At 64.3% G+C, this 57,671-nt stretch carries 50 protein-coding genes (1 of these 50 running past the window's edge); 34 read left to right on the forward strand and 16 right to left on the reverse strand.

What is annotated here, in order from left to right:
- Positions 1-148: 148 nt before the first annotated feature.
- Positions 149-2,122, reverse strand: a complete 1,974-nt coding sequence (locus CU669_RS06680) for a PAS domain S-box protein (RefSeq protein WP_161539598.1) — start codon at positions 2,120-2,122, stop codon at positions 149-151.
- 79 nt (positions 2,123-2,201) lie between these two features.
- Here CU669_RS06680 and CU669_RS06685 point away from each other — a divergent pair, with 79 nt between their 5' ends.
- Entirely contained in the window at positions 2,202-3,050 is an 849-nt protein-coding gene (locus CU669_RS06685) for a division plane positioning ATPase MipZ (protein WP_112143063.1), read from the forward strand.
- A 79-nt stretch (positions 3,051-3,129) separates the two neighbouring features.
- Here CU669_RS06685 and radC read toward each other — a convergent pair whose 3' ends face one another.
- A complete protein-coding gene (radC, locus tag CU669_RS06690; RefSeq protein ID WP_112143064.1) occupies positions 3,130-3,849 on the reverse strand; it encodes a RadC family protein in 720 nt (239 codons plus the stop codon).
- Positions 3,846-4,391, reverse strand: coding sequence for a hypothetical protein (locus CU669_RS06695; RefSeq protein WP_112143602.1), 546 nt, complete (start codon positions 4,389-4,391; stop codon positions 3,846-3,848). Before CU669_RS06695 ends, radC begins: the two co-directional genes overlap by 4 nt.
- Positions 4,392-4,493: 102 nt before the next feature.
- On the opposite strand from CU669_RS06695, the gene CU669_RS06700 reads away from it, so the two are divergent.
- Positions 4,494-5,465 (forward strand): mitochondrial fission ELM1 family protein, encoded by a 972-nt coding sequence (locus CU669_RS06700; protein ID WP_112143065.1) that lies wholly within the window; start codon positions 4,494-4,496, stop codon positions 5,463-5,465.
- Positions 5,462-6,280: a trypsin-like serine peptidase gene (locus CU669_RS06705; RefSeq protein WP_112143066.1), complete on the forward strand. Its 819-nt coding sequence runs from the start codon at positions 5,462-5,464 to the stop codon at positions 6,278-6,280. Before CU669_RS06700 ends, CU669_RS06705 begins: the two co-directional genes overlap by 4 nt.
- On the opposite strand, the gene CU669_RS06710 is transcribed toward CU669_RS06705, so the two are convergent.
- From CU669_RS06710 to CU669_RS06725, 4 genes are all read right to left on the reverse strand, one after another.
- On the reverse strand, positions 6,269-7,252 hold the full coding sequence (locus CU669_RS06710) for a diguanylate cyclase domain-containing protein (RefSeq protein WP_112143067.1): 984 nt from the start codon (positions 7,250-7,252) through the stop codon (positions 6,269-6,271). The genes CU669_RS06705 and CU669_RS06710 overlap by 12 nt on opposite strands.
- Positions 7,245-11,000: a response regulator gene (locus CU669_RS06715; protein WP_161539599.1), complete on the reverse strand. Its 3,756-nt coding sequence runs from the start codon at positions 10,998-11,000 to the stop codon at positions 7,245-7,247. The genes CU669_RS06710 and CU669_RS06715 overlap by 8 nt, the downstream gene beginning before the upstream one ends.
- Before the next feature lie 199 nt (positions 11,001-11,199).
- Positions 11,200-11,667, reverse strand: a complete 468-nt coding sequence (locus CU669_RS06720; RefSeq protein ID WP_112143069.1) for a thioredoxin domain-containing protein — start codon at positions 11,665-11,667, stop codon at positions 11,200-11,202.
- A complete protein-coding gene (locus CU669_RS06725) occupies positions 11,664-12,866 on the reverse strand; it encodes a sialidase family protein (RefSeq protein WP_112143070.1) in 1,203 nt (400 codons plus the stop codon). The genes CU669_RS06720 and CU669_RS06725 overlap by 4 nt, the downstream gene beginning before the upstream one ends.
- A 199-nt stretch (positions 12,867-13,065) precedes the next feature.
- On the opposite strand from CU669_RS06725, the gene CU669_RS06730 reads away from it, so the two are divergent.
- The 8 genes from CU669_RS06730 (at position 13,066) to CU669_RS06765 (ending at position 19,559) form a co-directional block, all read left to right on the forward strand.
- Positions 13,066-13,476, forward strand: a complete 411-nt coding sequence (locus tag CU669_RS06730; protein ID WP_161539600.1) for a hypothetical protein — start codon at positions 13,066-13,068, stop codon at positions 13,474-13,476.
- A 69-nt stretch (positions 13,477-13,545) separates the two neighbouring features.
- Complete coding sequence (locus CU669_RS06735; RefSeq protein WP_112143072.1) at positions 13,546-15,822, forward strand: TonB-dependent receptor; 2,277 nt, start codon at positions 13,546-13,548, stop codon at positions 15,820-15,822.
- 2 nt (positions 15,823-15,824) lie between these two features.
- Positions 15,825-16,469, forward strand: a complete 645-nt coding sequence (locus CU669_RS06740) for an energy transducer TonB (protein ID WP_112143073.1) — start codon at positions 15,825-15,827, stop codon at positions 16,467-16,469.
- A gap of 23 nt (positions 16,470-16,492) precedes the next feature.
- On the forward strand, positions 16,493-17,257 hold the full coding sequence (locus CU669_RS21990; protein ID WP_112143604.1) for a MotA/TolQ/ExbB proton channel family protein: 765 nt from the start codon (positions 16,493-16,495) through the stop codon (positions 17,255-17,257).
- A 3-nt stretch (positions 17,258-17,260) separates the two neighbouring features.
- Positions 17,261-17,683 carry an ExbD/TolR family protein gene (locus tag CU669_RS06750; RefSeq protein WP_112143074.1) on the forward strand — a complete coding sequence of 141 codons (423 nt, stop codon included), beginning with the start codon at positions 17,261-17,263 and terminating at the stop codon, positions 17,681-17,683.
- 3 nt (positions 17,684-17,686) lie between these two features.
- On the forward strand, positions 17,687-18,112 hold the full coding sequence (locus CU669_RS06755; protein ID WP_112143075.1) for an ExbD/TolR family protein: 426 nt from the start codon (positions 17,687-17,689) through the stop codon (positions 18,110-18,112).
- 91 nt (positions 18,113-18,203) lie between these two features.
- Positions 18,204-19,298, forward strand: a complete 1,095-nt coding sequence (locus CU669_RS06760) for a divergent polysaccharide deacetylase family protein (protein WP_112143076.1) — start codon at positions 18,204-18,206, stop codon at positions 19,296-19,298.
- A gap of 60 nt (positions 19,299-19,358) precedes the next feature.
- On the forward strand, positions 19,359-19,559 hold the full coding sequence (locus CU669_RS06765; protein ID WP_112143077.1) for a heavy-metal-associated domain-containing protein: 201 nt from the start codon (positions 19,359-19,361) through the stop codon (positions 19,557-19,559).
- Here CU669_RS06765 and CU669_RS06770 read toward each other — a convergent pair.
- The 3 genes from CU669_RS06770 to CU669_RS06780 all read right to left on the reverse strand — a co-directional run bounded on the left by CU669_RS06770 (position 19,556) and on the right by CU669_RS06780 (position 23,722).
- Positions 19,556-20,104, reverse strand: a complete 549-nt coding sequence (locus CU669_RS06770; protein ID WP_112143606.1) for a hypothetical protein — start codon at positions 20,102-20,104, stop codon at positions 19,556-19,558. The two genes, CU669_RS06765 and CU669_RS06770, sit on opposite strands and share 4 nt — an antisense overlap.
- Positions 20,105-20,327: 223 nt before the next feature.
- On the reverse strand, positions 20,328-21,848 hold the full coding sequence (trpE, locus tag CU669_RS06775; RefSeq protein WP_112143078.1) for an anthranilate synthase component I: 1,521 nt from the start codon (positions 21,846-21,848) through the stop codon (positions 20,328-20,330).
- 2 nt (positions 21,849-21,850) lie between these two features.
- Complete coding sequence (locus tag CU669_RS06780; protein ID WP_112143079.1) at positions 21,851-23,722, reverse strand: SurA N-terminal domain-containing protein; 1,872 nt, start codon at positions 23,720-23,722, stop codon at positions 21,851-21,853.
- Between the two features lie 247 nt (positions 23,723-23,969).
- On the opposite strand from CU669_RS06780, the gene CU669_RS06785 reads away from it, so the two are divergent.
- The 4 genes from CU669_RS06785 to CU669_RS06800 all read left to right on the forward strand — a co-directional run bounded on the left by CU669_RS06785 (position 23,970) and on the right by CU669_RS06800 (position 26,433).
- Positions 23,970-24,371: a hypothetical protein gene (locus CU669_RS06785; protein ID WP_112143080.1), complete on the forward strand. Its 402-nt coding sequence runs from the start codon at positions 23,970-23,972 to the stop codon at positions 24,369-24,371.
- A gap of 29 nt (positions 24,372-24,400) precedes the next feature.
- Positions 24,401-24,631 (forward strand): sulfurtransferase TusA family protein, encoded by a 231-nt coding sequence (locus CU669_RS06790; RefSeq protein ID WP_112143081.1) that lies wholly within the window; start codon positions 24,401-24,403, stop codon positions 24,629-24,631.
- 109 nt (positions 24,632-24,740) lie between these two features.
- The gene (locus CU669_RS06795) at positions 24,741-25,880 is read left to right on the forward strand and encodes an NAD(P)/FAD-dependent oxidoreductase (protein WP_112143082.1); all 1,140 of its coding nucleotides are present in this window, start codon (positions 24,741-24,743) and stop codon (positions 25,878-25,880) included.
- A 10-nt stretch (positions 25,881-25,890) separates the two neighbouring features.
- On the forward strand, positions 25,891-26,433 hold the full coding sequence (locus CU669_RS06800; RefSeq protein WP_112143083.1) for a hypothetical protein: 543 nt from the start codon (positions 25,891-25,893) through the stop codon (positions 26,431-26,433).
- 60 nt (positions 26,434-26,493) lie between these two features.
- Here CU669_RS06800 and CU669_RS06805 read toward each other — a convergent pair whose 3' ends face one another.
- The gene (locus tag CU669_RS06805) at positions 26,494-27,345 is read right to left on the reverse strand and encodes a LysR substrate-binding domain-containing protein (protein ID WP_112143084.1); all 852 of its coding nucleotides are present in this window, start codon (positions 27,343-27,345) and stop codon (positions 26,494-26,496) included.
- A 98-nt stretch (positions 27,346-27,443) separates the two neighbouring features.
- On the opposite strand from CU669_RS06805, the gene CU669_RS06810 reads away from it, so the two are divergent.
- The 16 genes from CU669_RS06810 to CU669_RS06885 all read left to right on the forward strand — a co-directional run bounded on the left by CU669_RS06810 (position 27,444) and on the right by CU669_RS06885 (position 43,386).
- Entirely contained in the window at positions 27,444-28,313 is an 870-nt protein-coding gene (locus tag CU669_RS06810) for an alpha/beta fold hydrolase (RefSeq protein WP_161539601.1), read from the forward strand.
- A gap of 81 nt (positions 28,314-28,394) precedes the next feature.
- The gene (tpiA, locus tag CU669_RS06815; protein WP_112143086.1) at positions 28,395-29,153 is read left to right on the forward strand and encodes a triose-phosphate isomerase; all 759 of its coding nucleotides are present in this window, start codon (positions 28,395-28,397) and stop codon (positions 29,151-29,153) included.
- A gap of 316 nt (positions 29,154-29,469) precedes the next feature.
- The gene (secG, locus tag CU669_RS06820) at positions 29,470-29,805 is read left to right on the forward strand and encodes a preprotein translocase subunit SecG (protein ID WP_112143087.1); all 336 of its coding nucleotides are present in this window, start codon (positions 29,470-29,472) and stop codon (positions 29,803-29,805) included.
- A gap of 79 nt (positions 29,806-29,884) precedes the next feature.
- Positions 29,885-31,510 carry a CTP synthase gene (locus CU669_RS06825; RefSeq protein ID WP_112143088.1) on the forward strand — a complete coding sequence of 542 codons (1,626 nt, stop codon included), beginning with the start codon at positions 29,885-29,887 and terminating at the stop codon, positions 31,508-31,510.
- 8 nt (positions 31,511-31,518) lie between these two features.
- Entirely contained in the window at positions 31,519-32,370 is an 852-nt protein-coding gene (gene kdsA / locus CU669_RS06830) for a 3-deoxy-8-phosphooctulonate synthase (RefSeq protein ID WP_112143089.1), read from the forward strand.
- A gap of 33 nt (positions 32,371-32,403) precedes the next feature.
- On the forward strand, positions 32,404-33,681 hold the full coding sequence (eno, locus tag CU669_RS06835; RefSeq protein WP_112143090.1) for a phosphopyruvate hydratase: 1,278 nt from the start codon (positions 32,404-32,406) through the stop codon (positions 33,679-33,681).
- 151 nt (positions 33,682-33,832) lie between these two features.
- A complete protein-coding gene (locus tag CU669_RS06840) occupies positions 33,833-34,339 on the forward strand; it encodes a TIGR00645 family protein (protein WP_112143091.1) in 507 nt (168 codons plus the stop codon).
- A 280-nt stretch (positions 34,340-34,619) separates the two neighbouring features.
- A complete protein-coding gene (locus CU669_RS06845; protein WP_239988582.1) occupies positions 34,620-34,874 on the forward strand; it encodes an FtsB family cell division protein in 255 nt (84 codons plus the stop codon).
- Between the two features lie 564 nt (positions 34,875-35,438).
- A complete protein-coding gene (gene pdhA / locus CU669_RS06850) occupies positions 35,439-36,437 on the forward strand; it encodes a pyruvate dehydrogenase (acetyl-transferring) E1 component subunit alpha (RefSeq protein ID WP_112143093.1) in 999 nt (332 codons plus the stop codon).
- A gap of 19 nt (positions 36,438-36,456) precedes the next feature.
- Positions 36,457-37,815 carry a pyruvate dehydrogenase complex E1 component subunit beta gene (locus CU669_RS06855; RefSeq protein ID WP_112143094.1) on the forward strand — a complete coding sequence of 453 codons (1,359 nt, stop codon included), beginning with the start codon at positions 36,457-36,459 and terminating at the stop codon, positions 37,813-37,815.
- Positions 37,816-37,830: 15 nt separating this feature from the next.
- Positions 37,831-39,105 carry a pyruvate dehydrogenase complex dihydrolipoamide acetyltransferase gene (locus CU669_RS06860; protein ID WP_112143095.1) on the forward strand — a complete coding sequence of 425 codons (1,275 nt, stop codon included), beginning with the start codon at positions 37,831-37,833 and terminating at the stop codon, positions 39,103-39,105.
- Positions 39,106-39,222: 117 nt separating this feature from the next.
- Positions 39,223-39,798, forward strand: a complete 576-nt coding sequence (locus CU669_RS06865) for a hypothetical protein (protein ID WP_112143096.1) — start codon at positions 39,223-39,225, stop codon at positions 39,796-39,798.
- 26 nt (positions 39,799-39,824) lie between these two features.
- Positions 39,825-40,292, forward strand: a complete 468-nt coding sequence (locus tag CU669_RS06870) for a hypothetical protein (protein ID WP_112143097.1) — start codon at positions 39,825-39,827, stop codon at positions 40,290-40,292.
- A 21-nt stretch (positions 40,293-40,313) separates the two neighbouring features.
- Complete coding sequence (gene lpdA, locus CU669_RS06875; protein ID WP_112143098.1) at positions 40,314-41,702, forward strand: dihydrolipoyl dehydrogenase; 1,389 nt, start codon at positions 40,314-40,316, stop codon at positions 41,700-41,702.
- A gap of 75 nt (positions 41,703-41,777) precedes the next feature.
- Positions 41,778-42,794 carry a lipoyl synthase gene (gene lipA, locus CU669_RS06880; RefSeq protein ID WP_456095305.1) on the forward strand — a complete coding sequence of 339 codons (1,017 nt, stop codon included), beginning with the start codon at positions 41,778-41,780 and terminating at the stop codon, positions 42,792-42,794.
- 142 nt (positions 42,795-42,936) lie between these two features.
- Positions 42,937-43,386 carry a type II toxin-antitoxin system RatA family toxin gene (locus tag CU669_RS06885; protein ID WP_112143099.1) on the forward strand — a complete coding sequence of 150 codons (450 nt, stop codon included), beginning with the start codon at positions 42,937-42,939 and terminating at the stop codon, positions 43,384-43,386.
- Positions 43,387-43,646: 260 nt separating this feature from the next.
- Here CU669_RS06885 and CU669_RS06890 read toward each other — a convergent pair whose 3' ends face one another.
- Positions 43,647-44,348: a Crp/Fnr family transcriptional regulator gene (locus CU669_RS06890; protein WP_239988583.1), complete on the reverse strand. Its 702-nt coding sequence runs from the start codon at positions 44,346-44,348 to the stop codon at positions 43,647-43,649.
- 27 nt (positions 44,349-44,375) lie between these two features.
- Complete coding sequence (locus CU669_RS06895; RefSeq protein ID WP_161539602.1) at positions 44,376-45,827, reverse strand: methyl-accepting chemotaxis protein; 1,452 nt, start codon at positions 45,825-45,827, stop codon at positions 44,376-44,378.
- 358 nt (positions 45,828-46,185) lie between these two features.
- On the opposite strand from CU669_RS06895, the gene gltB reads away from it, so the two are divergent.
- From gltB to CU669_RS06910, 3 genes are all read left to right on the forward strand, one after another.
- The gene (gene gltB, locus CU669_RS06900) at positions 46,186-50,859 is read left to right on the forward strand and encodes a glutamate synthase large subunit (RefSeq protein ID WP_205119387.1); all 4,674 of its coding nucleotides are present in this window, start codon (positions 46,186-46,188) and stop codon (positions 50,857-50,859) included.
- Between the two features lies 1 nt (position 50,860).
- Positions 50,861-52,279 (forward strand): glutamate synthase subunit beta, encoded by a 1,419-nt coding sequence (locus CU669_RS06905; RefSeq protein WP_112143103.1) that lies wholly within the window; start codon positions 50,861-50,863, stop codon positions 52,277-52,279.
- Positions 52,280-52,637: 358 nt separating this feature from the next.
- On the forward strand, positions 52,638-54,269 hold the full coding sequence (locus CU669_RS06910) for a methyl-accepting chemotaxis protein (protein ID WP_239988584.1): 1,632 nt from the start codon (positions 52,638-52,640) through the stop codon (positions 54,267-54,269).
- Between the two features lie 80 nt (positions 54,270-54,349).
- Here CU669_RS06910 and CU669_RS06915 read toward each other — a convergent pair whose 3' ends face one another.
- From CU669_RS06915 to CU669_RS06925, 3 genes are all read right to left on the reverse strand, one after another.
- Positions 54,350-54,661, reverse strand: a complete 312-nt coding sequence (locus CU669_RS06915) for an HU family DNA-binding protein (protein ID WP_456095306.1) — start codon at positions 54,659-54,661, stop codon at positions 54,350-54,352.
- A 184-nt stretch (positions 54,662-54,845) separates the two neighbouring features.
- Positions 54,846-56,513, reverse strand: coding sequence for an acyl-CoA dehydrogenase family protein (locus CU669_RS06920; protein ID WP_112143105.1), 1,668 nt, complete (start codon positions 56,511-56,513; stop codon positions 54,846-54,848).
- 210 nt (positions 56,514-56,723) lie between these two features.
- A protein-coding gene (locus tag CU669_RS06925) for a thiolase family protein (RefSeq protein ID WP_112143612.1) crosses the window boundary here: on the reverse strand, positions 56,724-57,671 show its 3' portion. Its footprint extends 276 nt past the window's final position; the window shows 948 of its 1,224 coding nt (coding positions 277-1,224); its start codon lies beyond the right edge, outside the window — the gene reads right to left on this strand; the stop codon is at positions 56,724-56,726.

The following is a 57,671-nucleotide window of genomic DNA, read 5'->3' on the forward strand; positions in this document are numbered from 1 at the left end:
CCTCTTTATGGTCTGTTTCCAACGACCACTTTGGCGCATTGCGACGCCGGTGAGCAGGGGCCGTCCACCCCATCATCTGTGGCCGAAATACCTACCGGACAGACGTTCCTGCCCGATATCAGCCGGATTCCCTGAATGTCGATGCAGCCTAAGCCTTATCCGGCCCGACCTGCGGCAGGATGACGTGGAAGGTGGTGCCTTTCCCCACCTCGCTGTCGACCACGATGGCGCCGCCCATGGCCTTGACGATGCCTTGAACCATGGACAGGCCCAGCCCGGTGCCCTGGCCGACGGGCTTGGTGGTGAAGAAGGGATCGAAGATCTTGGCCGCCACCGCGGGGGTCATGCCGGTGCCGGTGTCGCCGACCCCCAACGCCACATGATCGGTGCCGAAATCCAGGCTTGCCAAGGGATTGGCGTTTGGCGCCGGGCCGCTGCTCATGCGTTGAATGGACTGGAACCGGGCAAGCAACTCCTCGGGATGCATCAGACGGAGCGACAGGCTCAGCGTGCCGCTGCCAAACATGGCGTCGCGGGCGTTGATGGCGAGATTGAGCAGCACCTGTTGCATTTGCCCGGCATCGGCCATGACCGTGGCGCTTTCGATCTCGCGGTGCAGTTCCACCAGGATGCTGGGCGGCAATATGGTCGAGGTGAGCGAGGCGAAGCCCTCGAACAGGGCGGCCAAGTCGATGATTCCGAGCGCCTTGGTCTCCTTGCGGCAATAGGCCAGCACATTGCGGACGATATCGCGGCTGTGCTTGGACGCCTCGATGATGCGCTGGACGCGATCGGCGTTCTTGGGATCCAGTTGGGTGGTGCGGGCCACCATTTCGGCGCCCATCAGGATCGGCCCGAGCATGTTGTTGAGCTCGTGGGCGATGCCACCCGCCAAACGTCCCAATGCCTCCAGCTTATGGCCTTCCTGGAGCAGCAATTCCAACTGGCGCCGTTCCTGGTTCATGCGGGTGGTTTCGGTGACATCCTCGATGAAGTACAGCAGGGATTGTTCCTGGCTGTCGGGGGCGGCGAGGAACTGGGTTCCGGTCAGGCGCCAGTGATGCTCCTTGCCATCGACGAGCAAGGGCTGGCAGACGAGGCAAAATGACATGCCGGGGGGCGGCAGCCGCGAGGGTACCGGCATGGATTCGGCCGGGACAAAGGCATGGATGTTCACGCCCAGCAGATCGTCGTAGCCATCGCCCGCCATGCTTTCGAAGGCGGGATTGTAGAACTGGATGACGCCGTCCTTATCCAGCACGACGATGCCCAGCGAGGCGGCGGCGAAGGTCACCCGCAGCCGCTGCTCGCTTTCCGCCAGCAGGCGCTCGGCCTCGCGCCGACGGCTGATGTCGCGTCCGATGACGACCAGGGACAAACGGCCATCGCGGCGGACTTCGCTGACGGTCATTTCGAAGGGAAAGGTCGAACCGTCGCTGCGGCGGCCGATGACTTCCTGGCGGCTGCCCGAGTTGTCTTTCCCCTGGGATTCCAAAAGGTCCATGGGCTCGCAGGAACAGGGAGGGCGGTTCTCTCCTAATATTAGATCGTGAAAACAGCGCCCGGCCAATTCGTCGTTCAGATAGCCGAAATTGCGCTCGGCCGCCGCGTTCGACCATGTAATTCCCTCATCGCCGGTCAGGACGAAGATGCAGTCCTCGGCATTGTCCATCAGCATCTGCTGCCGATCCTCGGTTCGCATGCGTTGGGTGGCGTCCATCCACACGCCGTCCCAGATGATGCGGCCGTCGGCGGCGCGCCGGGGATGGGCGGTGCCGTCCAGCCATCGGGTCTCGCCCGAGGCGGTGATGGCCCGGAACGCCTCGCGATAGGGCAGCAGGGTGACGGCCGACGCCTTGATGGCCTCCACATGAAGATCGCGGTCGGCCCAATGGATGACCGTCAATGCCCCCTTGTCGTTCGCGCGCAACTGGTCGGGACGAAACCCGAGAATTCCAAGGGCGGCGTCGGACAGCCAGGAATAGGAGATGGTGCCATCAGCCGCCATGGTTCGGCGCCAGCAGATGCAGTTCATGTCGCTTAGGAGGTGAAGGCCCGACGGCGAAAAGGGTAAGGCCGCGCTGTCGTCGATGCCATCGACGAGAAGGCCGGTGCTGGTCATCGTCTGTTCCCGATCCTTTGGGTTTACGCGGCGGCGATAGTGTAGCATAGGGATGTGATCGTTAGGAAAGGGGGCTTCGGTGGCGGGACGCGCCCATGTGGTGGTGATCGGCAACGAGAAGGGGGGCTCTGGCAAGACCACGGTGGCCATGCATTTGGCGGTGGGACTGCTGCGGCTTGGATTTCGCGTCGGGTGCGTCGACCTTGACCACCGCCAGCAATCGCTGGGCCGCTATGTCGCCAATCGGCTGGATTGGATCGAGCGCAGCGGCGTTGACTTGCCCATGCCGCAGATGGCCATGATCCGTCCGTCCGAGAGCAATCTGAAGACCGAATCCGTCGCCGAGGAAGAGGGCGCGCTGGACGCGGCCTTGGCCGAATTGGCCCAGGGCGGCGCCGACTTCATCATCATCGACTGCCCCGGCGCCGACGCGCCGCTGGCACGTCACGCCCATACCCATGCCGATACCTTGATCACTCCCATCAACGACAGTCTGCTGGATTTGGATCTGCTGGGCCAATTGGATCCGGTGACCCGTCAATTGAAGCGGGCGGGGGTCTATTCCAATCTGGTCTGGGAGCTGCGGCAGGAACGTCGCAAGCTGCACAAGTCCGGCATCGACTGGGTGGTGACCCGCTCGCGGCTTTCGGCCCTGGCGGATCGCAACAAGCAGATGATGGCCGACGTGCTGCCCCAGATGCAGCGCGTCCTGGGCTTTCGGCTGGCGGAGGGATTCGGCGAGCGGGTGATCTACCGCTACATGTTCCTGTGGGGGCTGACGGTGCTGGATGTGGCACAGGCGGGCATCGGCATGGAAGTGACCAAGTCCCACCACTCGGCCCGCGAGGAAGTCTGCTCCCTGCTGGCCAATCTGTGGCTGCCCAGGGTCAGCGAACGGCTGGATAGGCTTGGCCCGACGGGAGCATGACATCCGTCATGATCCCGGAGTTGGCGCGTTGAGCGCGCGCGCCACGTGGCGCGAACGCCCCGGCGACTGAGGCCATTATTTAAAGTATTCCCATGGCCTTGAAGCTGACATGGCCCTTGCGCCCCACGATCACATGATCGTGGACGGAGACGCCCACCGCCGCCAGGGCGGTCTTCACCGCCTTGGTCACGTCGATATCGGCGCGGGACGGCTGCGGGTCGCCGGAAGGATGGTTGTGCACCATGATCACCGCCGAGGCATGCAGGGCCAGGGCGCGCTTGACCACCTCGCGCGGGTAGAGCGGCGTATGGTCGATGGTGCCGGTCTGCTGGAGCTCGTCGGCGATCAGCACGTTCTTGCGGTCGAGGAACAGCAGGCGGAACTGTTCGGACGGCAGGGTGGTCATGGCGGTGCGGCAATAATCCAGCAGGGCGTCCCAGCTGGAGATGACCGACGAGTTGAGCACCGGGGCGCGGGCGAGGCGAATGGCGGCCTCACGGACCACCTTCAGGCCGGCGGCGGCCACCTCGCCGATGCCGTCCACCCCGCGCAGGTCGTCGAGATCGGCGGTGATGACGTCGGCGAAGCTGCCGAAGCGGGCGATCAGCGCCTTGGACAGCGGCTTGACGTCCTTTTGCGGAATGGCCAAGCCCAGCAGCAGTTCCAGCAATTCATAATCGGGCAGGGCGGCGGGCGCTTCCATGAAGCGGGTGCGCAGCCTTTCGCGATGCCCTTTGTGATTGGCCTTAACGACGGGCGCGGCCTCGGCGAGTCCCGGAAGGGCGGGATCCTCGCTCACAGCTTTGCGCAGAAGGCTTCCAGCCAGTCCAGCCGGCTTTGCAACAACGAGATGTCGTGGTCCAGCCAGGAGGCCAGGGCGCCGTTTTGGCCGTCTTCCTGGGCATTGGCGTCGCGCAGGTCCATCAGCCGGGCCAGCTCGCTCTCGACCCCACTCATCAGCAGGTCGATCTGTTCGCGCCGCTCGGCAGGCTCCAGCAGGTCGAGAAAGCGGATCTTCAGCGCCATGACCAGCTTGGACAGGTCGCTGGCGGGACGCAGCCGCGCCGTCAGCAGGCTGTGCAGCTCGCGGCGTCCGGCGGCGGAAATGGTCAGCTGGGCATCGTCTTCCATGCCCTTGCCCGCGATGGCCTCCACCAGGCCTTCGTAGCGCAGCAATTCGATGGAGGTTCCCATCAGATCGAGCGATGGGCCCATGATGCGGCTGGTGAAGTGGCGCACCGATCCGGCCAGCTCGCTGTAGCGCATGGGCCGCGACGCGATGGTGCCCAGCGCGCACAGGCGCACGGCTTCCTTCGGGGTCAATGTGTGGTCGGCGAACATGCGGGCGCTTTCGATTCGGTTCACCGCCAAATATAGGGGGTTATGGCCGCCGCGTCCACAAATACGGTTGCAAAGCCGGTCCGGTTGTCGGAGCCTACCGGCATGACCGCCGATAGCCCCCGCGCCGAAATATGGGTTCTCGCCGACGACCGCGTCGGCAATGTCAGCCAGTGCCTGGGGGTGGCCGAGGCGCTGGGGCTGCCCTTCGCGATCAAGACCATTCGCTATGACCGGCTGGGGGCGCTGCCCAATGCCTTGCGCGGCGCCGGGTTGATTGGCCTTAAAGCGGACAGCCGAGCCGCCTTGGCGCCGCCCTGGCCAAGGCTGGTGATCGCCGCCGGTCGCCGCACCGCGCCGGTCGCCCGCTGGATCAAGCGACGCTCGGGTGCCTTCCTGGCCCAGATCATGGACCCCGGTTTTCCCGGCCGCGACGATTTCGACCTGATCGCGATTCCCGCCCATGACCGGCCCAAGCCCGCCGCCAATGTGATCGAGATGATGGGAGCGCCCCACCGGGTGACGCCGCAGCGGTTGGAGTCCGAGGCGGCCAAATGGCGGGCGCCCTTCGCCCATCTGCCGCGCCCCTGGATCGCGGTGATCGTCGGCGGCGCCACCCGCAAACGGCCCTTTTCGGTGGAGATGGCCCGCGATTTGGGCGAGACGGTGGCCGCCTTGGCGGGCGGCGGCTCGGTCCTGCTGACCACCAGTCGCCGCACCGGTGACGAGCAAAGCCGGGTTCTGGCCGATTGCCTGGCAGAACCGCGCTGGCTGCATCTCTATGGCCAAGAGGGTGAGAATCCGTATTTCGGCTTCCTCGCCTTGGCCGACACCATCGTGGTGACGGGCGATTCCGTCTCCATGTGCTGCGAGGCCTGTGCCGCACCGGCTCCGGTCTTCATCTGGGCCCCGCCCGGCTGGGTCGCTCCGAAGCATGCCCGGCTGCACGTCGATCTTTATCGGCTGGGCGTCGCCAAGCCGCTGGAGCGGGCGGCAGGCCTGGAGTCCTGGGACCGGCCGCGCCTCGATGCCGCCGCCCAGGTGGCCGAGGCCATTCGCCAAAGGATGGGGCTATGAGGATTGTGCTGGCGATAATCCTCTGTCTGGCGGCGTTTGCGGCCGAGGCGGGACCGGAACAACGCTTCCAAAAGGAACTGCACGGCATCAAGGGGCCGGAGGATCAGCGGGTGCGGGTGGCCGCCACCGAATTTCCGTGGAGCGCGGTGGGACGCCTGAACAACGGCCAGGGCGGTCATTGCAGCGGCACCCTGATCGGGCCCCGGCTGGTGGCGACCGCCGCCCATTGCCTGTGGAACAACCGCACCCAGCGCCCCATGCCGGTGACCGCCTATACCTTCGTGGCGGGCTATGACCGGGGCGAGTTTCTGCGTGCCTCCAAGGTTAGGGCGCTGCATCCCGCCCCCAAATGGATCTTCACCACAGAACAGCAGTCCCTGGCCACGCGGGCGGATGATTGGGCGCTGTTGGAACTGGAGGAGCCGGTGGGCGACGATATCGGCTGGGTCGCCCTGGCTGAGCCCAAGGTCGGCATGACGGTAGCGGTGGCGGGCTACGGCAAGGACAAGGCTTTCGTGCCGCTGGCCCATCTGGGTTGTCATCTGACCGAGCAGCCCATGACCGGCGTGCTGTTCCACGATTGCGACGCGGTGCAGGGCGAATCCGGCGGGCCGGTGTTCGCCTGGGTCGGCGGTCAGTTGCGCCTGGTCGCCATCAATGTCGCGGTGATCCCGTCGCGGGGAGAGCTGGGCGTCGCCGCCGCGATCACGCCCCTGATGGCGGCGGCGATTCCCTTGGGCATGGCCTCGGCCACCCGCTCGGGGGCGCTGTCCCAGCCGTCGGCCATGGATCTGGGCGCCGTGCTAGGCCGCTGAAGCGGCCAGAACCACCCGGTTGCGTCCGGCGGCCTTGGCGCGATACAGCCCCGCGTCGGCCGCCGCGATCAATGCGGCGATGCCGCCGTGGCAATCCTGGGAATCGGGGCAGGCGCCCGACCAGGTCGGGTAGTCGCTTCCCTTGGTTTGGCAGCCCAGGCTCAGCGTCGCCGCCCCCAGGCTGATGGAAACCTCCGCTCCCGTCTCCGACGCCGCGTGCGGCAGGTGAAGCGCGGCGACGGCTTGGCGCATCTTTTCCGCCAGTTTGGCGGCATCGTCCAGGGAGCAGGCGGGAAGCACGGCGGCGAATTCCTCGCCGCCGTAGCGGGCCAGCAAATCGCCGGGACGGTGCAGGCATCCCGCCAGGGCGGCGGCAATGGTCCGCAGGCATTGGTCGCCCGCCTGATGGCCGTAATGGTCGTTATAGCGCTTGAAGTGATCCACATCGATCAGCAGCAGGCAAAGCGGCGTCTTGGCTCGGCAGGTACGGCGCCATTCCTCTTCCAACGTGGTATCGAAGCTCCGGCGGTTGGCGATGCCGGTCAATCCGTCCACCGAGGCCAGCCGGTGCAACTGATCGGTCCGCAGCTTGAGATTCAGGTGAGTCCTGACCCGCGCCCTGACCACGGGCGGGCTGGGAGGCTTGGAGATGAAGTCCACCGCGCCCAACTCCAGTGCCTTGGTCTCGCTTTCCATATCCGTATGAGCGCTGACGAAAAGGATGGGAAGGTCTGCGAAGATCGGGTCGCGCTTGATGGTCTCGCAGACTTCGAACCCGGTCATATCGGGCATCTCGGCGTCCAGCAGCATGAGATCGGGCTGTCGCTCGCGGACCATGGCCAGGGCTTCGGCGCCGCTGGTGGCGAAGAAGATATCGCCGAAATCCTCGATGATCTTGCCGAGAAGCCTGATGGTGCCGGGATCGTCATCGACGATCAGTACCCTAGCGGGAGCGTCAGGTTTCTTATGCATTGTCCTTGGTCCCCAGCCACTGCTTCAACCACGCGGCGGCATCATCGAATTTCAGCTTTTCCACCAAGGGAGCAAGTGTCGCCGCCAAGCTCGCGTCGAGCCCCGGGCGCAGCCGGTCGAACAGATCCAGCGCGGCCATGCTGCGCTGTTCGAGTATACTGGTCAACTGTTCCATATCCGATCGGGTGGCGGGCGCGGCCGACGCGGCACCTTGGGGCGGCGGGGCGGATAGAGCCTGCCCGATGGCGGCGACGAGCCCCCCGAGCGAGCGTTCCAGATCGTCCAGCAGGGGCGAAATCCGCGATGTCTTGCCATCCTTGACGGCGGCTTCCGTCTCCGAGGCCAGTTTGGCGGCACGGATAGCGGCCACATTGCCGAGGGCGCCGCGCAGGGTGTGGAGCCGCCGCGCCGCCGCCTCGTCGTCGCCACTTGCCAAATCGGCGCGTATTCGGGTCGCCTCGTCGGCGAATTGCTCGACCACCCTATTCAGCAGCGAGCGGAACAGTCCGCCATCGGAGCCCAATCGCAGCGATGCCTGGTGGGTGTCGATGCCGGGGATATCGGGAAAGCCGCTGATGTCCACCGCCTTCGGTGCGCCGCTCTTGACATCACCCGCCGGGGGCGGATTCGCGTAGCGCAGGATGCAGGCGATCATCAGGTCGGGATCGAACGGCTTGGCGATGAAGTCGTTCATTCCCGCCACCTGGGCCCGCCTCCGTTCCGCACTCAGCGCGCCCGCCGACAAGGCGAGGATGGGCAGATCGCTCAGGCCCAAGTCCTGACGAATTCGCGCGGTCGCCTCGTAGCCATCCAGGCCGGGCATCTGGATATCCATCAGGACGATCTCGAAGGCATTGGGGGTTCTGGCCAGCCGATCCACCGCTTCCTGGCCGTCCGAGGCCAGGGTCACCGAGGCGCCTTCCAATTCCAGCACTCGGCGGGCCACGTCCTGATTGATGGCGTTGTCCTCCACCACCAGAATTCGCAGGCCCATAAGGCGGGGGCCTTCTCCAGGGGTGAGGGGCGTGATCATGTTTGTCGTGCCGCCGTCCAACCGGCGGGCCCGGGCGTCGGATACGGCGTTGAACAGCGACGATCCGGTGATGGGCTTGACCAGGATGGCGTCCACCAGTTCGGCGCCGGGCGAATGAAGGAGATCTTCCCGATTGCCCGCGGTGACCATGACGACGATGGGTGACGAGGCAAGCCCGGAGCTATCCCGAAGTGCCCGGGTCACGGCCAAACCGTCCATGTCCGGCATTTTCCAATCCAGGATCAGGACGTCGAAAGGGTCGGCATCCCGAAGACGATCCTGGGCCTTCATGACCGCGTCCTGCCCCGATCCCACCACGTCGGGGCGCCAGCCGAGGGATTGGGCAGTCTCGGCGATGACGGTGCGGGCCACGTCGTGATCATCGGCGATCAGGACTTCCAGATGCTGTAGGCTTGCCGCTACCGGTACCGGCTTGGCGGTCTCCAACGGCACCGTGAACCAGAAGGTGCTGCCACGGCCGATTTCGCTGGCCACTCCGATGCGGCCGCCCATCAGTTCCACCAGCCGCTTGCAAATGGCCAGCCCCAAGCCCGAACCGCCGTAGCGGCGGGTGGTGGAACTGTCGGCCTGGGAAAAGGCGTCGAACAGATTGTCCAGTTTGTCGCGGGGAATGCCGATGCCGGTATCGGCGACGGTAAAGCGCAACGTCACTGTTCTGTCCCTGGTGCTTTCCAACTCGATCCGCAGGACGACCTCGCCGGACTCGGTGAACTTGATGGCGTTGCCGATCAAGTTGATCAACACCTGCTGCAAGCGCAGCGAGTCGCCACAAAAATCGTTGGCGACATCGGGCGCCCGATGGATCAAGAGTTCCAGATCCTTGGTTCCGGCATTGACCGTCATGATGGTGGCGATGGCGTCCAGCAGATCGGCGAGACGGAAATCCGCCTTTTCCAATTCCAGCCGTCCGGCCTCGACCTTTGAGAAATCAAGGATGTCGTTGATGATCGACAGCAGCGAGCGGCCGGACTGGCGAATTTTGGCGGCGAAATCGCGCTGCTCGGCGGTGAGATCGCCGCGCTCCATCAGATGGGTAAGGCCCAGGATCGCATTCAGCGGCGTGCGGATCTCGTGGCTCATATTGGCGAGGAATTCGCTTTTGGCGCGATTGGCGCGCTCCGCCTCGCCGGTGGCGGCGACCAGCGCCTTCTCGTTGCGGCGGATGTTGGTGACATCCCAATTGACGCCGATCATGGTCTTGGCCGTGCCACCCTCGTCCCGCTCCACCATGGCGGCGGCATGAATATGGCGAATCTCGCCATCGGCGCGCAGGATTCGGAACTCGGTGTCGAAATCCTTGTCGCCCCGAATGGCGGCGGCCATGCCAAACTCCGCCACCTCCAGATCGGCGGGATGAATCGCGGATCGCCAATGCTCGTAGTTTGGGTTTTCCTCCGAGCGCGGCAGACCGTAGATCTCGTGCATTCGGTCATCCCAAATGAGGCCGCCGCCCGCCAGATCATACTCCCATACACCGATGCCGCCCGCCTTGGTGGCGAGGCCCAGGCGCTTGGACAAGTCGCGCGCCTTCAGTTCCGCCGCCTTCAATGGGGTAATGTCGGTGACCAAGACGAAAAAGCCGCTTACAGTCCCGTCCGTGGCCACATCCGGGATGTAGTGGGCCCAGGTATAGCCGATCTCGCCATTGGCCTTGGTCAGGGTGCGTTCGAACTGTTGCCGCTGCCCGGCCTGGGCGCCCCGGATATAGGGCTCGTTCATGGCGAACAAACGCTCGCCCATTAGGTCCAGCATGGTCTTGCCAAGAATGGCCGAGGGCGCCTTGCCGAACCATTCCAGGTAAGGCTTGTTGGCGAAGCGGCACCGCAGATCCTGCCCCCAATAGGCCACCATGCCCGGCATGGCGTCGGCAATACCTGAAATGAAACGCTGGCTGCGCTGCAACTCCTGTTCATGTCGGGAAAAGCGGAGCAGGACCAAGGCCGCGCCCAAAGCCAACAGGCTCAGGATAGCGCCCTTGATCAATGCGGTGCGCCGCCATTCGACCAGGACTTCGTCCTCGCCCCAGCCCACCGCCAGCACCAATTCGGGGAAGTCCATGGTGCGGTTGACGATTAGACGGCTCACATGGTCGGTGGTGGTGACGACCTTTGAACGGCTGACCCGTTCGCCCGATTGGCGATGGGCCATGGTCGCCGGGGCCTTGCCGATATTGCGGCCGCTGAACTCCTCGTGCCGGGGCGAGCGGGCAATGATGGTGCCGTCATAGCTGATGAGGGTCGCGATGCCGTCGGGCTGCGGCTGAATCGAGCGAAGCGTTTCGGCGAAGTATTCAGGCTGGAGGGCCGCGACGGTAACGCCGTCCCACTTTCCGTCGATGGTCTCCTTGGAGCGCGACGCGAACAGGAGGACTTGGCCGGTGGATGCGAGAATCGGGCCATTGATGTGCAGTCTTCGGCTGTCTTGGTTCGTCTGGTGGCCGATGAAATAAGGTCGCTTGCTGGCGTCAAAGCCAATCAGTTCCGGCAAGGTGCTGTATATCATGCGTCCGGCATGGTCGCTGATGGATAGGTTCCGAAGGCCAGGCAGCGACGCCGTCCGGCCTTTCATTTGGGCCAACAGGTTTTCCACCTCCGCGGCGGTGTCGGCTGATCGGGCCTCCACATCCATGTCTTGCAAAAGGAGATCGACGAGGTGCAGTCGTCCGGAAACACTCTCGTCAGCAATTCGCGCCAAATTCTCCAAACGATCGAATGCAGATTCGATGGTTCTCTGGCGATCGGTGTAAATTTCCGCCGCTCCCAAACTAATTATCACCGTGACAATTAGCGTTCCGATGATGGCGATAGTCCGGTTGCTACTTCTTGGCGTCATGCGTTTGGGGCCATAGATCAAGTTAAATCCACGGCAATGTAACGGTACGGCGGTTGGCAGGCTAGTGCCTATGCAACTTGTCGCGCAGGATCATTTCATCCACGGTTCCCAATATGGCGGTGGTATCGCCCGCAGCCGAGATCAGATGGGTGCGCGGCAATTCTCCTCGCCAGTCGGGCGCCGCTTCGAACATCAGGCGCTCGGTGAAGGAATCGGCGAAGGCGTAGCTGGGAAAATCGGCCAATCCGGCCCGCTTGAGCCGGGCGGCCAGGGCGGGGGCTTGATTATGCGGATCGGTACTGACCAGCACCAGATCAAAGCTCAACCGCTTTTGCAGTTTGGGCCATTGGGGCAGATCGGCGAGGCAGGGGGCGCAGGTCAGCGACCAGAAATGAACCACCAGCGGGCGGCCGGCATGGGCCTTGACCAATTCGGCGTAGGTGCCCTTGACGAAGGGCCTGGTCTCGGCCGCCTGGGACGGAAACGCCGCCAGAAGCCACAGCAGGACGACGAGGATGCCGCCTCTCATGGCAGCGCCACCAGGCGGTAGCCTTCGTCCCTGGTCAGCCAGGACAGATAGGTCACGGTGCCATCGCTGACCAAAAGCGGATGGTCGGAGGCGTCATTGGTGGCGGCGGCTTGTCGTGGCGCGTCCCAGGTCTTGCCCTGATCGGCCGAGGACTGCGTCTGGATGGCGGTGGTGGTGCCGTCGAATTCCTTCCAGGCCCGCCATACCCGGCCGTCGCGGGCGAGAACCTGGGGATGCGACGCCAGCCGGTTCGCCGCGCCGAACCCCTGGGGCTCCGAGAAGCTCGCGCCCTCATCATCCGAACGGGCGAAGAACAGGCCCTGACGGCGCTTGCCGCCGGTGAACCAGACGATATTCCAGGCGCCGTCCGCCCCGACGCCGAGCGAAGGGCCGTGGCGCGGGCAGGCGTCGATGGCCCAGTCGTCCTCGGACACCCGCTTGGGGGCTAGGGGCGCGTCATCCTTGACTTTCGCCACCACATGGTCGCGCAGATTGCGGCCGAACACATGGCGCCATGCCAGCAGCGGGGTGCCGTCCCTGTCCAAGGCCATGGCGAGACGGCAGCAGTCGCAGGCGTAATCGGCCTTGATGGCCTTGCCGGTGAAGCTGGCCCCGTCGTCGTCGGACCATGCCAGCGCCACGCCGGTATCGTTGTAGTCCTGGCCGGCGGCCTTGGCGGCGATCCGGTTGCGGGTGTCGAGCCAGGCGGCGGTGATGCGGCCGGACGGCGCTTGCACCAAGGTCTCGAAGCGCTGTCCGATGCCGTCCAGCATGGGCTGGGGCTTGGCGAAGCTGTGGCCGCCGTCGGTGGAGCGGGTGAAGAAGACCTTGCCGTTGTAGCGGTTGTCCATCCGCTGGGCATAGATCGCCACCAGGGCGCCGCTCCTGGTCGCCAGCAGCTTTGGCCGTGCCTCGCCGTTGTCGTCCATGGCCTCGGCCGGATCGGAGACGGCGACCGGGGCGGCGAAGCTGGCGCCTTTGTCGGCCGAAGCCGAAACATAGACCCGGCCCGCGGCCGACCAAATGATCCACATGCGCCCGTCGGCCCCAAAGGCCGGTGTCGCCGACTTGGCGCAGCGCAACGAGACCTCGGCGCATTTGGGCTGGGCGGCGGGCTTGGCCTCGTGCCCGTCATGGGCCGAGGCCGGGGCCGGGGCCGCCAGCAGCCCGGCGGCGAGAAGAATGGCAAGGCGGATCATGGCGTGCTCCGGGGACGAGTATTGCAAGACCTCATACAGAAGAACGGGCCTCGGTTCAAATGAACTGGCGGCAACTCATTGATCTTAAATATATTTATTAGAAATGATGCATATTGTGTGCGTGATTGACACCGCCAAGGCGAATCCCTGATAGTGCGCCCCAGTCGCAGGCCGAATGCAAGAGCGATCGACCATGAGAGTGATGGGTTCTGCCCATAGCGGATTGATGCGGGCGGTGCGGGCCAAGTGGCTTTGCGTCATTCGTCTGCTGCTGCTCGCCCTCTCGCTGCAACTGCTGATGCCGTTCACCGGCTTGGTCGGCTTGGGGCACGCCACCGCCCTCGAAGCCGACCTTAACGCCTCGCTGTGCCATGATGGCGGAGCAAACGGTGCTCCGCTCGCCGATGGCGATGGCGCCGCCGTCAACCATTGCATCTTCTGCCTGCCGCTGGTGGGCGGCCATGCCATCAACCTCGACGAGTCCGTTCCCGCCGCTCCCATGGCCGGGGTGGCAGTCGTGGTTCGTCCGATGGACCATATCGGCCCATTGGGCGAACGGCGTGATTTCGCTTTCGCGCGCGGTCCTCCCGCCTTTTCCCAGACCATCTAACCGTACTGGCCGCCGGGACTCTCTCCCGGCCGGTTCCAGCGTCTGTGAAATCACCGTCGAGGACATGTCATGATCACCCAACCTCCCCTGATTGCCCGCTTGCGGGCATCGACCGCCGCCTGCGCGCTGCTTTCCATGCTGGCGGTGACTCCAAGCCTCGCCGTCGCCGACGAGGCCGAGCAAATGCTGCCCGACATGGTGGTGCGCGACAGCGCCAGTCCGCTGGAAAAGTACAAGCTGCCCAACACCACCGTCGGCGTCACGGCGGAACGGCTGGCCGATACCGTCAACGTCATGGATACCGAGGACGCGGTCAAATACATGCCGAGCCTCGGCGTGCGCAAGCGCAACAACGGCGATACCCAGTCCATCCTGATGACGCGGACTTGGGGCTACAGTTCCAGCGCCCGCACCCTGGTCTTCGCCGATGACGTGCTGATCTCGGCCTTGATCGCCAATGACAATTCCCGTGGCGGTCCCCGCTGGGGGATGGTGGCGCCAGAGGAAATCGAGCGGGTCGATATGGTCTATGGCCCCTTCGCCGCCCAGCATCCCGGCAATGCCATGGGCGGCGTGCTGCAGATCGCCACCCGCATGCCCGACAAGTTGGAAGCCAGCTTCAAGCAGACCGAATCATTGCAGCCGTTCTCGCTTTACAATACGCGGGATCTCTATCGCACCGACCAGACCAGTGCCACGATCGGCAATCGGCTCGGCAATTTCTCGTTCTTCCTTAGCGGCAATACCGCCCACAGCCAAAGCCAACCTCTGACCATGATCACCAACGGGTCGAGCACGACGCCCACCGGTGCCGTCAGCGGCACCATCGTCGCCAAGAACAAATCCGGCGCCCCCGCCAATGTGGTGGGCGTCGGCGGTTTGTTGCAGACCGAGATGGACACGCTGAAGGCCAAGATGGCCTATGACTTCACCCCGGAGCTTCGGGCGGCCTATACATTCGGCTTTTGGCAGAATAACGGCCGTTCGCGGGTGGAGTCCTATCTGAAGGATTCAAACGGTGTTTCGACACTGGGCAATGTCTCCGGTTTTGCGTCTTCCAACTATAAGCTGGAACAGGCCCAGACCTCGCACGCGCTCTCGCTGAAGTCGGACACCAAGGGCTTCTGGGATTTCGACGCGGTGGCGACCCATGTCCAATACGACCATGATCGTCAAGCCGCGCCGTCGACGGTGGTGGGAAACACTTTTTCAGACCGAGGGCAGTCCACGCATATGGACGGCACCAATTGGTCGACGGTGGATCTCAAGGGTATCTGGCGGCCCGAGGGCAAGGGCGGCGACCACGAGGTCAGCTTCGGCGCCCATTACGACCGCTATATTCTCGTCGCCACGGTCTACGGCCTGCGCAACTGGAACTCGGAAAACAATGTCACCGGCAAGCTGTCCGACGGTCGCGGCAACACCCAGACCTCGGCGGGTTGGGTGCAGGAGTCCTGGGCCTTCGCGCCTGGATTCCGGGCGACATTGGGCGGCCGCTACGAGTCCTGGACCGCATTCGACGGCTACAACGCCACCACCAATGGGCTCAGCAGCATTCAGCCAGGCCGCGATGCCACCGCGTTTTCGCCAAAGGGTTCGCTGTCGTGGGAATTCGTGCCGCAATGGTCTGTGACCGGCTCGGTCGGCCGCGCCACCCGCTTTCCCACGGTTTCGGAATTGTATTTCGTGGCTGGGTCCGGAACCAGCCAGGTCATTCCGAATTCGGTTCTCCGCCCCGAACGGGAGACCAGCTATGAACTGGCCCTCGAAGGCGGTGTCGGCGACGGCAAGGTCCGATTGTCCTTCTTCCAAGAGGACGTGGCCAAGGCCATCATTGCGCAGAATTCCTTCCTCAACGGTGTTTCCACCTCTTATAACCAGAACGTGGACCAGATACGGAATCGCGGCTTCGAACTGGCGGCCGAGCAGCGCAATCTGGTGTTCGACGGCTTCGACCTTCAGGGCAGCTTCACCTATCTGGACGCCAAGATCATTCGCGACCCCACCTGGAGCGGCGGTACCCAAGTGGTGGGCAAGCGGGTGCCCAACATCCCCGATATGAAAGCCACCATGGTCGCCACCTATCGCCCCACCGAGGAATGGGCGTTGACCGGCGCCGCCCGTTATCAGGGCAAGATGACCACGACCTTGGACAACACCGATTATGTCGGCCATGTCTACGGCGCCTTCGACCGCTTCTTCGTGATGGATGTGCGGGCCCGCTACAAGCATAATGAAAACCTTGAAGGCGCCATCGGCATCGACAATGTCAATAACGCCAAGTACTGGGAATACCACCCCTTCCCGCAGCGGACATTCATCGCCGAAATGAAGATGAAGCTCTAGCCATGTATCAGGCCCGGCATCAGCGGTCATCGTCGCGCATCACCGGTCTGGCGATGGTGGTCTTGCTGCATGCCGGGGTGGTCTACGCCCTGGTCAACGGGCTGGGGCACAAGGTGGTCGAGGTGCTGCGCCAGCCGCTCGAGACCAAGATCATCGTCGAGATCAAGCCACCGGCGCCGCCCAAGGTGGAGCCGCCGCCGCCGCCGCCGCCAAAGGCCGCGCCGCCGCCCAAGCCTGCCTATGTTCCACCGCCTGAAATCCGCGTGGCCCAGCCGGTGCAGAACGCCATTACGGCGGTGACCGAGATCAAGCCGACGGAACCTGAACCGGTGGTCGTCGCACCGGCCCGGCCAGCGGTGGAAGGGGTTCGCTCCGCCGCCGCCTTGGACGCTTCTCGTACCTGCCGTCCGCCGCAATACCCGGCGGTCTCGCGTCGCAACGGGGAAAGCGGGGCGGTGACCCTGAAATTCCTCATCGACGTGGATGGATCGGTGCTCGACAGCAGCGTCGATGCCTCCAGCGGCTATTCCAGGCTGGACGAAGCGGCCGTCCAGGCCCTGTCGCTGTGCCAGTTCAGGCCCGGAACCGTGGACGGCAGGCCCGAGCGGTCCTGGGCCCGCATGCGCTATGTCTGGAAGCTGAATTGAGTTTCAAACCCGGAGAAATCACCATGTCGCTTCTCACTCGCCTGGCCGTCGCGGCGACCATGACGTCCTTCGTCGGCGCCCGAGCCTGGGCCAACCATGTGGGCGACGCGGCCCCGGTCGCCAAGCAGATCGTGGACAATCCCTATGGCCTCGATGCGTTGTGGGCCCAGGGCGACATCGTGTCGCGTTCGACCCTGATCATCCTGGTCATCATGTCCATGGCCACCTGGTACATCCTGATCACCAAGCTGTTGGAGCAAGTCCGGCTGATGCGGGCGGCCAAGGCGGCAGGGGGTGGATTCTGGAAAGCCGATTCCGTCGCGGCGGGCGTCGCCGCTCTGAAGGAGGACAGCCCGTTCCGCTTCATCGCCACCACCGGCATCGATTCGGCGCGCCATCACGAAGGCTCGCTGACCGAGAAGATCGACCTGCACACCTGGGTGACCATGTCCATCCAGCGCGCCGTGGACGAGATTGTCGGCGATCTCCAGGGCGGGCTGGCGGTATTGGCGACCATCGGTTCCACCGCGCCCTTCGTTGGGCTGTTCGGCACCGTCTGGGGTATCTACCACGCCCTGACCGCCATTGGCATCGCGGGCCAGGCGGCCATCGACAAGGTGGCGGGACCAGTGGGCGAGGCCCTGATCATGACCGCCCTGGGTCTGGCCGTGGCGGTGCCTGCGGTGCTGGGCTACAACCTGCTGGTCCGCCGCAACAAGCTGGCGGCCGACAAGGTGCGCGCCTTCGGTTCCGACCTCCATGCGGTGCTGCTGGCGGGTAGGGCCTGAGCCATGGCGTTCAATGCCCCTCGGGACGACGACGAGATGATGGCGACCATCAACACCACGCCCTTGGTGGACGTGATGCTGGTGCTGCTGATCATCTTCCTGATCACCATTCCGGTGGTGACCCATACGGTGCCCATCGATCTGCCGCGCGAGACCAACCAGCCGACCCAGACCGAGCCGCGGAACGTCACCGTCGCCATCGACCGGCAGGGCGAGGTCTATTGGAACCAAGAGCGGGTTCGGGACGGTCACGATCTTTTGGAGCGGGCGCGAGCCGCCGCCGCCCTGACGCCGCAGCCCGAGATCCATGTGCGGGGTGATCAGGAGGCGCGCTACGAGCCGGTGGGCCGGGTGGTCGCGGCCCTTCAGCGCGCCGGAATCGTCAAGCTGGGATTCATCACCCAGCCGCCGGATCGGGGAGGCTGAGCCATGTCCATCAATCTCGGATCGGGCAAGGATGAGCCGGAGGTGATGATCGACATCAACACCACGCCGCTGATCGACGTGATGCTGGTGCTGTTGATCATGTTGATCATCACCATTCCAATCCAGACCCATGCGGTGAAGCTGAATCTGCCCAACGGTCCGCCGCCGGTGGCCGATCAGCTGCCGATGGTCATGCGCATCGACGTCAATGCCGACGGCGTCATCCAATGGAACGGCGCGGCCTTGGCCGGGCGCGAGGATTTGGAGGCCCGTCTGCGCGAGGTGGCGGCCATGGCCGATCAGCCGGAATTGCACCTGCGCCCGCACAAGGACGCCGCCTACCGGCATGTGGCCATGGTTCTGGCCGAGGCGCAGCATCTGGGCCTGACCAAGATCGGCATCATCGGCGCCGAGCAGTTCGCGGAGTGAATCTTTGCGCCCGGCCCAGACCAGGGTTATAACCCGCCGGGATTGACCCGATCAGTGGGAGTGCCGCGTGGGGCGCAAGGATGTCAGGCGAATGCTGATGGGGCACAAGACGCCCCTGTGGGAACGCCCCTGGGTGCTGATTTCGCTCATGGTCGGTGTTCTGGTGGTGGGCGTCGGCCTCGGCGTCACCGTCGGCCGCTGGTCGGGCAAGGCGCCGCCTCCCGCCGCGCCCGCCCGCGTGGAACAGGCTCCCGCGCCGGTCATCGCGGCCGAGGCGCCCCCCGAGCGCCCGATTCGCGACGAGGAGCCCGACGATGCCCGCCCCCTGATCCAGCCGCCGCCGCCACGCCCGGACCCCGGTTCCACCGAGGCGCTGGAATTGGGCCACGCATCCGAAGTGGTGGTGGTGACCCGGCCGACGACGCCTGTGCCGCCGCCCTCGGCCAAATTGCCGCCCGCGGGCGCGGCGGTTTGGCTGCGCAACGCGGTGCCTTCGCCCAAGGTGAACGGGCGTCCCATGATCGCCGTCATCATCGACGATCTGGGGGTGGATCGCCGCCGCAGCGAGCGGGTGAACGCGCTGAAGGCCCCGTTGACCCTGTCCTACATGACCTATGCCGATGATCTGGCGCGTCAGACCGCCGACGCGCGTTCGCACGGCCATGAACTGATGGTTCACGTCCCCATGCAGCCGCAAAGCCCCACCTATGATCCCGGCCCCGAAGTGCTGGAAGTGGATCAGTCGCCCGACGAGATCCGCCGCCGTCTGGATTGGGGGCTGTCGCGCTTCGACGGCTATGTGGCGATCAACAATCATATGGGCAGCCGCTTTACCTCCGAGGCGGCGGGTATGCGAGTGGTCATGGCGGAACTGCGCCGCCGAGGTCTGGCCTTCATCGATTCGGTGACCTCGGAAAAGACGGTGGGCGGCGAGTTGGCTCGCCAGTTCGGCGTGCCCTTCGCGACCCGCCATGTCTTTCTCGACAACGATCTGGGCGTCATCCATGTGCGGGCGCAACTGGCCAAGACCGAGGCCTATGCCCGCAAGCACGGCTTCGCCATCGCCATCGGCCATCCCCATGACGGCACCATCGAGGCGCTGTCGGGTTGGATCGGCGGTCTGGAGGCCAAGGGTTTCGTCCTGGTTCCGGTCTCCGCGATCATCAAATCGTCGCCCAACGGCTAGCTTGACCTTCCCCTGGTGGGAAGGTTCAAGATGCTCTCGTCACTCAAAGGGAGGATTGAAATGTCTGCGACCTATCGTGTTACCGGCATGACCTGCGGCGGTTGCGCCCGCTCGGTGGAATCGGCCATCAAGGCGGTGTCGGCCGATGCCAAGGTGGTGATCGATCTCGGGAAGGCGGCGGTGACCGTCGATGGCGCCACCGAGGCCCAGGTCAAGCAGGCGGTGGACGAAGCCGGTTTCGGTTTCGAGGGGAAGGCTTAGGTCTCTTCCATCCGGGCACTTTTGCGCAAAAGGTGAAGGCTGTCTTCCAGCGTGTCCATCTGGTGGTCCAGCCACCCACGCCCAAGCATGCCGCTCAGGGGCCAAGCGCCGCATCGGGTCGAGCGCGACGCGATTTCACATTCATAGGCGACGATCAGGGCTTGGATCTGGCGTTGGCGTGACGGTTTCGGCAACAGGTCGAGAAAGGCCATCTTCAACCTGACGCCCACTTGGCCAAAGGCGCTGAGGGGCGCGTGCACCGGGCGGGCCAGCAATTGAGCAAGGCAAAACCGACCCGGTGGGGTCAGCATGATGCGGCCGTCTTGCTCGTCGAGAAAGCCGCCTTTCGCCATCTCATCGACATTGTCGGCGATGACCTCGAAGACCGGTTGCCAAAGGCAGCCAGCAAGGGATTCCACGGCCGAGGCGATGGAGTCCAGGGTGATCGGCCCACGCTCGGCCGCGCCCAGGGCCGCCAGCCAGATGTAGTCCGATGCGGTGAGCGGCGTGCCGGAGCGCAAGGTCTGATGATCGACGAAGCCCATGATCCCCTCCATATGCAAATAAGAATTAATCGCAACTTGTCACAAGGCGTCCGCCAAGGCAAGACCTTTTGCGCGATGAAATCGCATCGACCTTTCAGGGGGGAACGCCGCTCTGGCCCATGGCGTTCGGCCGATGAAACGACTCTTATGGAATGCGGGCGAGACGCCCGCGCTCCAAACAGCGCGCCACTCTCGGAGCGCGGGCGTCTCGCCCGCATTCGCGCTACTGCTTGCTCAGGGTGTAGTCGATGGCGTCCTCGGCGGCGCGGACCAGGGCGCGGGCCTTGTTCATGCATTCCTCATGCTCGGACAGCGGTACCGAATCGGCGACGATTCCGGCGCCCGCCTGGACATACATGGTGCCGTCCTTGATCAAGGTGGTCCGGAGCGCGATGCAGGTGTCCATGTTGCCGTTGCCGTCGAAATAGCCGATGGCCCCGGCATAGAACGAGCGGCGCTCGGTCTCCAACTCGTCGATGATCTCCATGGCGCGGATCTTGGGAGCGCCCGAGGTGGTTCCGGCCGGGAAGCCCGCCATCAGCGCGTCCATGGCGTCGCAGCCCTGTCGAATCTGGCCTTCCACGTTGGAGACGATATGCATGACGTGGGAGTAGTACTCGACGCCCATCTTCTTGGTGACCTTGACTGAGCCGATGGAGGCGACGCGGCCCACATCGTTGCGGCCCAGGTCCAGCAGCATAAGATGTTCGGCCAGTTCCTTGGGATCAGCCAGCAGATCGGCGGCCAGCTCCTCGTCCTCGCCCGGTGTCTTGCCGCGACGGCGGGTACCGGCGATGGGGCGGATGGTGACCTTGTCGTCCCGGAGGCGGACGAGGATTTCCGGGCTGGAGCCCACCAACTGGAACTCGCCGAAATCCAGGAAGAACAGGAAGGGGCTGGGGTTCAGGCGGCGCAGCGAGCGGTAGAGCGAGAACGGCGGCAGCTTGAACGGCACCGCCAGGCGCTGGGACAGCACCACCTGGAAGATGTCGCCCGCCGCGATGTAGTCCTGTGCCTTCTCCACCATGGCGCAGTAATGCTCGGGCGAGACGCCGGGCACCGGGATCGGCTGGTGATCGTCGCGGCTTCCGCCCACATAGGCGTTGGGAAGGGGTGATTCCAGGGTCTCGACCACGTGGTCAAGGCGCTCCATGGCCAGATCCCAGGCGGCCTGGGCATCCATGCCCTGGCGCGGCCAGATGGAGGCGACGGCGGTCAGGGTGCCGTTGACGTTGTCGAACACCGCCATGATGGTGGGGCGCATGAAGATGCCGTCGGGCACCTTGATGGGATCGGGATTGTCGTCGGGCAGGGTTTCCACCAGCCGGACCATGTCATAGCTCATATAACCGATCAGGCCTGCCGACATGGGAGGCAGATGGGCTGGAGCGTCGATGGCGCATTCAGCCACCAGGGCGCGCAGGCTGTCCAGCGCCCCCGACGCCTCGGCGACCGGGCAGGGGACGAAGGCGCCCGTCTTGGAGCGGGCATTGCGGTTGATCCAGGCCTTGTCGCCCTCGCACTTCCAGATCAGATCGGGCTTCATGCCCAGGATGGAATAGCGGCCGCGCACGGCACCGCCTTCCACCGATTCCAGCAAGAAGGCGTTGGGCTGCCCGTTGGCCAGCTTGAGGAAGGCGGAAACCGGGGTCTCCAGATCGGCAACCAAAATCCGCCACACCACCTGGGCCTTGCCCGACTCATAGGCGGAGGCAAAGGCGGAAAAGTCGGGTTGCGGACTCATGGCTATTCTTCGCGGGTCAACTGGGGACGGTCCACCTTGACCCCGAAAGTGACGTTCAGGGCCGCGATGTACTGATCGGTGATATCTCCGGCCACCGCTTGGGAGACACGGCGGCGGGCGGCCTCGGTGACGGCCTGGTTGGCTTTGGGATCGAATTGGACGATCTTGGCCAGCCTTGCCACCAACGTGCCGGCCTGCAAGGTTCCGAGCGCCACGCCGCCGGTCTGGGCGCGGAACAATTCGGCGGCCAGCGGCGGCGGCAAGATGGTGCCCTCGGTGCTCTCGCGCGAGAAGGGCTTGGAGGTCTCCACCTTCAAACCGGCCGCCTGGGCGACGGCGGTCATGCTGTCCCCGGCGCGCAGGCGTTCGACCAGCTTATCCGCCTTGGCGCGGGCCTGCTCGTGGCGACGTTCCGCCTGCCAATTGGCCTGAACCTCGGCCTTGATATCGGCCAGCGGGCGCGGCGCGGGCGCGGTGACGCCATCGACCCGCAACAGGAAGTAGCCGTTGTTGGGAACCTCGGTCAGCGGGCTTTCCGTGCTCTGATCGGTGTGGAAGGCCACGTCAAGGAACTGATCCGATTTGGGCAGATCGGCCACCGGCTTGCCGTTGATGCCGCGTCCCTGGGCATCGACCACCGGGAATTTGGTCAGCTTCAGGTTGAAGCGCTGGGCGGCCTCTTCCAGGCTGGCGCCGCCGCCCAGGGCGTCTTCCACCTTGTTGGCAAGCTCGGAGAGTCCGTCCAGCGCCCTTTCGCGGCGCAGATCCTGTTCGAGCTGTCCCTTGACCTCGGTCCAGGGGCGCAGGCGGCCGGGCTGAATTTGATCGACCTTGACCACATGCCAGCCCAACTCAGTCTTGATGGGCTGGCTGGTGGCACCGGCGGGCAGCCGGTAGACCGCCTCGGCGAGGCCGTCGGGCAGATCGCGCTTTTCCACGCTTCCCAGGTCGATGATCTGGCTGTCCAGCGCCTTGGCGATGGCGTCCAGCCCCTGACCGGCGGTCACCATGTCGGCGGCCTTGGCCACGGCGGACTGGCTTTCCAGCACGATCTGGGTCACATGACGGCGTTCGGGCGTGTTGAACTCCTCCTGCCGCTGTTGATAGGCCTCGCGGACCATCATTTCGTCGACCTCGACCCCGCCGGACACATCGGCGGGACGCAGCAGCAGCACCGTCAAGGCCCGGTATTCCGGCGCCATGAAGCGAGCGGTGTTGTCCTTGTAATAGGCATCGAGAACCGCCGGTTCCGGCGCGGCGGGCAGCGGCACGGAATCGTCGCGGACGATCATGGTCTCGGCGATCCGGCGCTCTTCGCGCCAGAGCAGCAGCGGATCGACCATGGCGGTCGGCGCGGCGATTCCCGCCGCCACGCTTTCGGCCATCTGGTTGCGGATCATGCCGACCCGCTCCGAGCGCATGAAGCTGTCCTCGGAATAGCCGACCCGGCTGAGCCGACTGCGGAAGGTGTCGCGGTCGAACTGACCCGAGGCATTGCGGAAGGCGGGATTGGACGCGATGCGGCGCAAGATGGTCTCGTCATTGGCGGCAAGGCCCAGCGAGCGGCCCGCCTCGTCGACCAGGGTCCGGGCGATCAGCGAATCGATGGTGCGGTCCATGATGCCCATCTTGCGGGCTTCCTCGGCGGTGAGCTTGCCGCCGAACAGCGGCTGCAGGCGCTCCACCTCTCGTTTGAACTCGGTCACGACCTCGCCCGCCGAGATGGCGGTCTTGCCCACCTCGATGGCCGGGCCGCGTCCGCCGCCGCCGCGGATGACGTCGCCGACGCCCCAGGCCACGAAGCTGAGGGTCAGGAGGGCAAACAGCAGCTTGACCACCCAGGTCTTGGAGGCTTTGCGAAATACGTCCAGCATCGGATTCGACGGAGTCCCGGAGAAAAAGGTAGCGGAGCGGCGCTCCCCCCTGGGGGCCACTCTGCAAGGCAGCGGGCATCATAAGGGGGGGGGAGGGGGGCCGCAACACGGAAGTGTCACGGCCTTGGTCGAAGAGGTGACGAAATCCTCTTGCGGGCGAACCTCACAAAATGCGTATATAATGAAAATCGAAGGTAAGCCGGTCGTCATTTAAGAGCCGGTCCTCAAACCAAACCCGGGGGAGTCCATGTCCGTCAAGCCGCTCTACATCATGCTGTGCTCGGGCGAGCACGAGAAAGTCCAGTTGGCCGCCATGATCGCCTCGGTGGCCGCCGTCTCCGACCGTCCGGTCGAGGTCTTCGTCACCATGAACGCGCTGCTGCCGTTCGAGCGCGGCCTAAGCGCCGAACAGCGCTATCAGGGCGGTCATTTCCACGAGCTGTTCATGACCAAGAACGTGCCCGACGCCATCGAGCTGTTCAGCCAGGGCAAGATGCTGGGCGAGATGAAGATGTGGGCCTGCTCCCTGGTGCTCGATCTGAAGCACTGGGACTGCGATACTCATCTCGCCGAGGATCTGTTCGACGGCCCCATGGGGCTGGCCAAGTTCCTGGCCGACGCCGAATCCGGCGAACTCATCTCCATCTGACCCAACGACCTGCAAGAAGGATCTCTACCATGGCCGAACGCCAGAAGATCGACGCCCGCGGAGCATTCTGCCCAGGGCCGCTGATGGAACTGATCGCCGCCCTGAAGCTCGCCGCCGTCGGCGACGAGGTGGATCTCTGGTCGTCGGACAAGGGCTCCGCTTCCGATATTCCCGCCTGGTGCGCCAAGGTCGGCCATGCCGTGGTCGAGTCCAGCGAGCACGACGGCTATTGGAGCGTGGTGGTGCGCAAGGCCAAGTAGGGTTAGAGTTAGCTTCCGCAATTCAGGGGACGCCTCGCGGCGTCCCTTAAGGCCGCACAGACGGCCGTTTTCAATACGACCAAATCATTGCTTCCGAGGGAGGGAGTTCATGTCCAAGACCATTTTGATCGTTGGTGGCGGTCTGTCCGGCACCATCGTCGCCAACGGCCTGTGCCGTCAGATGGGTGGCGAGTTGCGTTCCGGCGCTCTCAACATCACCATGCTGGGTACCACCGAGACCCATATGTATCAGCCCGGCCTGCTTTACGTGCCGTTCGGCCGCATGCGCGAGGCGGAGCTGTTCCGCGACCAGCGCAAGGTGCTGGACAAGCGGGTCAACTTCTTCGTCGATCCCGCCAAGCATATCGACGTGGAGAAGAATCAGGTCACCACCGAGGCGGGCCGCACCTTCAAATACGACTATCTGGTGCTGGCGTCCGGCTCGCGCATCATGCCGCAGAACATTCCCGGCATGAAGGAAGGCGGCCATTGGTTCTACGATCTGGACGGCGCCCGCAAGCTGCGCGACGCTCTGAACGACTTCCAGGGCGGCAAGATCATCATCAACGTCAACGCCCCCCACAAATGCCCGGTGGCGCCGCTGGAAGCCGCCTTCATGCTGCAGGAATTCCTCAAGGGCAAGGGCCTGTGGGAGAAGACCGAGCTGACCTATACCTATCCCATCGGCCGCCTCCACGCGCTGGAGCCGGTGGCCCATTGGGCCAAGCCGGAATTCGACCGCCTCGGCATCAAATACGAGACCTTCTTCAATACGGAAAGCGTCGATCCGGAAAAGAAGACCATCACCTCCATGGAAGGCAGCACGCTGCCCTATGACCTGCTGATCACCATTCCGCCCCATCAGGGCGCCCAGGTGATCGACGATTCGGGCTTGGGTAAGGGCGGCTGGGTGCCGACCAACACCAAGACCCTGTATCGCGAGGGATCGACCAATGTCTTCGTGGTCGGCGACACCACCAATATCCCCATCTCCAAGGCTGGCTCCACCGCCCATTTCGAGGCCGACGTCACCATCGACAATCTGGTGTCGCTCTGCCAGGAAAACCGCTTCGCCCGCGAATACGACGGCAAGGTGTTCTGCTTCGTGGAAACCGGTTTGGGTTCGGGCACCTATGTGTGGTTCAACTACACCACGCCGCCCAATCCCGGCCCGCCGTCGCAGATGATCCACTGGTTCAAGCTGGCCTATAACCGGTTGTACTGGCTGTCGGCTCGCGGCCTGCTGTAGGGAGGGCGTCATGACCGATATCCCGAAGATCGACATCCCCAAGGTGGATGAAATGGCGCGTCTGGCCCAGGGCGTCCGCGACGCCCTGTCCGACAGCATGGTCGAGCGCGTCACCGCCACCGCCGGCAATGCCCTGGAGGTGGTGGACAAGCTGAACGACCCGGACGTCAAGGACGGGATCATGACCCTGCTTGACGCCTTGGGCACCCTGCATCGGACCGGGGCCTTGCAAACCCTGATCGACGCCATGTTCATGATTCACGCCATGCGCTCGGCGGCCACCGATTCCATGGTGGACCGGGCCTTCGCCTTCATCGAGCACATGGCCAACAACCTAGGGACCGAGGATCTGGCCACCCTGGCGCACGAAGCCAAGGGCGCCATGGAGGACGCCATCGACTCCTGCAACATCCCCGGCGGCGGCGGCGGCCTCATGGGCACCGTGCGCATGCTGTCGCAGAAGGAGACCCAGGAAGCCCTGCGCTTCATGCTGTCCTTCTCGTGCTCGCTCAAGAAACGGGCGGTCTATCTGGCCAAGTCGCCGCAGGTCTGAAGACGGTGCTCGTACCAAGACGTTGGGGCGGAACCGGCAGCGGTTCCGCCCTTTTCGATGCTACAGGCCCAGCCCGCGGCTGATATGCTCGGACAGGAAGCGGGCGGCGGGCCCGGCGGTGGGCGCGAAGGCGACCGCCACCTCGACGTCGCTCAGCGGCGGCAAGGCGGATCCGCCGACGTCCATCACATCGCCGTCCAGACAGGTTTTCGGCAAGACGCCAAGCCCGAGACCGGCGACGATGGCGGCACGGACACCTTCGGCCGAGGGGGAGGTGAAGGCGATGCGCCAGCGCAGCCCGGCGTCTTCCAGCGCCGTCAATGCCGCCCGGCGGTAGGCGCAGGACTCGGGGAACAGAACCAGCGGAATCGGCTGATCGAGGTCCGGGCTGGCGGCGCGGTTGCCGACCCAGCGCAACTGCTGGCGCGCCACCGCATCCCCTTCGCCCGTCGCCGCCTCCCGCTTGAAGAAGGCCACGTCCAGACCGCCGTCGCGAAGTTTGGCCCGCAAGACGTCGGATACGTCCGAGACCACGTCCAATTCCACCCCGCCATGGGCGGCCTGGAAACGGCGCAGCAGATCGGGAAAGTCCATGTCGAGGAAATCGGCCGGGACTCCCAGCCGAACCCGCCCGGTCACCGCCGAAGCCGTCATGGCCCGCCACGCCGATTCATTGAGATCCACCATGCGCCGGGCGAAGGGCAACAAGGTGCGGCCGTCCTCGGTCAGCCCGTCCACCCGCCCTTGGCGTCGCAGCAGCAGGGCCTTGCCCAGCACGCGTTCCAGCCGCGCCAGTTGCAGGCTGACGCCCGACTGGGTGCGGCCGACGCGGGTGGCGGCCTTGGAAAAGCTCATGGTCTCCACCACCGCCACGAAGGCCCGTAATCCGTCGATATCCAGCGAATGGGTCATGAAATTACGATAGTATATTATGATGCGCCTGAAAACTCGTTTTGCTTATGATTGAGGCTTGGTCATGCTGGCCCGGTGATTTTCCCATGGAGGCCGTCATGACCAGTCCCATTCTCAGCCGCCGCGCCCTCTTGACCGCCGGATCGGTCCTCACCGTCGCCGCCTGCGCCGGACCCATGGTCGGCGGCGCCGATGGATTGGGCCATGCGCGGCGGGGCAGGGGAGCCGAGCCGGTGGTGGTGCTGCACGAATGGCTGGGCGATCACGTCAATTACGACCCGGTGCTGCCCTATCTGTCGGAGGATCGCTACACCTACACCTTCGCCGATCTGCGCGGATACGGCTGGTCCAAGGGGATGGCGGGGCAATATTCGGTCAAGGAAGCCGCCGCCGACGTGCTGGCGCTGATGGATCGCTATGGCCATGCCCGTTTCCATGTGGTGGGCCATTCCATGTCGGGCATGATCGCCCAGTATCTTGCCCTTATCGCCCGCGAGCGGGTCATCAGCGTGGTGGCCATTTCGCCGGTCCCCGCTTCGGGATTCAAGACCGACGAAGCGGGGTTGAAGCGTCTGATCGCGGTGATCGACGACGACGCGGCCGCCCGGGCGGCCATGGAGGCGCGCACCGCCAAGCGCTACGAGGCGGCCTGGCTGGACCGCAAGTTGGGCATCGCCCGCCAGGCGGCGACGCGGGACTCCATGCTGGGCTATCTCGGCATGTTCACCGGCACCGACTTCTCCGCCGAGGCCAAGGGCCTGCCCACGCCGCTGACCGCCATCGTGGGCGAGCACGACATTCCGCTCTATCGCGAGGACTCGGTGCGCAAGCTGTTCGCGCCGCTTTACCCCAATTTCGCCGTCTCGGCGGATCGCGAGGCCGGGCACTACGCCATGCTGGAAACGCCGGTCCTGCTGGCCGCCCTGGTGGAACGCGCCCTGGCCAACCCGCCCGGCGGCAAGGGATAATCGCGCATTTCGCCTGGAATCGGTTCCGCCCCGCTTGTTCTGATGGTATATGGGCGTCGGACTTTCGGGAGGAGCATCCACATGACCACGCGTCGCAAACTGATCGCCGGCAATTGGAAGATGAACGGGCTGAAGGCCGACGGCCTGGCGCTGGCCAGGGGCATCGTCGACAAGCTGAAGACCGCTCCCGCTCCCGCCTGTGATCTGCTGGTCTGTCCTCCCACCTCGCTGGTGGCCCTGGTGGCCGAGGCGGTGGGCGGTTCCGCCCTGGCGGTGGGCGGCCAGGATTGCCACGCCAAGGCCAGTGGCGCCCATACCGGCGATACCGCCGCCGTGGCCCTGGCCGATCTCGGCTGTGCCTATGTCATCGTCGGCCATTCCGAGCGCCGCACCGACCACGCCGAGACCGACGCGGTGGTCAAGGCCAAAGCCGAGGCCGCCCTGGCCGCCGGGATGATCGCCATCGTCTGCATCGGCGAGACCCTGGCCCAACGCGACGCCGGTCAGACCATCGAGATCAACCGGTCGCAGCTGCGGGGCTCGCTGCCCGAGGGCTCCAACGCCACCAACACCGTCATCGCCTACGAGCCGGTCTGGGCCATCGGCACCGGCCGGGTGGCGACCCCCGCCCAGGCACAGGAGGTTCACGCCGCCATCCGGGCAGAACTGGTCCAGAAACTGGGTGCCGATACCGCCGGTCGCATGCGCATCCTCTACGGCGGTTCCATGAAGCCGGACAACGCCAAGGAACTGCTGGCGCTGCCCGACGTCGACGGCGGCCTGATCGGCGGCGCCGCCCTCAAGGTGGCCGATTTCTGGGCCATTGCCGAGAGTTGTTGATCCCTGCGGGCGGGACGCCCGCGCTCCAAAGACCGGTTCGGGCGGGACGCCCGCGCTCCAAAGACCAGTTCGGGCGAGACGCCCGCGCTCCCTGAAATCGAGTCCCGTTCGGAACGTTCCGCCCCGGATCATTTACATGGAGCGCGGGCGTCTCGCCCGCATTCTTTCGGCGGCAGAGGGAATTACCGGCGGCGGCAACTTTGCACTAGCCAACCTCCGCCGTCGGGTCTAAAAACGCCCCAACATTCTTTCATCGCCCGGCTGCGGTTCCGATAGGGACGCGCATTCGGGCGGCCAATTTTCCGGTGGTTGCGCCATGGACGTCTTTCCGATCATTCTCGCCATTCATCTCATCGTCGCCATCTCGCTGGTGGGTGTGATCCTGCTGCAGCGGAGCGAGGGCGGGGCGCTGGGAATCGGTGGCAGCGCCGGTGGCGGATTGATGAGCGGCCGCGCCGCTGGCAATCTGCTGACGCGGACCACCGCCATCCTGGCCGGAACCTTCTTCGTCACCAGCCTGTCGCTGTCGCTGTTGGCCAATTCGCGCTCGGGCGGCGGTTCCGCCTTTGATAAGATCAACGACGTGGCTCCGGTGGCGGCTCCCGCCGCTCCGGCCGCGCCGGCCGAGCCCAGCGCGCCGCTGGCGCGCTAGGAATCGGCACGAATGGGGGGAGGCCGTCCCTGATGGGCGGCATCCGCGTGGGGAACCAGGAATCAAGGGCTAAGGCCAGATGACGCGCTTCATCTTCATCACCGGCGGCGTGGTTTCTTCCTTGGGCAAGGGGCTGGCGTCGGCGGCGCTGGGTGCTTTGTTGCAGGCGCGCGGCTTCAAGGTCCGCCTGCGCAAGCTGGACCCCTATCTCAACGTCGATCCGGGCACCATGAGCCCCTATCAGCACGGCGAGGTCTATGTCACCGACGACGGCGCCGAGACCGATCTGGATCTGGGCCATTACGAGCGCTTTACCGGCGTGGCGTCGCGCAAGAGCGACAACATCACCACCGGGCGGATCTATTCCAACGTGATCGCCAAGGAGCGGCGCGGCGACTATCTGGGCGCCACCGTGCAGGTGATCCCGCACGTCACCGACGCCATCAAGGAATTCATCAAGAGCGATCTCACCGACGAGGATTTCTGTCTGTGCGAGATCGGCGGCACCGTCGGCGACATCGAAAGCTTGCCCTTCCTGGAAGCCATTCGCCAGTTGGGCAACGAGTTGGGCCGCCAGAAGGTGATGTTCGTGCATCTGACCCTGGTGCCCTATATCCCGTCCGCCGGTGAGTTGAAGACCAAGCCGACCCAGCATTCGGTCAAGGAACTGCTGAGCGTCGGCATCCAGCCCGACATGCTGATGTGCCGTTGCGACCGGGAAATCCCCGAAGGCGAACGCCGCAAGATCGCCCTGTTCTGCAACGTGGCCTCCGACGCCGTCATCGCCGCCCTGGACGTGGACAGCATCTATCAGGTGCCCATCAGCTATCACGAACAGGGCATGGATGGTGTGGTGTGCCGCCATTTCGGTCTCGATGCCCCGGCGCCGTCGCTCAAGCGCTGGAGCACCATCGTCGACCGTATCCGCCAGCCCGAGGGCGAGGTCACCATCGCGGTGGTGGGCAAGTATACCAGCCTGCTGGACAGCTATAAGTCGCTGGCCGAGGCGCTGCATCACGGCGGCATCGCCAACAACGTCAAGGTCCGTCTCAACTGGATCGACAGCCAGATCTTCGAGCAGGGCGACGTGGTCCAGCATCTGGAACCCTGCCACGGCATCCTGGTGCCCGGCGGCTTCGGCGAGCGCGGCGCCTTCGGCAAGGTGGAAGCGGTGCGTTTCGCCCGCGAGCGCGGGGTGCCCTATTTCGGCATCTGCTTCGGCATGCAGATGGCGGTGATCGAGGCGGCGCGCAATCTGGCCGGGATCAAGGACGCCAGCTCAACCGAATTCGGTCCCTGCGACAACGCGGTGGTCGGCCTGATGACCGAATGGATGCGCGGCAACAGCCTGGAAAAGCGCACCTCCTCCGGTGATCTCGGCGGCTCCATGCGCCTCGGCGCCTATGACTGCGACCTCAAACAGGGCTCTCGGGTGCGCGAGATCTATGGCGTCGGCCACATCAGCGAACGTCACCGCCATCGCTTCGAGGTCAATCTGGAATACAAGGGCGCCCTGGAAAAGACCGGCATGTCGTTTTCCGGCATGTCGCCCGACGGCGTGCTGCCCGAGATCGTCGAATTCCCCGCCCATCCGTGGTTCGTGGGCGTCCAGTTCCATCCCGAACTGAAGTCCAAGCCGTTCGAGCCACATCCGCTGTTCACCAGCTTCATCGCTGCCGCGGTCCGTCAATCCCGTCTGGTGTGAGGTCTTCCATGACCGCCAACCGTCATCATGTCGCCGTCCATCCGGACATCGTTCTCGGCAACGATCTGCCCCTGGTGCTCATCGCCGGGCCGTGCCAGATGGAAAGCCGCCAGCACGCCCTGGAATGCGCCACCGCGCTGAAGGAGATGGCGACGGCGGCCGGGATTGGGCTGATCTACAAGTCGTCCTTCGACAAGGCCAATCGCACCTCGCTGGCGGGCAAGCGCGGCATCGGGCTGGAAAAGGCGCTGCCCATCTTCGCCGAGATCCGCCAGGCCCTGGGCATTCCGGTGCTCAGCGACGTCCATACCGAGGAACAATGCGTCGCCGTCGCCGAGGCGGTGGACGTGCTGCAAATCCCCGCCTTCCTGTGTCGCCAGACCGACCTTCTGGTCGCCGCCGGGCGCACCGGGGCGGTCATCAACGTCAAGAAGGGCCAGTTCCTGGCGCCGTGGGACATGGCCAACGTGGCCTCCAAGATCGAGAGTACCGGCAATTCGCGCATCCTGCTGACCGAGCGCGGCGCCTCTTTCGGCTATAACAATCTGGTCACCGACATGCGCGCCCTGCCCATCATGGCCCAGACCGGCTGGCCGGTGATCATGGACGCCACCCATGCGGTGCAGGCGCCGGGCGGCCAAGGGAATTCCTCGGGTGGTGATCGCCGCATGGCGCCGGTTCTCGCCCGCGCCGCCGTTTCCATCGGCGTTGCCGGTGTCTTCGTGGAAACCCATCCCGACCCCGACAAGGCGCCGTCGGACGGCCCCAACATGATCCGGCTGGCCGACATGCCCGCCCTGATCGAGGTGCTGATGAAGATCGACGCCACCGCCAAGTGCTATCCCATCTCCATTGACTGATCCTTCTTCGTTTCCGCCCAGGGGAGAGTTCCGATGACCGCCATTATCGATATCCACGCCCGCGAAATCCTTGATTCCCGTGGCAATCCCACCGTCGAAGTGGACGTGGTGCTGGAGACCGGCGCCTATGGCCGCGCCGCCGTGCCGTCCGGCGCCTCCACCGGCGTCCACGAGGCCTGCGAACTGCGCGATGGCGACAAGGGCCGCTATCTCGGCAAGGGCGTCCAGAAGGCGGTGGATTCGGTCAACGGCGAGATCTACGACGCCCTGTCCGGCATGGACGTGGAAGATCAGGTGGTGATCGACAAGACCATGATCGACCTGGACGGCACCCCCAACAAGTCGCGCCTGGGCGCCAACGCCATCCTGGGCGTCTCGCTGGCCGCCGCCAAGGCCGCCGCCGAGGAAGCCGGGCTGCCGCTCTACCGCTATGTGGGCGGCGCTTTCGCCTCCATCCTGCCGGTGCCCATGATGAACATCATCAATGGCGGCGCCCATGCCGACAATCCCATCGACATCCAGGAATTCATGATCATGCCGGTGGGCGCGCCCACCTGCGCCGACGCCATCCGCATGGGCGCCGAGGTGTTCCATGCCCTGAAGAAGACCCTGAAGGACGCCGGTCACAACACCAATGTGGGCGACGAGGGCGGCTTCGCCCCCAACCTGAAGAGCGCCGAGATGGCGCTGGACTTCATCATGAAGTCCATCGAGACCGCCGGTTTCAAGCCGGGCGAGGATATCATGCTGGCCCTGGACGCCGCTTCGTCCGAGTTCTTCAAGGGCGGCAAGTACGTGATGGAAGGCGCCAAGAAGACCTTCGACCAGAAGGGCCTGGTGAAGTTCTACACCAAGCTGGTGAACGCGTACCCCATCATCTCCATCGAGGACGGCTGTGCCGAGGACGACCTGGAGGGCTGGGCCCTGCTGACCGAGGCGCTGGGGGCCAAGGTGCAGATCGTCGGCGACGATCTGTTCGTCACCAATCCCAACCGCCTGTCCATGGGCATCGACCAGGGCCTGGCCAATTCCATCCTGGTCAAGGTCAACCAGATCGGCACCTTGACCGAGACCCTGGAAGCCGTCGACATGGCCCATAAGGCGGGCTACACCGCCGTCATGAGCCACCGTTCGGGCGAGACCGAGGATTCCACCATCGCCGACCTCGCCGTCGCCACCAATTGCGGCCAGATCAAGACCGGCTCGCTGTCGCGTTCCGATCGCATCGCCAAGTACAACCAGTTAATCCGCATCGAGGAACAGCTGGGCGCGGGCGCCCGCTATGCCGGAAAGGCCATCATGCGCCGGTAGCATCCATGCTTCCTCCGTCCCCTTGATGGGGCGGGGTGACCATCAAAGAGAAGGGGGCGGCTATTCCGCCCCCTTTTTCATTTTTGCTGGACGTGATTTTGGGCGCGAGTGAGACTTCTTGCAGGATACCTCTAGGAGTGGATCGTCGGCCATGGTGGAAAGAACGCTGGAGAAGGTGATCTTCGCAAGCCGCTGGTTGCTGGCGCCGTTCTATCTCGGCCTGATCGGCGCCGTAATCATGCTTCTGATCAAGTTCATGCAGGAGTTCCTGCACGTGCTTCCGCATGTTCTGGAGATGAACGAGAACCAGACCATCTTGATGATGCTGTCCTTCATTGACCTTTCCCTTGCGGGAAATCTTTTGATGATCGTGATCTTCTCGGGCTACGAAAGTTTTGTTTCGAAGATCGATACCGGTGACAGCGAGGATCGTCCGGATTGGCTGGGAAAGGTTGATTTCAGCGCACTCAAAATCAAGCTGATCGCCTCGATCGTCGCTATTTCAGGGATCCACCTCCTCAAGGCCTTCATGGATCTTGAAAAGCAGAGCAAGGAAGATCTTGGCTGGATGGTCGGAATCTACATGGCGTTTGTTGTTTCCGGTGTCCTGCTGGCCTGGATGGATCGCCTGCACAATCAGTCCCATGGGGGGCATTGAGGGGGGCGTCTGATATTCTGCGGCCTGGGGGCTACCGCCTGTTAAAGTCCCAACACCCATGTTCACATAACGTTCACAGTGAAATTGTGAGGTTCCTCACACAAGTCACCGAATTGTGAGTCATTTCTGCAACAGTGATGACTCATGAACCAAAAAAGTGAATCTCTGGTGTCTTGACATATTGACGGCGGGAATCGGGGTGTGATTCCATCCGCTCATGTTACAAGAACTTCGCCGCCGCTGTGGTCATTTTGCTGGTCCGTTGATCGGGCTTTGTGCCGTGACCTATTTCGCTTATCACACTGTCGAGGGTGATCGCGGCGTGCTGGCCTATGTCCGGCTCAATAATGAAATCCTGGAAGCCGAGATGCGGCTGGCCAAGATTTCATCCGAGCGTCAGGAGATGGAGCATCGGGTGCTGCTGCTGCGGCCCGATCATCTGGATCCCGATATGCTGGAAGAGCGGGCGCGCATCATGCTCAATATGGGCCGTGATGGCGAAGTGGTCGTGTTCGACCGCAAGCGCGCCTTGTAGTCAGCGAAAGCCCGCATTCGATCCCCCATAAGGTCTTTACCCGATTGCCCGAAATAGGGGTGATGATACCTTCTGATTGATCGATAACTTGCGGTGGTGTTCGGTGAACCGGGACGCGAATTGCTTGCCCACGCGAATTCGTTCGGTGTTGTCTGCCATCAACGGCGGTGATTTTTCCGTCGTGGGGCGGCTGGTCGGCGATTCGGAGGGGTGCCGTCATCGCGATATCTGCGATGTGCAAGACGCCTGCCTACGGATCCATCGCGCTTTTCTTCCCCTGGTGCCGAAGTCGTAATTTCATCGGCTCTCCCCTTTCCATATTCAGCGTGACGCCCCACATCTGTTGGGGCCTTTGGCGTTGTGCCGGGCGTCGTTTGCTCGGGCGGTGCTAAAGCACGGTCTAATGTTGCAGTGCGGTATTCGCTCGCAATTAACTAGTTGGCGATTAATTACCGCGAGTGCGTTGCAGCACAACGGTTTTATTGTGAAAATCAGCTTGCAAAATAGGGAAGGGTGGTTTACCTATCCCGTCAGTTCGATGAAACGGGTCCGTGGGAGGAACCTATGGCTGCCAAGAAAAAGGAACGGGGGGTGGTCGAGCCGACCTCCGAGGAACTCATCCGCTATTACCGCGAGATGCTGATGATCCGCCGCTTCGAGGAGAAGGCGGGCCAGCTTTACGGCATGGGGCTGATCAATGGCTTCTGCCACCTCTATATCGGCCAGGAAGCGGTGGTTGTCGGCATGCAGGCGGCGGCGGGTCCGACGGATTCCTGCATCACCTCCTATCGCGACCACGGCCATATGCTGGTCTGCGGCATGGACCCCAAGGGGGTGATGGCCGAGCTGACCGGTCGCGCTGGCGGCTATTCGCGGGGCAAGGGCGGTTCCATGCACATGTTCTCTCGCGAGGCCCGCTTCTACGGCGGCCACGGCATCGTTGGCGCCCAGGTGCCGCTGGGCACCGGTCTCGGCTTCGCCCACAAATACACCAAGGACAACGGCGTCGCGCATGTCTATTGCGGCGACGGCGCGGTCAATCAGGGCCAAGTCTATGAGAGCTTCAATATGGCGTCGCTGTGGAAGCTTCCCGTTGTCTTCGTCATCGAGAACAACAAATACGCCATGGGCACCTCCACCATCCGGCACGCCGCCGGACAGGAGCTGTACATGCGCGGCGCCGCCTACGGCATTCCCGGCGAGGCGGTCAACGGCATGAGCATCATCGCGGTGCGCGAGGCCGCCACCCGCGCCCTGGAACACGCGCGCTCGGGCCAGGGGCCCTATATCCTCGAGATGAACACCTATCGCTATCGCGGCCACTCCATGTCCGACCCGGCCAAGTACCGGAGCAAGGAGGAGGTGACCAAGATGCGTGAACAGCACGATCCCATCGACCAGCTGAAGGACAAGCTGCTGGCCGATGGTCTCATCGACGAAGCCGGGCTGAAGGAGCTGGACCGCGAGGTCAAGGCCATCGTCACCGAGGCGGCCGATTTCTCGCAGACCAGTCCCGAGCCGGATCCGTCCGAGCTGTGGACCGACGTGCTGATCGAAGCTTGAGGCGAGGGGGGTAAAACCAATGCCGATTCAAATTCTGATGCCCGCTCTGTCGCCGACCATGACCGAGGGCAAGCTCGCCAAATGGCTCAAGGCCGAGGGCGATAGGGTGAAGGCCGGCGACGTGCTGGCCGAAATCGAGACCGACAAGGCCACCATGGAGATGGAGGCCGTCGAGGACGGCACCATCGGCAAGATCCTGGTGGCGGGCGGCACCGAAGGCGTCGCCGTCAACACCTGCATCGCGCTGCTGCTGGAAGAGGGCGAGGACGCCGCCTCCCTGAGCACCGCCGCTCCGGCCCCGGCCGTGGCACTCGCCGTGCCAGCTCCGGTGGCCGCGTCACCCGCCGCCGCGCCCATGGCGCCGCCCGTGGCCGACGAGAAGGTCTATGCCAGCTATAAGCGTCAGACGGTGCGTGAAGCCCTGCGCGACGCCATGGCCGAGGAAATGCGGGCCGATCCGTCGGTGTTCCTGCTGGGCGAGGAAGTGGCCCAGTATCAGGGCGCCTATAAGGTCAGCCAGGGTCTGCTGGACGAATTCGGCGCCGAACGGGTGATCGACACCCCCATCACCGAGATGGGCTTCGCCGGTCTGGCCTGCGGTGCCGGTTACGCCGGGCTCAAGCCCATCGTCGAGTTCATGACCATGAACTTCTCCATGCAGGCCATCGACCACGTCATCAACTCGGCCGCCAAGACGCTGTATATGTCCGGTGGCCAGTTGACCTGTCCCATCGTCTTCCGTGGTCCCAACGGCGCGGCGAGCCGCGTCGGTGCCCAGCACAGCCAGGACTACGCCTCGTGGTATGCCCATTGCCCCGGCTTGAAGGTAGTGGCGCCGTGGAGCGCCGCCGACGCCAAGGGTCTGCTCAAGGCCGCCATCCGCGATCCCAATCCGGTGGTGTTCCTGGAAAACGAGCTGCTCTACGGCCAGAGCTTCGATGTGCCCGACGACCCCGATTTCGTCCTGCCCATCGGGCGGGCCAAGATCGAGCGCGCCGGGAATCACGTCACCATCACCGCCTATTCGCGCATGGTGCAGATCGCCCTCGACGCCGCCGAGCTGCTGAAGGCCGACGGCATCGAGGCGGAAGTCATCAATCTGCGCACCATCCGTCCGTTGGACACCGCCACCATCGTGGCCTCGGTCCAGAAGACCAACCGCATCGTCAGCCTGGAAGAGGGCTGGGCCTATGCCGGTATCGGATCGGAAATCGCCGCCGTGATGATGGAACAGGCTTTCGACTGGCTGGATGCTCCGGTGGTCCGTGTCTGTGGCGCCGACGTGCCCATGCCCTATGCCGCCAATCTGGAAAAGCTGGCGCTGCCGCAAGCCGAGCAGGTGGCCGAGGCCGCCCGTTCCGTCTGCTATCGCCGTTAAGAGGGGGGATGTAAGATGCCTGTCCAAATTCTCATGCCCGCCCTCTCGCCGACCATGACCGAGGGAAATCTGGCCAAGTGGCTCAAGAACGAAGGCGATGCCGTCAAGTCCGGCGACATCATCTGCGAGATCGAGACCGATAAGGCGACCATGGAGTTCGAGGCCGTCGACGAGGGAATCATGGGCAAGATCCTGGTTCCCGGCGGCACCTCGGGGGTCAAGGTCAACCAGCCCATCGCCGTCCTGTTGCTGGACGGCGAGGATGCCTCGGCCATCCTAACCCCCTCACCCACCCCAACCCTCCCTCTCCCGCAAGGGGCGAAGGAGGGAGATCGCGCTCCCCAAGCCCCTCTCCCCTCGCGGGAGAGGGGTGGGGGTGAGGGGGGCGCCGGTGATCGCGTCGTCGCCAGTCCGCTGGCCAAGCGCATCGCCAAGGACGCCAATCTCGACCTTAAGGCGGTCAAGGGCTCCGGTCCCTACGGCCGTATCGTGAAGTCGGACGTGGAAGCCGCCATCAAGACCGGTCCGGTCCCGGTCGCCGCGCCTGCCGCCGCCGCGCCCGCCGCCAAGCCCGCTCCGGCGCCCGCCGCCGCCAGCCCGTTCGAGCCCGCCTTCGAGGAGATTCCCAACTCCTCCATGCGAAAGATCATCGCGCGCCGCCTGACCGAGGCCAAATCCACCATTCCGCACTTCTACCTGTCCATCGATTGCGAGTTGGACGCCCTGCTGAAGACTCGTTCCGACCTCAACGGCCGGTCCGACGCCTATAAGCTGTCGGTCAACGACTTCGTGGTCCGCGCCGTGGCGCTCGCCCTGAAGAAGGTGCCCGCCGCCAATGCGTCCTGGGGCGACGAGGCCATCAAGCGCTATACCGACGTGGATGTGTCCGTCGCGGTGGCGACTCCCACCGGCCTGATCACCCCCATCGTCCATCATGCCGACCACAAGGGCCTGGCCGAGATTTCCAACGAGATGAAGTCCCTGGCCGCCAAGGCCCGCGACGGCAAGCTGAAGCCCGAGGAATTCCAGGGCGGCGGCTTCACCATCTCCAATCTCGGCATGTTCGGCATCAAGGATTTCGCCGCCATCATCAACCCGCCCCAGGGCTGCATCCTGGCGGTGGGAGCGGGCGAGCAGCGCCCGGTGGTCAAGAACGGCGCCCTCGCCATCGCCACGGTGATGACCTGCACCCTGTCGGTGGACCATCGGGTGGTCGATGGCGCGGTGGGGGCCGAGTTCCTGTCCGCCTTCAAGAAGCTGATCGAAGATCCGCTGTCCATGCTTCTTTAGGAGGCAGGACATGAGCGAGGGCTTGCCCGAGCGCGGGCGCATTGCGCGCCCCGGAGCTTTAGCGAAGGAAAGCCAAGCGCGCGGAGGCGCGCGCCCGGCGAATGAGGGGCTGAATAAATGAGTCTTAACGCGGCGAAAGCCGCTTTCGACAGCCTCAAATCCGATTTCCGCGACGGCCGCTTCCCCATGATCGGGGCGCGGCTGTGCGGAGAGGCGGTGGAGTGGGGACAGCGGTTGCTGGACCTTTACCGCACCGCCGGTCGCGACGAGCTGGAAAAAGTGGACGCCATGGCCCGCTTCTGGGTGCTGCGCTATCGCGGCATGCCGGAATCGGCGGATCTGACCGGCGCCGATGGGGCCGCCGGATTCGTGATGGCCTTCACCGCCTTTCCTTATCTCGACCTCATGATGGAGGCTTGGGAATTGGGAGAGCCGGTGGAGGAGGGCGCCGATCGGCTGCGGCTGCGCGCCCTGTTCGACGGCAAGGACGAAGGCGACGTGGTGACGGCGGTTCGCTCCGCCCTGGGATGGAGCTTCGATCTCATGGGGCTTTACCGCGCCAAGGCACGGACCTTCGAGAACTTCATCAATGTGGAATACGGCGATTTCGACAGTTTCGTCGATTACTACGTGGCCGAGCACGATCTGGATTTCAACTTCGAACAAGCATGGCGGCCGCTGATCGGCGCCTGAAGAAAAGACGAGCGGGAGGCAGTGTCATGGGGCTGAGAATCAGGGAGTTGCCGCGACCGGCGGGCTTCACGCCGACGCCGTTCCCGGTGGGCAGCGCCGCCGACCGGTCGGCCCTGGCCGGACTGGTGGCCATGATCGAGAACAATCCCGCCTTCTGCAATCGCGGCGTCCTGCCGGAAGAGCAGGAGCGCTGCTACCGCGCCGTGGTGGACGCCAAGCGGCTGGTGGCCGATACCGCAGAGTTGCTGCCGCCCGGCGCGCCGGGTCTGGACCTGCTGACGGCCATCGGCTCGGCTTGTCGCAAATATGTTTCCGAGGCTGATTCCTGGGACCGCCGGACTGGTCGGCGCTACCAGATGCCCACTTTCGTGTTCTTCCAGTTGCTCGGGGCCTTCCGGGAATTGCTGGGCATGCATGTCTGGCGGCTGGCCGAGGCCTATGACCTCGAAATCGAGGGCCGCCTTAATCTCATCTTCCCCGGCGCTGCCGACTAAACGACATTCAGGAGACTTCCCATGGCCGATAACAGCTTCGACCTCATCGTCATCGGCGGCGGCCCCGGCGGCTATGTGGCCGCCATCCGCGCCGCCCAACTGGGCATGAAGACCGCGCTGGTGGAGCGCGAGCATCTGGGCGGCATCTGCCTCAACTGGGGCTGCATTCCCACCAAGGCGCTGCTGCGCTCGGCCGAGATCTATCGCAACATGCAGCATGCCGAGTCCTATGGCCTGGCGGCGCCCGGCGCGACATTCGATCTTGCCAAGATCGTGGCGCGTTCGCGCGGCGTCTCGGCCCAGTTGCAGGGCGGCGTCAAGCATCTGCTCAAGAAGAACAAGGTGACCGTCATCGACGGGACGGCGAAGCTGGCCGGAGGCGGCAAGGTCGCCATCGCGGGCAAGGAAACCATCTCGGCTCCCCATATCATCCTGGCCACCGGCGCTCGCGCCCGCGTCCTGCCCGGCTTCGAGCCCGACGGCAAGTTCATCTGGACCTATAAGGAAGCGCTGGTGCCCGACACCATGCCGAAAAGCCTGCTGGTGATCGGCTCGGGCGCCATCGGCATCGAATTCGCCAGCTTCTTCAACGCGCTGGGCGCCCAGGTCACGGTGGCCGAGGCCATGGACCGCGTCCTGCCGGTGGAAGACGCCGAGATCAGCGCCATGGCCCAGAAGAGCTTCGAGAAGCAGGGGATGAAGATCCTGACCTCGGCCAATATCAAGGGCATCAAGAAGGGTGCCGCCAATGTCACGGTGACCATCGAGGCGGGCGGCAAGACCCATGAGGTAGTGGTGGACCGCGTCATCACCGCCATCGGCATCGTCGGCAATGTGGAAAACATCGGCCTCGAAGCCACCAAGATCAAGGTGGAGAAGACCCACGTCATCACCGATCCCTATTGCCGCACCGACGAGCCGGGCATCTATGCCATCGGCGACATCGCGGGCGCGCCCTGGCTTGCCCACAAGGCCAGCCACGAAGCCATCATCTGCGTCGAGAAGATCAAGGGCCTGCCCAATGTTCACCCCCTCGAGATGATGAAGATTCCGGGCTGCACCTATTGCCATCCCCAGGTGGCCTCGGTGGGCATGTCGGAGGCCAAGGCCAAGGCCAAGGGCTATGACGTCAAGGTCGGCCGTTTCCCCTTCATGGCCAACGGCAAGGCCATCGCCCTGGGTGAGACCGAGGGCATGGTCAAGACCGTGTTCGACGCCAAGACCGGCGAATTGCTGGGCGCCCATATGATCGGCGCCGAGGTCACCGAGTTGATCCAGGGCTATGTGGTCGCCAAGACCCTGGAAACCACCGAGGCCGAGCTGATGCACACCGTCTTCCCGCATCCGACCCTGTCGGAAATGATGCATGAGTCGGTGCTGGACGCCTATGGGCGGGCGGTGCATTTCTAAATCGGCAATTTTCACCACGAAGGCACGAAGGGGCACGAAGAAGACGCAAAGATTTCTTCGTGTTCCTTCGTGCCTTTGCGCCTTCGTGGTTCAGAAAACCTTGACCTGCACCCAATGCTGGACGATATCCAAACCATGAGTGACACGCAGCCCCTCCGCCATCCGGAAAAAGCCCGCAAGCCGGACCAGATCAGCCCGCGCAAGCCCGCCTGGATCCGGGTCAAGGCCCCCACCTCGGAAGAGGCGGCGGAGGTGCGTCGGCTGATGCGCGACAAGAACCTGCACACCGTCTGCGAAGAGGCCGCCTGCCCCAATATCGGCGAATGCTGGAAGCACAAGCACGCCACCTTCATGATCCTGGGCGACACCTGCACCCGGGCCTGCGCCTTCTGCAACGTCAAGACCGGCAACCCCAAGGGCGCCCTCGATCAGGCCGAGCCCGACAATCTGGCGGACTCGGTCAAGGCCATGGGGCTCAAGCATGTGGTCATCACCTCGGTGGATCGCGACGATCTGGCCGATGGCGGCGCGTCCCAGTTCGTCGCCTGCATCGAGCGCATCCGCGCCCTGACGCCCGACTGCACCATCGAGGTGCTGACCCCCGATTTCCGCGACAAGGGCGACGGGCCGGAAGTCATCGCGCGCGCCAAGCCCGACGTCTTCAATCACAATCTGGAGACGGTGCCGCGCCTCTATCCTGGCATCCGGCCCGGCGCGCGCTACTTCGAATCCCTGCGTCTGCTGCAAAGGGTCAGGCAGACTGACCCATCCATCTTCACCAAGTCCGGCATCATGGTCGGCCTGGGGGAAACGCGGGTGGAAGTGCTTCAGGTGATGGATGACATGCGCTCGGCCGGGGTGGATTTCATGACCATTGGCCAATATTTGCAGCCCACCCTCAAGCATGTGGCGGTGGACCGTTTCGTCACGCCCGAGGAATTCGACGATTACCGCGCCGTGGCCCAGGCCAAGGGGTTCCTGATGGTGGCGGCGACGCCGCTGACGCGCTCAAGCCACCACGCCGACCGCGATTTCGAGGCATTGCGCGCCGAACGTCAACGACGCAGTCATGTCGGTGGAACACTGACGTGATCCACCTGTCCCTCAATCGCCGGGCGCTCGCTCCGCTCCCTTGGCTCCCGCCGCACGAGCGGCGCCGGGCCTTGCCCGCAACTCCTCGCCCCGCAACTCCTCGCCAATGAAGAACTCATTGGCTCGTCGGATTTAAGGCTGAATGCCCACCCACGCGGAACAGCGCATCCTCCCCTATACGCCGGAACAGCTGTTTCAGTTGGTGGCCGATGTGGAGAAGTATCCTGAATTCTTGCCGTGGTGCGTGGCGTCGCGCATCCGCCGTCGCGAGGGCCAGGTGTTCTTTGCCGATCTGGTGATCGGCTTCAAGTTGATCCGCGAGCGCTTCACCTCGAAGGTCACGCTCAACGGGCCGGATCGGGTGGACGTGACCTATACCGAGGGGCCGTTCCATCATCTCAACAACCACTGGATCTTCCGCCGCCAGCCAGACGGCGGCACCGAGATCGACTTCTATGTGGATTTCGAATTCAAATCCAAGCTGCTGCAGACCGTCATCGGCGCCCTGTTCAATGAGGCGGTCAAGCTGATGGTGTCGTCCTTCGAGAAGCGGGCGCGGCAGCTCTACGGTCCCGACGGGCGGAACATATGACCCTTTGGCGGCCGGGACGGCCGCGCTCCAAACGGGGGGCGCGGGCATCCTTCCCGCATCCAACATGAAAAAGCCCCCGGCGCATGCACGGCGCCGGGGGGCTTTTGCCCAGAGGTAGTGCCCCAAAAGTCACCCTCGGGCCCGTCTCGGTCCCGTTCGTTCGTTCAGAGGAGGGGACGGACTTCTCGAAATATGTGACGGGTGCATCCTAGATGGGGGCGCCGGGAGCGTCTGTGAAGACGCTCACAGAAGAAATGAACTCACGGCGGCGAGGCGAAATCGTCCAGCGCCTGGGTCTTGTTCAAGGTGATCTGACCGCGCCCCAGGGTGACGATGCCCGCCTGTTCCCATTTGGACAGCACCTTGTTGACGCTTTCGCGGCTGATGCCCAGATGGTCGGCCACTTCCTGCTGCGACAGCCGGATGGTGCTGGGGCCCTTGGCCTGGGTCTGGCTCCCCAGGGTGGATTTCAGCATGAGAAGATGCTTGGCCAACCGCGACGGCAGCGACAGGAAGACCACGTCTTCCAGAAGGTCGTCGGCACGCCGCACCCGGTCGCACAGCACGGTCAGAAGGTGCAATGCCTGGATGGGGTGGCGTTGCAGGAAGGCGTTGACGTCCTTGCGCTCCAGGGCCAGCAATTCGCTGGCCTCCATGGCGGTGGCGTCGGCCGAGCGCACGCCCCCGTCCAGCACGGCGATCTCGCCGAACAACTCGCCCGGCTTGATCATGCCGTAGGTGACCTCGCGGCCCTCCACCGACAGAACGCCGATGCGGATCAACCCCTTGGCCACCAGATACAGCCGGTCGCCGGGATCGCCCTTGGAGAACAGCACCTCGCGGGCATCGACCTTGACGCTCTTGGCCTTGACCGCCAGTTCGTCCAGCAGGGTCGGGGGAATGGCGGAGAACAGCGGGGTGCTGGCCAGCATCTCGCGTCGCTTTTGCACGGATTCAGTCATGGGCCGCCCGATTCCTCCCTTGCTGCCTTATTCCATATGCTGGAGACGGTCGAGATATTGATCCACCTCGGTGCGCATGATGGCGGCCTTGACGGACAGAGCATCGGCGGAGCGGTTGAGCTCGCTGGCCGCGCTGCTGGAAACGCCCAGCGCCTCGATGGCGCTGTTGACCGAGGAGGTCACCGCCTTGGCTCCCGCCGCCGCCTCGGCCACATGACCGGCAATGGTCGAGGTGGCGCCGGTTTGGGCCTCCACCGATTCGCGCACTTCGGTGGCCACCTGGTTGATGGCGGCCACCGAGTCGACGGTGCGGTTGATGGTGTTGACCGCTTCGCTGGTGGCCTGGACCGCCTCGCTGACCGAATGAGCGATTTCCTTGGTGGCGCGGCTGGTCTGCTCGGACAGGTTCTTGATTTCCTGGGCGACCACGGCGAAGCCGCGGCCCGCCGCGCCAGCCCGCGCCGCCTCGATGGTGGCGTTCAGGGCCAGCATGCGGGTTTGGCGGGCGATGGTGTCGATGGTCTCGCCGATCTTGCCGATGCGGCTGGCCACGTCCAGCATTTGCCGCATGGCGGAATCGGTGGCCCGCGCCGCATCGGCGGCCTGTTCCGCCGCCTGCGAGGTGCGGACCACATTGTCGCGGATATGGCCGATGGAGGTCGCCAGTTGGTTGGTGTTGTTGGAGATATTGTCGACGCTGTACGAGGCTTCCTCGGCGGCGGCGGCCATGTTCACCGTCTCGAAGTCCATGTGCGACAGGCGGCGCAGCATCTCGTCGGAATGGGTCTTGAGCTCCACCGCCATGGCGCCCACTTCCTCCACCACCTTCTTGATGGACTTCTCGAAGGCGCTGGCCAAGTCCTGGGCCACCTTGGCGCGGTTCTGGGTGGCGGCGGCGAAATAGTCGTGGGTGACCACCGACTGGTCCAGCATCACCACCCGCTGAAGGGCGGAGGATACGGTTTCCGATCCCCGCTTGTTGCGAAAGATGATGGTGAGGGCGCGGCTGGACCCGGCGGCCGCCATGGCCTGATACCACGAGGCGCCGAGATCCATATAGGCCAGCATGAAGCCCAGCTGCTGGGCGGTGGCGTTGTAATCGGCGGTGAATTCGCCGCGATACAGATTGCGCCAATGTTCCGTCAGCACGCCCGACAGGGTGGCCTTGGCGTCGTCGGTCAGCTTTTCACCGAAGGGGGGGAATTGCTGCACCCAATCGAGTGACTCGGCCACAAGATTTTCTATGTCGCGAACCACTTGGCTGGAGGCTTCGCGGAGGGCGGCGCTGACCTCGGGGGTGACCGAGAACAGCTTCAGGTTTAGGGCGACGCGCTCTGTCATGCTCATGGTGGGAGCTGCGTCCACCGTCGGCCCGGAATCGTCGTCGAAAAACAGGTCTCCACCGCCGATGGGCGTCGCGCCGCAGGTGGAAGGGGGCGGTGTCGGTTCGTCGCCGAAAAGTTCGAAATCGTCACTCATAATGATTGTCGCCGTCCTTAAACTCGCGTCCCCATCCTCGCGTTTCGAGGGCGATCCCCTGTCTTCAACAATCCGCATCATCCATGTATGCGGCTGGTCCCACCTGTCCGGACAATACCGTCAGTGTGCACGCGACGAAAGGGAAACTTGGCCGAATCGCGGTGGTTGGAACGCGCGGAGATGCCGATGATGTTTCCTGCTCTTGGCGAAGTCGCCGGAATGTCTTATGAAGGCTGCTTGGCTGATCACGGGCGGTGTGATCGGACAAGGGATGTCGTGCCTTTAAATAGGGACGGATGTGTTGATATTTCCTCGGAAATCCTAGGTTTCCGCGGGGGCGAAAAGGAATCTGGTGAAGATGAGCGGATTGCCGGAAGCACAGGGCCTCTACGACCCTCGCCATGAGCACGACGCATGTGGTGTCGGCTTCATTGTCGATATCAAGAACCGCAAGTCTCACGACATCGTGCGGGACGGGTTGGAGATTCTCGTCAATCTCACCCATCGCGGCGCCGTCGGCGCCGACCCGAAAGCCGGTGACGGCGCCGGAATCCTGATTCAGCTTCCCGATGCCTTCCTGCGCCAGGAAGCGGCTTCGAATGGCATCACCCTGCCGCCCGAGGGCTCCTATGGCGCCGGTTGCGTGTTTCTGCCCCAGGACGCCGCCATCCGCAAGGCCTGCGAGGAGCATTTCGAGTCCCTGATCCGCGCCGAGGGCCAGGTGGTCCTGGGCTGGCGCGACGTGCCCACCGACACTTCCAGCCTGGGCCATTCCGTGCTGCCGACAGTCCCCGTGGTGCGCATGATCTTCATCGGCATGGGCGCCGGTCTCAAGGATCAGCAGGCCTTCGAGCGCAAGCTGTTCGTCATCCGCAAGCTGGTGTTCAACCGGGCTCCGGTGGGCTCGGAGCGCGATTTCTACATTCCGTCCCTGTCGACCCGCACCCTGATCTATAAGGGCATGCTGCTGGCCGATCAGGTGGGCGTGTTCTACAAGGAACTGAGCGACCAGCGCATGACCAGCGCCCTGGCCATGGTGCATCAGCGCTTCTCCACCAACACCTTCCCCAGCTGGCGTCTGGCCCATCCCTTCCGCATGATCTGCCACAACGGCGAGATCAACACGCTGCGCGGCAATCTCAACTGGATGAATGCCCGACGCCAGACCATGTCGTCGGATATCCTCGGCGATGATCTGGCCAAGCTGTGGCCGCTGATCCCGGAAGGCCAGTCGGATTCCGCCTGTTTCGACAATGCGCTGGAACTCCTGGTCATGGGCGGCTATTCGCTGGCCCAGGCCATGATGATGCTGGTGCCGGAAGCGTGGTCGGGCAATCCGCTGATGGACGACAAGCGCAAGGCCTTCTACGAGTATCACGCCGCCCTGATGGAGCCGTGGGACGGCCCGGCGGCGGTGTGCTTCACCGACGGCCGCCAAATCGGCGCCACCCTGGACCGCAACGGTCTGCGTCCGGCCCGCTATCTGGTCACCACCGACGACAAGTTCATGATGGCGTCCGAGATGGGCGTCCTCACCATTCCGGAAGAGCGTATCAAGAAGAAGTGGCGCCTGCAGCCCGGCAAGATGCTGCTGATCGATCTGGAACAGGGCCGCATCATCGACGACGCCGAGATCAAGGCGAAGCTGGCCGACGAGAAGCCCTATGCCGAGTGGCTGCGCCAGTCGCAGATCATGCTGGAAGACGTCGCCATCGACGTGAAGACCGTCCAGCCCGATCCCGCGACCCTGCTCAAGCGCCAGCAGGTGTTCGGCTATACCCAGGAAGACGTCAAGTTCCTGATGCAGCCCATGGCGGTGACCGGCCAGGAAGCGGTGGGCTCCATGGGCACCGATACCCCCATCGCGGTGCTGTCGGCGCGGCCCAAGCTGCTGTTCAACTACTTCAAGCAATGCTTCGCCCAGGTGACCAATCCGCCCATCGATTCCATCCGCGAGGAATCGGTGATGAGCCTGGTCTCCCTGATCGGCCCGCGCCCCAACCTGCTGGGCCTCGGTCGCGAGGGCGGTCACGCCAAGCGGCTGGAAGTGCGCCAGCCCATCCTCACCAACGAGGATCTGGAGAAGATCCGCCGCATCGAGACTCTGTCCGATTCCGGCTTCAAGTCGGTGACCATCGACATCACCTGGCCCGCCGCCGAAGGCCCGGACGGGCTGGAAGCCGCCCTGGCCGGTATCTGTCGTCAGGCCAAGGGCAAGGTGGCCGAGGGCTTCAACATCATCGTGCTGTCCGACCGTTCGGTCGGTCCCGACAACGTGCCGATTCCGTCGCTGCTGGCGGTGTCGGCCGTGCATCACTTCCTGATCCGCGAGGGTCTGCGCACCAAGGCCGGACTGGTGGTGGAAACCGGCGAGGCGCGCGAGATTCATCACATGTGCGTGCTGGCCGGTTATGGCGCCGAGGCGATCAACCCCTATCTCGCCTTCGAGACGCTGGAGGAGATGCGCCCCAATCTGCCAGAGAAATTGGACTCCCACGAGGTCCAGAAGCGCTACATCAAGGCCATGGACAAGGCTATCCTCAAGGTGATGGCCAAGATGGGCATCTCCACCTATCAGTCCTATTGCGGCGCCCAGATTTTCGACGCCATCGGTCTGGCCGGTCCCTTCGTCAACACCTATTTCGCGGGCACCGCCAGCCGCATCGAGGGCATCTCGCTGGCTGGCGTTGCCGAGGAAGCGGTGCGCCGCCACAAGATCGCCTATTCCGACGCGCCCATCTATCGCAATTCCCTGGATGTGGGCGGCGAATACGCGGTTCGTCTGCGCGGCGAGGCCCATGCCTGGACCAGCGAGACCATCGCCGCCATGCAGCACGCGGTGCGCTCGGGCTCCATGGACAAGTTCCGCGAATTCAGCCGCGCCATCGACGATCAAAGCCAACGGCTGCTGACCTTGCGCGGCCTGTTCAAGATCAAGCCGGCGGGCAATGGCGTGCCGCTGGACGAGGTCGAGCCCGCCAAGGAGATCGTCAAGCGCTTCGCCACCGGCGCCATGTCGTTCGGCTCCATCTCGGCCGAGGCCCATACCACGCTGGCCATCGCCATGAACCGCATCGGCGGCAAGTCCAATACCGGCGAGGGCGGCGAGGAGCCGGAACGCTTCACTCCCATGGCCAATGGCGATTCCATGCGCTCGGCCATCAAGCAGGTGGCGTCGGGCCGGTTCGGCGTCACAGCCGAATACCTGGCCAATGCCGACGACATTCAGATCAAGATGGCCCAGGGCGCCAAGCCCGGCGAGGGCGGCCAGCTGCCCGGCCACAAGGTTGACAAGGTCATCGCCCGGGTGCGTCATTCCACCCCCGGCGTCGGCCTGATCAGCCCGCCGCCGCACCACGACATCTATTCCATCGAGGATCTGGCCCAGCTGATCTTCGATCTGAAGAACGTCAATCCGGCGGCCCGCATCTCGGTCAAGCTGGTCTCGGAAGTGGGCGTCGGCACCGTGGCGGCGGGCGTGTCCAAGGCCAAGGCCGACCACGTCACCATTTCCGGCTTCGACGGCGGCACCGGCGCCTCGCCGCTGACCTCCATCAAGCATGCCGGTTCCCCCTGGGAAATCGGTCTGGCGGAAACCCATCAGACCCTGGTGCTGAATCAGTTGCGCGGCCGCATCGCCGTGCAGTGCGACGGCGGCCTGCGCACTGGTCGCGACGTGGTGATCGCCGCCCTGCTGGGCGCCGATGAATTCGGCTTCGCCACCGCGCCCTTGATCGCGGCGGGCTGCATCATGATGCGCAAGTGTCACCTCAACACCTGTCCGGTGGGCGTCGCCACCCAGGATCCGGAACTGCGCAAGCGGTTCAGCGGTCAGCCGGAACACGTCATCAACTACTTCTTCTTCGTCGCCGAGGAAGTGCGCGAATTGATGGCCTCGCTTGGCGTGCGCAAGATGGAGGAACTGACCGGCCGTTCCGATCTGCTGGACGTCAATGACGCGGTGGAGCATTGGAAGGCCAAGGGTCTGGACTTCACCAAGCTGTTCCACAAGATTCCCGCCGGTCCCGATGTGGCGACCCGCAATGTGGAGCCGCAGGAACACGACGTCCACGACGTTCTGGATCGCGAACTGATCGCCGAGTCCAAGGCGGCCCTGGACGACCGGGTCTCGGTGCGCCTCACCAAGAAGGCGCGCAATTTCAACCGCACCATCGGCGCCATGTTGTCGGGCGAGGTGGCCAAGCGGTTCGGCCATGCCGGGCTGCCCGGCGACACCATTCACGTCAAGCTGGAAGGCACGGCGGGGCAGAGCTTCGGCGCCTTCCTGGCCCGTGGCGTGTCGCTGGAGCTGGAAGGCGAGGCCAACGACTACGTGGGCAAGGGCATCTCGGGCGGCCGCATCGTCATCTATCCGCCCAAGGTCTCCAAGATCGTCGCCGAGGACAATATCATCGTCGGCAATACCGTGCTTTATGGCGCCGTCGAAGGGGAATGCTACTTCCGTGGCGTCGGTGGCGAACGCTTTGCCGTGCGCAATTCCGGTGCCATCGCGGTGGTGGAAGGGGTCGGCGACCACGGCTGCGAATACATGACCGGCGGCGTTGTCCTGGTCATCGGCCAGACCGGGCGCAATTTCGCCGCCGGTATGTCGGGCGGCGTCGCCTATGTGCTGGACGAGGCGGGCGATTTCGCCAAGCGCTGCAACATGTCCATGGTGGAGCTGGAGCCGGTGGCGGCCGAGGAAGACGCCAACGTCAAGCACGAGAACCAGGCGGGCGATCTGGAAGGCCACGGCCTCGTGGAACTGATGGGCGACATGACCCGCGACGACGCGTCGCGCATCCAGGCGCTGCTGCGCAATCACCAGCACTATACGGGCAGCAAGCGCGCCCACGACATCTTGCTGCACTGGGAGTACTACATGCCCAAATTCGTCAAGGTGATGCCGGTGGATTACCGTCGCGCCCTGCTCGAAATGCAACAAAAGGCCCAAGCGCCCAAAGCCGCTGCCGGCGGCTTCACCGCCAATCAACATGGTAGCGGGCCTGTGGCCCGTGGGGGAGGGCGCTGACATGGGAAAGCCGACCGGTTTCAAGGAATACGCCCGCCAGACTCCCGGCTACGAGAAGCCGGAGGAGAGGGTTCGCCACTATAACGAATTCACCAAGCCGCTGTCGGCCGACGAGCTGAAGCTGCAAGGGGCGCGCTGCATGGATTGCGGCATTCCCTTCTGTCACCAGGGATGCCCGGTCAACAACATCATCCCGGACTGGAACGATCTGGTCTATCGCGACCGTTGGCGCGAGGCTCTCGATGTTCTGCATTCCACCAACAACTTCCCGGAATTCACCGGGCGTATTTGTCCGGCACCTTGCGAGGCCGCCTGCACGCTCAACCTCACCGACGCGCCGGTCGCCATCAAGACCATCGAACAGGCCATCGTCGAGAAGGGCTGGGCCGAAGGTTGGGTCAAGCCCGATACCTCCAAGCCCAAGACCGGCAAGAAGGTCGCCGTGGTCGGTGGCGGCCCGGCCGGAATGGCGGCGGCGCAGCAGCTGGCCCGCGCCGGACACTCGGTGACCCTGTTCGAGAAGAATGCCAAGGTCGGCGGCCTTTTGCGCTATGGCATCCCGGACTTCAAGCTGGACAAGGCGGTGATCGACCGCCGCGTGGCCCAGATGGTGGCGGAAGGCGTTAGCCTGCGGACCAATGCCCATGTGGGCGTCAGCGTTTCGCCCAAGGAATTGCTGGACGGCTACCACGCCGTGCTGCTGACCGGCGGCTCGGAAAAGCCCCGTGATCTGCCGGTGCCGGGCCGCGATCTGGACGGCGTTCATTTCGCCATGGATTTCCTCACCCAGCAGAACCGCCGCAATGGCGACGAGCCGGTGGGTGTGGCCGACATCTCGGCCAAGGGCAAGAAGGTGGTGGTTATCGGCGGCGGCGACACCGGCGCCGACTGCGTCGGCACCTCGAACCGTCAGGGCGCCGCCTCGGTGACCCAGATCGAAATCATGCCCAAGCCCCCTGAAAAGGAAGACAAGGGCATGTCCTGGCCGCTGTGGCCCAATCGGCTGCGCACCTCGTCCTCCCATGACGAGGGCTGCCAGCGCCGCTGGGCGGTCTCCACCGCCGCCTTCCGGGGCGCGGGTGGCAAGGTGATCGGGCTTGACTGCTTCGAGGTCGATAGCAAGTTCCAGCCGATTTCCGGAACGGAATTCAAATTGGATGCCGATCTGGTGCTGCTGGCCATGGGCTTCGTCCATCCCGTTCACGAAGGTCTGGTGGATGGCCTTGGCCTGGAAAAGGATGGTCGCGGCAACGTCAAGGCCGATACCGTCCAATATGTTACCTCCAATCCCAAGATCTTCGCCGCCGGGGATATCCGCCGTGGCCAGAGCCTGGTGGTCTGGGCCATTCGAGAAGGCCGTCAGGCGGCTCGGTCGGTCGATCTCTTCTTGATGGGGAAGAGCGACTTGCCGCTCTGCTGATCTGATTTTGGACCAAGCAAACCCTCCCGCGAGCGGGAGGGTTTTTTTCTTTGGATCTTCCGACAAGTAATCAGACGACAATAAACAGTCAGCGTGCTGCTCATTCTGCTCGGCGATGCTGTAATGGGCGCGCCAAACACAGTTATGTTGCGGTCATAAACAATCATCTGCAAAAACAAATCCGGTGATCGAGGTCAAATGTCGAACTATTTTAGCGCGCAGTTGACGGATATCCATGGGATGCCTTACAAAATGTGGCGGAATTGTGCGCATGCGACGCTTTTTTGGGGTTTAGGGCGGAATGGTTGTCGATAATCTTCGTTTTAAGATCAAAATACTCCTCATCGTTGCAGTGTCGGTGCTGGGCATCGGTGTGGTGATCCTGCTGAATTTGGGGAATCTCCGCCAAGAGCTGCTGGAGGCGCGGCAACTGAAGACGCAGCATGTGGTGGAAACCGCCCACAGCATGATCGGCTTCTACGTCAAGGAAGCCAAGGAAGGCCGGATGCCCGCCGACGCCGCACAGGCCGCCGCCATCGAAGTGATCAAATCGCTTCGCTACGGCGGAACCGAATACTTTTGGATCAACAGTCTGGCCGGCCAGATGGTGGTCCATCCCATACGCCCCGATATGGCGGGCAAGGATCTGCGCAGCATGGCCGATCCCGACGGCAAGCTGTTCTTCAACGAAATGATCGACGTGGTGAAGCGGGATAAGGCCGGATTCGTCTCGTATCTGTGGCCGAAGCCCGGATTCGAAAAGCCGGTTCCCAAGCTCTCCTACGTCAAGGGGATTGAAGAATGGGGCTGGCTGGTGGGCTCGGGCATCTATATCGACGACGTCGATGCCACCTTCCGCGCCAAGCTGATCACCACCGGCGGCGTGGCCGCCGCCATCCTGTTCTGTGTGCTGTTCGTGTCCTGGTATATCGGCAACGGCATCGTCACCGGCATGGCGAGCCTGACCGGCGGCATTCGCAAGCTCGCCGACGGCGATACCTCGGTTCAGTTCGACGGCGCCGGTCGCAAGGACGAGATCGGCGATCTGGTCCACGCCGCCGAGGTGTTCCGCACCAGTTCGCTGGAAGTGGCCCGCATGTCCGAGGAGCGGGCCGCCCTGCGCCGTCAGGCCGAGAGTGATCGCAAGGCGACCCTGGACGGTTTGGCCGCCGGCCTGGAATCCGGCGTCAAGTCGACGGTGGTGACCGTCAGCCAATCCGCCGACCGCATGCGCGGCAATGCCACCGCCATGTCGGGCGCCATTGAATCCGCCTCGAACGAGACCCAGGCCATTGCCGCGGCGGCGCAACAGACCAGCGTCAATGTGGAAACCGTCGCGGCGGCGGCGGAGGAACTCAGCGCCTCCATCAGCGAAATCGGCTCCCAGGTCGGGCAAAGCACCTCCATCGCCCGCTCGGCGGTGGATGCGGCCAGGCGCACCGACGGCGTGGTTCGGGGGTTGTCCGAGGCCGCCAGCCGCATCGGCGAGGTGGTCAGCCTCATCAACGATATCGCCGGTCAAACCAATCTGCTGGCCCTGAACGCGACCATCGAAGCCGCCCGGGCCGGGGAGGCGGGCAAGGGATTCGCCGTGGTTGCCAATGAGGTCAAGCACCTCGCCAGCCAGACCGCCAAGGCCACCGACGAGATCGCCAATCAAATCTCGTCCATTCAGACCACCACCGGCGAGGCGGTGGAGGCCATTGAAGAGATCGGGCGCACCATCGGCCGCATGGACGAAATCGCCTCGACCATCTCGGAAGCGGTGACGCAGCAAGGGGCCGCCACCCAGGAGATCACCCGCAACGTGCACGAGGCCGCCGCCGGTGCCCGCGAAGTCTCGGGTCTTATCACCTCGGTCAGTCGTACTACGGAAGAGGCGGGAATGTCGGCGCGGGAAATGCTTCAGGCCGCCGACGGCCTTGCTGGCGAGGCAGATACGCTGCGCCAGGGTGTCGATCGCTTCCTAGCGGAAATCCGCGCGATGTAATCGGCTGTGGCAAGACTCTCATGCAAAAGGCCCTCGGAGTTCCCTCCGAGGGCCTTGGCATTTTACCCAATGGGTCGGGATCAGCCGTTGACGGCGTCCTTCAGACCCTTGCCGGCAGTGAACTTCGGCGCCTTGGAGGCGGCGATCTTGATGGTCGCGCCGGTGCGGGGATTGCGGCCTTCCTTGGCGGCGCGCTGCGTCACCGAGAAGGAACCGAAACCAACCAGGCGGACATCGTCGCCAGCCTTCAGAGCCGCGGTGATGGCGGCAAAAGTAGCATCGACCACAGAGTCGGACGCAGCCTTGGACAGACCGCTCAGCTCGGCAACCTTGTTCACCAGATCCTGCTTGTTCATGAGACCCCCGTTTGAATATCGTGACGCGAAGAAAATGACATGACCGTCGCCGACGTCAACCCTTGATTCAGGGCAACATGGCTCGGTCCGTCGGAAACACTACCAGCAGCGCCTTGCCTCACGGGCCGACACATTGCCGGGAAGGACGATAATGTCGCGTGATTTGGGCCACATTACAACCGTATACCGGACTCGATCAGCAGGTTTTCCACCGGATTCTTTACAATTCGAACACATTATCGGGTAAAGACCCGAGTTCGGCGGAAATTTCGCAGCGCTCCGCCAATGCATGGATTTCGCATAACATCCAGTCCCGCACGAAACTTGCGGTGGCGCGAATGCGGCCGGGATCGGGCGCGAAATCGGCGGCGGCCTCCAGCCGTGACCATGCCGCCCCGAACGCCAGCAGGCCGATCAGGCGAAGATAGCTGGTGGCGGTCAGGCCCAGGTCGCGCCGCGCCAGCATGGCGGCCGAGGCCCGGTCCAAGGCGGCCAGCCCGTCCATCAGCCGCTCGGCGAAAGCGGGGGTGGCCTGGGCGGCGGCGCCTTCCACCTCGGCGCGGAACTCCCGCAAGGCCGCGCCATTGTCCATGCGAATGACCCGGCCCGCCACGGTGGCGGCCTGGATGCCGTTGGTGCCTTCATAGATGGGGGTGATACGGGCGTCGCGGGCGATCTGTTCGACCCGGTATTCCCGCAGAAAGCCGTAGCCGCCGTGGATCTGAATGGCGAGGCTGGCGGTCTCTTGCGCCGCCTCGGTGGCGAAGGCCTTGCAGACTGGCGTCATCAGTTCCATCAGGGCGGGGCTTTCCCCCAACTCCAGATCCACCAGGGTGCGCATGACCATGGCGCGGCATCCCTGGGCAAGGGCCATCTGGGTCAGCAGCATGCGGCGCACATCGCCGTGGCGGTTGATGGGATCGGGGCCGGAACCGCCGCTTCCGGCACGGCCCTGGCGGCGCTCGGTGGCATAGGCCAGCGAGCGTTGCAGCGCCACCTCGGCCAGACCGACGCCCTGGACCGCCACATCCAGGCGCTCGGCGTTCATCATGGTGAACATGCGGGCGAGGCCTTCGCCGGGCGCGCCGACGATCTCGGCTTGCGCTCCGTCGAAGGCGACCTGACAGGTGGGGGAGGCATGCATGCCCATCTTTTCCTCCAGCCGCACCACCGAGATGGCGTTGCGCGAGCCGTCGGGCAGGTGTGACGGGCTGATGAAAAGCGACAGCCCCTTGACCCCGGCCGGGGCGTCCGGGGTGCGGGCCAGCACCAGATGCATGATGCGGCCGTCGGTCAGGTTCTGGTCACCGCCGGAAATAAAGATCTTGCCACCGGAAATACGCCAAGATCCGTCATCGACGGGGGTGGCCATGGTCCGGGCCAGCCCCAGGTCCGACCCCGCCTGGGGCTCGGTCAGGCACATGGTGGCGAGATAATCGCCCGAGGCCAGTCGCGGCACCCAGGTCTTGCGCTGCGCTTCCGAACCGCTGGCGATCAGGGTGCGCATGGCGCCATGGGCCAGCGACAGCACCATCTGATAGGTGATGCAGGCTCCCGACAGCATCTCGGACAGGGCCGAGGCCAGGATATGGGGCAGCCCCTGGCCGCCATACTCTTCATCCACCGCCAGTCCGGGCCAGCCGCCCTCCTTGAACTGTCGATAGGCCTCGACGAACTGCGGCGGCATGACGGCGCGGCCGTCCACCAGACGGGTTCCTTCCATGTCGCCGATGGGATCCAGGGGAGCGATGATGCCGTCCACCATGGCGCCCGCATGGGTCAGCACGTCCGAGGCCAGTTCCGCGTCCCAATGGCCCAGCCGGTCGGCGCCCGCCCCATGCTTCAGGGCGAACAGGATGTCGGCAAGCGGAGTCTTGTAGTCGATCATTTTTAGTGTCCCTCAGTCGCCGGGCGCCTCCCTCCGGGAGGCTTGGCTTTCGCCGCACGAGCGGCGCGGCCTCTTGGGCCTAGTCGCTACGCTCCGGTTTAGTGTCCCTCAGTCGCCGGGCGCCTCCCTCCGGGAGGCTTGGCTTTCGCCGCACGAGCGGCGCGGCCCCTTGGGCCTAGTCGCTACGCTCCGGTGTTCGTCCTATGGGGCTTACACCTCGATCAGGATGGCGACGCCCTGGCCGCCGCCGATGCAGGCCGACGCGATGCCGTGCTTCAGTCCCCGGCGGTGCAATTCGCGGGCGACGGTGATGCACAGCCGCACGCCGGTGACGCCCAGCGGATGGCCGAGAGCGATGGCGCCGCCGTTGACATTGGCCTTGGCGCGGTCGAGGCCCAGTTCCTTCTCGACGGCGAGATACTGGGCGCCGAACGCCTCGTTGATCTCGAAGCGGTCGATATCGGCCAGGGTCAGACCGGCGCGCTTGACCACGGCGGCGATGGCTGGGGCGGGGCCGATCCCCATGATCTCGGGCGGCACGCCCACCACGTCGGCGGCGACGATGCGGGCCAGCGGCTTCAAGCCGCGTTCCTTGACGGTCTTGCCGCCGACCACGATGGCGGCGGCGGCGCCGTCCACCACGGCGGAACTGTTGCCGCCGGTCTGCACGCCCTTGAAGGCGGGCTTCAGCTTGCTCAGCACCTCCATGGGGGTGGGGCGCACATGCTCGTCCACCGCGAAACTGGCGACCCCGCGCGGCAGGCGGATGCCTCGGTCGTTATAGCCCTCGCGGGTGAAGGTCTCGCTGATCACCGGGACGATTTCGCCTGAGCGGAAATCGGCCGAGTCGATGGCGCGGGCAAAGCTTTGGGCGGCGAATTCATCCACTTCCTCGCGGCTGATAGCGTACTTCTTGGCCAGATTCTCGGCGGTGTCGCCCATGGAGGTGGACGACGCGGTGTCCTTGGTGGCTTCCCACAGGAAGTCCTTGAACTCCACCTGGCCCATCTTGAAGCCATTGCGCGTGGTGTAGGACGCCACCGGATTGCGCGACATGGATTCGGTGCCGACGCACAGGACTTTGGAGGCCTTGCCCAGCGTGATGGAATCGGCCGCCTGGATGATGGTCTCGAAGCCGGTGCCGCACAGACGATGGAC

Origin of the sequence: Paramagnetospirillum kuznetsovii (assembly GCF_003284725.1) — a bacterium.
Taxonomy (GTDB): domain Bacteria; phylum Pseudomonadota; class Alphaproteobacteria; order Rhodospirillales; family Magnetospirillaceae; genus Phaeospirillum; species Phaeospirillum kuznetsovii.

What these genes read in the sequence shown, in the direction of transcription:
- lpdA (WP_112143098.1), top strand. Translation starts at nt 40,314, where the DNA reads ATGGCCGATAACAGCTTCGACCTCATCGTCATCGGCGGCGGCCCCGGC.
- CU669_RS06765 (WP_112143077.1), top strand. Translation starts at nt 19,359, where the DNA reads ATGTCTGCGACCTATCGTGTTACCGGCATGACCTGCGGCGGTTGCGCC.
- CU669_RS06700 (WP_112143065.1), top strand. Translation starts at nt 4,494, where the DNA reads ATGACCGCCGATAGCCCCCGCGCCGAAATATGGGTTCTCGCCGACGAC.
- kdsA (WP_112143089.1), top strand. Translation starts at nt 31,519, where the DNA reads ATGACCGCCAACCGTCATCATGTCGCCGTCCATCCGGACATCGTTCTC.
- CU669_RS06865 (WP_112143096.1), top strand. Translation starts at nt 39,223, where the DNA reads ATGAGTCTTAACGCGGCGAAAGCCGCTTTCGACAGCCTCAAATCCGAT.
- CU669_RS06780 (WP_112143079.1), bottom strand. Translation starts at nt 23,722, where the DNA reads ATGCTGGACGTATTTCGCAAAGCCTCCAAGACCTGGGTGGTCAAGCTG.
- CU669_RS06805 (WP_112143084.1), bottom strand. Translation starts at nt 27,345, where the DNA reads ATGACCCATTCGCTGGATATCGACGGATTACGGGCCTTCGTGGCGGTG.
- CU669_RS06895 (WP_161539602.1), bottom strand. Translation starts at nt 45,827, where the DNA reads ATGAGTGACGATTTCGAACTTTTCGGCGACGAACCGACACCGCCCCCT.
- CU669_RS06725 (WP_112143070.1), bottom strand. Translation starts at nt 12,866, where the DNA reads ATGATCCGCCTTGCCATTCTTCTCGCCGCCGGGCTGCTGGCGGCCCCG.
- CU669_RS06855 (WP_112143094.1), top strand. Translation starts at nt 36,457, where the DNA reads ATGCCGATTCAAATTCTGATGCCCGCTCTGTCGCCGACCATGACCGAG.
- CU669_RS06920 (WP_112143105.1), bottom strand. Translation starts at nt 56,513, where the DNA reads ATGATCGACTACAAGACTCCGCTTGCCGACATCCTGTTCGCCCTGAAG.
- CU669_RS06750 (WP_112143074.1), top strand. Translation starts at nt 17,261, where the DNA reads ATGGCGTTCAATGCCCCTCGGGACGACGACGAGATGATGGCGACCATC.
- CU669_RS06735 (WP_112143072.1), top strand. Translation starts at nt 13,546, where the DNA reads ATGATCACCCAACCTCCCCTGATTGCCCGCTTGCGGGCATCGACCGCC.
- CU669_RS06800 (WP_112143083.1), top strand. Translation starts at nt 25,891, where the DNA reads ATGACCGATATCCCGAAGATCGACATCCCCAAGGTGGATGAAATGGCG.
- CU669_RS06740 (WP_112143073.1), top strand. Translation starts at nt 15,825, where the DNA reads ATGTATCAGGCCCGGCATCAGCGGTCATCGTCGCGCATCACCGGTCTG.
- CU669_RS06810 (WP_161539601.1), top strand. Translation starts at nt 27,444, where the DNA reads ATGACCAGTCCCATTCTCAGCCGCCGCGCCCTCTTGACCGCCGGATCG.
- gltB (WP_205119387.1), top strand. Translation starts at nt 46,186, where the DNA reads ATGAGCGGATTGCCGGAAGCACAGGGCCTCTACGACCCTCGCCATGAG.
- CU669_RS06860 (WP_112143095.1), top strand. Translation starts at nt 37,831, where the DNA reads ATGCCTGTCCAAATTCTCATGCCCGCCCTCTCGCCGACCATGACCGAG.
- pdhA (WP_112143093.1), top strand. Translation starts at nt 35,439, where the DNA reads ATGGCTGCCAAGAAAAAGGAACGGGGGGTGGTCGAGCCGACCTCCGAG.
- CU669_RS06905 (WP_112143103.1), top strand. Translation starts at nt 50,861, where the DNA reads ATGGGAAAGCCGACCGGTTTCAAGGAATACGCCCGCCAGACTCCCGGC.
- CU669_RS06840 (WP_112143091.1), top strand. Translation starts at nt 33,833, where the DNA reads ATGGTGGAAAGAACGCTGGAGAAGGTGATCTTCGCAAGCCGCTGGTTG.
- CU669_RS06760 (WP_112143076.1), top strand. Translation starts at nt 18,204, where the DNA reads ATGCTGATGGGGCACAAGACGCCCCTGTGGGAACGCCCCTGGGTGCTG.
- trpE (WP_112143078.1), bottom strand. Translation starts at nt 21,848, where the DNA reads ATGAGTCCGCAACCCGACTTTTCCGCCTTTGCCTCCGCCTATGAGTCG.
- CU669_RS06825 (WP_112143088.1), top strand. Translation starts at nt 29,885, where the DNA reads ATGACGCGCTTCATCTTCATCACCGGCGGCGTGGTTTCTTCCTTGGGC.
- CU669_RS06870 (WP_112143097.1), top strand. Translation starts at nt 39,825, where the DNA reads ATGGGGCTGAGAATCAGGGAGTTGCCGCGACCGGCGGGCTTCACGCCG.
- CU669_RS06710 (WP_112143067.1), bottom strand. Translation starts at nt 7,252, where the DNA reads ATGCATAAGAAACCTGACGCTCCCGCTAGGGTACTGATCGTCGATGAC.
- CU669_RS06790 (WP_112143081.1), top strand. Translation starts at nt 24,401, where the DNA reads ATGGCCGAACGCCAGAAGATCGACGCCCGCGGAGCATTCTGCCCAGGG.
- CU669_RS06885 (WP_112143099.1), top strand. Translation starts at nt 42,937, where the DNA reads ATGCCCACCCACGCGGAACAGCGCATCCTCCCCTATACGCCGGAACAG.
- eno (WP_112143090.1), top strand. Translation starts at nt 32,404, where the DNA reads ATGACCGCCATTATCGATATCCACGCCCGCGAAATCCTTGATTCCCGT.
- CU669_RS21990 (WP_112143604.1), top strand. Translation starts at nt 16,493, where the DNA reads ATGTCGCTTCTCACTCGCCTGGCCGTCGCGGCGACCATGACGTCCTTC.
- CU669_RS06795 (WP_112143082.1), top strand. Translation starts at nt 24,741, where the DNA reads ATGTCCAAGACCATTTTGATCGTTGGTGGCGGTCTGTCCGGCACCATC.
- CU669_RS06720 (WP_112143069.1), bottom strand. Translation starts at nt 11,667, where the DNA reads ATGAGAGGCGGCATCCTCGTCGTCCTGCTGTGGCTTCTGGCGGCGTTT.
- CU669_RS06785 (WP_112143080.1), top strand. Translation starts at nt 23,970, where the DNA reads ATGTCCGTCAAGCCGCTCTACATCATGCTGTGCTCGGGCGAGCACGAG.
- tpiA (WP_112143086.1), top strand. Translation starts at nt 28,395, where the DNA reads ATGACCACGCGTCGCAAACTGATCGCCGGCAATTGGAAGATGAACGGG.
- CU669_RS06890 (WP_239988583.1), bottom strand. Translation starts at nt 44,348, where the DNA reads ATGACTGAATCCGTGCAAAAGCGACGCGAGATGCTGGCCAGCACCCCG.
- secG (WP_112143087.1), top strand. Translation starts at nt 29,470, where the DNA reads ATGGACGTCTTTCCGATCATTCTCGCCATTCATCTCATCGTCGCCATC.
- CU669_RS06770 (WP_112143606.1), bottom strand. Translation starts at nt 20,104, where the DNA reads ATGGGCTTCGTCGATCATCAGACCTTGCGCTCCGGCACGCCGCTCACC.
- CU669_RS06680 (WP_161539598.1), bottom strand. Translation starts at nt 2,122, where the DNA reads ATGACCAGCACCGGCCTTCTCGTCGATGGCATCGACGACAGCGCGGCC.
- CU669_RS06705 (WP_112143066.1), top strand. Translation starts at nt 5,462, where the DNA reads ATGAGGATTGTGCTGGCGATAATCCTCTGTCTGGCGGCGTTTGCGGCC.
- CU669_RS06755 (WP_112143075.1), top strand. Translation starts at nt 17,687, where the DNA reads ATGTCCATCAATCTCGGATCGGGCAAGGATGAGCCGGAGGTGATGATC.
- CU669_RS06695 (WP_112143602.1), bottom strand. Translation starts at nt 4,391, where the DNA reads ATGTTCGCCGACCACACATTGACCCCGAAGGAAGCCGTGCGCCTGTGC.